The organism is bacterium (assembly GCA_030647005.1).
In the GTDB taxonomy this organism is placed as follows: domain Bacteria; phylum Patescibacteriota; class Patescibacteriia; order JACPHY01; family JACPHY01; genus JAUSKG01.
Window position 1 is genome coordinate 1 of record JAUSKG010000022.1, and the last position, 57,671, is coordinate 57,671.

A 57,671-nucleotide genomic window follows, 5' to 3' on the forward strand; every position below is an offset into this window, starting at 1 on the left:
CAGCGAGCTGACTCGCGATGAGCTGCGCAATGTCCCACACGTGAACGAACGGCCGGTACTGCGCACCGCCAAAGACGCTCATCTTCTTGTGGAGCACCGCGCGCATCGTGAGCGTGTTCACGACGAGATCAAACCGTACACGCGCGTGCACATCGGAAACGCCGTAGAGTGTGCCGAGACGGAACGAGATCGCATTGCGGTGCCGCGCGAGAATCTCCTCAGTGCAAATCTTTGTTTTCGCGTAGAGCGAAAGCGGATTGACCGCGGAGCGCTCGTGGAGCAAACCCTCGGCCGCGCCGTACACCGAACAGGAGGACATGTTGATGATCCGCCCACCGAAGTGCTCCGCTGCGTACCGCAGTGCGTACACATTCACATCGAGCGTCAATCGCTCGTTGAGCGCGCACGCGGGATCGCCGACGAGCGCGGCGAGCCATACGACGACGTCCGCCCAATCGAGCTGCGGCTGGAGTCGCGCACGGTCGCGGATGTCCCCGAAGACGAACGGCACATCCTTCCGATACGCATCCTCGTAGAGGAGCGCATCATAGACGCGCACCTCGTGGTCCGTTCTGCGGAGGATATCCGTGAGCGCACCGCCAAGGTACCCCGCGCCGCCGGTGATAAGTACACGCATAGGAATGTATCGTCCGTCATGGATGCGGCACTGGCAATACTACCGCGTCCGTGTGCGCGGCAGCGGGTGATCCAGTGCAACCCGTGCCGCCGCGTACGTGAGCGCGAGCATCGTCCAAAACCACGGATGTACCCACATGTAGATGGTCTGGTGGTAGAGCACGAGTGCGAGAAACAGCGGGAGCAGCACTGCGATCGGCAGGATATCCCGCACGCGACGCGCGCGCCAGAGCGCCCGCAATCCTTGGATGCCCACGATACCCAGCAACCCAATGATCGCAAGGAGGCCCGGCGCACCGGTCTCCGCCCACGCGTTCATAAACAAATTAAAAATGCCTTTATCCGCAGGCGCGGCGAGGATCTCCTCATCCTGGAAGAACACGTGTTTCCAGGGATACGGCGATGCCGCGCGCGCCTCCTCGCGAACCTGTTCCGAGTATGCATCGAAGATAGTTTTATCGCGCAGCTGCCCGGGTCCGATACCGGTGAGCGGGTGGGTGCGTCCGATCACCCATCCTACCGCCAATCCCCGTTTGCGCACGCTCACCGAATCACCTGCGTGCGATGATGACCAATTTCTTCGTGCGCGATTTGCTTCACTATAGTAATCGACAACGGGCGCGACCGCTTCTGGCGGCGGGAGTGGCTGCACCGCAACTGGCGCAGCGCCGATCATCACCACCGGCAGCGCAGTGGCACTCGGCGTTCGCCGGAATGACAACCACGACGGACGATCGGCGTGTGCGATCGCTGTCGTCGCCGGACGAGGTGCCGTGGGCGGAGGGGCCAGCGCCAGTACTGGCTGCGGTACGCGGGCAATGATGCGCCCGCCCCACTCGTGCAGACCCAAAGCCACCGCATCACCCGACACCGGGAATACCGGGTACTGCATCGGCATTGCGCGGCGTACAGCGATGCCCGCAGCGCTTTCCACGGCCCACGCGTGCACGCCGTTGCGAATGTCCACAATATTGAGACGGTATGCTGCGACGAGCACGAATAGCGCCACGAGAAGCGCGGCGCGGCGCCACTGCCGCCACACCGCGGGCAGGAGCATCACCAGAAATGCGAACAGCACGATCTGACCGATCTTGACGAACGCAACGAATACGAGCTGTATCCACAACGCCGCAAGCACAAGGAACATGCCGTCACCCCACCAGGACCGTCGGCCGCGCACGAAATGATATACGATGCCGCCCCCAAACGCGATGAGCGCGTACGCGAGCACATGGGGTGTCCCGCTCCCGACGATCGCTGCGATTGCATGCGTTGGCAGCGCTCCGTGCGCGACGATCAAGTTGACGTAGGTCCCCGCCATGACCGCGAGGCACGCGGTGCCCATCGTTGTGAGCACGGCACGGAGCAACCGATCAGACCGCAGGACGTTCACGAGCAGGAACACCAGGACGCTGTAGCGCGCAACTGCAATGCCCACGTCCAGGAGGAGGGCGCGATCCCCCGCGATCGAGTACGCAGTGAACTGCGCTGCCGCATTGAGGGCGAGGAGTGCGTAAAGCACCGGCGCACGCAAGATCCGTAGGCGCTTCGTTGCAACTGCATGCACTGCGGCGAGGAGCACGGCGAACAGGGTAAGTTCCGTGAGCTTGACGGATGCGCCGATGACCGGAACCGCGATCGGTATCTGCACCCCGAAGGCAGTGAACGGCAACAACGCGAATGCCGCAAGCACACTCGCATGCAGCCATCGGCGCTCGCGATCGGCAAGCACTTCACGAATATCTGCAGTAATAGAACGGATCCAGGCCATACCTTCTCATAACCGCGTCATGAATGTATCGTACAACTCCGCGTAGCGACGTGTCACCTGGGATATCCCAAATGCGGCAGTGACATACGCCCGTCCTACCACTCCCCGCTCGGCCGCGCGCGCAGGATCATCGTGGAAGAATTGCAACGCGCGCGCATACGCGGCTGCATCATCCGGCGCAACGAGCACGGCGGCAGGCGCTATGGCACGCACGGACGGCAGATCCGATGCGACGATCGGGAGTCCGCACGCCATGGCCTCCAAGAGCACATTAGACATCCCCTCTGCCCGCGATGCGAGCGCGAACGCATCCGCGGCGTGGTAGTACGGCCGGACATCATGCACCGCACCGATGAAGCGTACGCGCTCATGGATGTGCAGCGCTTGCGCGCGCTGCACAAGCGCATGCCGGAGCGGTCCGTCACCAACGACGAGCACTTGCACCTGTTGCGGCAGCAGCGCAATGGCCGCAAACAGCGTCTCGATATTCTTCTGCGGATGGAGGCGGCCGACCGTCAGTACCACCCATTCCTCGCCGATGCCCAGCACCGTCCGCGCGGCGCGGCGTGCGTGTGCATCGGGAGGCATAAAGTGAACAACGTCAACGCTATTCGGAATCTCCACAATGCCCGGGAGCTGTGCGTACCGCATTTCATCGACACTCTCACCGCTCAAACCAACACATGCATCCGCGTACCGCCGCACCACACGAAGCGCCACACCGCCACCTAGGCGCTCCAGCGCCGCGACATCGCCATACGAACCACCGCACGCGTTCTTGATGATGACATGCCCAGACCGGAGTATGCTCCGTGCCATGCAGGCGACCACTCCAGCCGTATGGAGTTGATGCGCGTGGATGATGTCATATCGTCTTCGCAATGCGATGAGGATCGCAATACTGCCAAGGAGGTACGCGGCTGCGTTCCACCGCTGCCAGCCGCGGACGAAGGGGATGCGATAGACCCGCATGCCATTGATCGTTCCCGCGAGCGAAAGGCGCTGCTCGCGGAGGGTGCTCGTATGCGCCGTGGTAATGAACCATGCCCCATGACCATGCTCGCGGAACGCACGAGCGAGCTGCAGCGCCTGTCGCTCCATCCCGCCGAGAGAATCCAGGAACGTGACGAGGTGGACGATGCGTGGCCGCGTCAGCGCCGTGCAGAGCGCTTCGTACTGCGCAGCAACCTGCTCCAAGCGGTACCGCTGTTCCACGAGCGCGCGCGCCGCCGCGCCCATACGCAGACGCTCCTCCGGGTGCGTCAGGAGCCACGCGAGCGCATCCGCAAGCGCAGCGGCATTGCCCGGCGGTACCAGGATACCCGTCGCGCCGCGCCTCATACCGCCAACGGCTTCCTCGACCACCGCATCCGAAACGAGGTCCGGATTGCCACCCGCGCGGGTGAGCACGAGCGGCAATCCAGCCGCCGCGGCTTCGAGCGCAGCATTGGCGAGTCCCTCGGTGCGCGACGGGAGCACGAATACATCTTGATGCGCGAGCAACGCGGGTACATCTGCAACCGCACCCGCAAAGGTGACGACATCACTCATCCCACTCGCAGCGACGCGTGCCGCAAGCTCCCCGCGGAGCGGCCCATCGCCGGCGATAGTCACTGCCATACGCGCGCGCACCGCAGGCGCGAGGCGCGCGATGGCATCCAAAAACATGGCAACGTCTTTCTTGGGTGTCAGGGTGCCGACGAATACGCACCGCATGCGGTCAGGCGCAACGCGGGACGGGATGCGTGGCAGCAGAAGCACGCCGTTCGGAATATCCGCAATGCGCGCATCGGGGATCCCCACGCGCCGGAGGTCTGCGCGCACTGCCGTACTTGTCGCCACAAACCGCACGACGTGCCGCACGAGGTGACGCGCTGCATATCTGCCGTACCAGTGCGCCCGTTCCAGTACATCGAGATCGAACCGTTCCCCGCTATTCCCGAGCTTCACGATGAGCGGCCGATACCGCAGGCGTGCACCGAGGAGCGCTGCGAATGCCGGCCAAAGCGCTTGGTGCGCAACCACGATGTCATGCGTTGCAAGTAGCCGCCATACGCGCCACGCGAAGATGGGCAATGCGAGGAATCCACACCCGATGCGCCGCCCTCGGATGCGCACGATGGGGTACACGATGCGCTCGATAGGGATTCCGTACATCGTTTCGTGCCGTGGTACCGCGACATCCGGCCGCACGGTCAGGATACGCACGGCATGCCCGCGCGCAGCGAGCGCGCGGGCGAGGAGCGCACACTGGCGCTCGGCACCACCAACGGTAGGTGCAAATTGTCCAATCACCATCAGGATCCGCATGCCAGGAGTATCGTGCGCACACCGCCGGTATCGCAGAGGAACCGCTCCGCATCGTCTGGACGCACGTCCGTGAAGAGTGTGCGAATCTCGCCATCGGTGCGGATGTGCGCGGACGGCGCATACCCCGCCGCAAGAAATCGCGGGGTCCCGCGCTCTGTGGAAGCCATGATGCGCGGACGATACCCGAGTCCGACGAGCTCGCGGAAACGATCGCGCATGTTGTGCTGCGCGTCGTCGTACTTCGGAAAGTGCGTCTCAAAGAGCACCATGCCGCGGAACTGCCCCGCGCGCACCGCGCGTGCAATCGCCTCGAATACTTCAACCTCGTGACCTTCGATATCCATCCGCACGAGATCCACCTTACGCCGCCCACAGAGGAACGTTGGCACGTCAAACGTCCGCACCGGAATTGTTTTCCCGGTCATGGACGAAACGCGCTCGCCAGTCCTGAACGACACCGGATGGAAACTATGGACGTTCGACAGTGCGGAAAGGTGGAACGTCGCAGTACCGTCGCAGTTCGAGACAGCGCCCGAGATGGCCTCGACGATACCGCCTACGTTGTTCTGTGCGATGTTCCGGCGAAGGAGCGCGACGTTCGCTGGCGCGGGCTCTACCGCGTACACCTTGCCCTGCGGCCCCACCAGCCGCGCTTCCATAATTGCGTAGTACCCAATGTTGGCGCCAATGTCCCAGCACGTCATTCCAGATTTGAGGACGGACGTCAAAATGGCACGATGCTCGAGCTCTCGTTTCCCGAATACCGCAAGCGTCTTGGAAATACCGGGATCGCGCGCGTCGAGCTCAAGCGTGTAGTCGAATACGCGACGACGAAGCGTCGGCCGACGCAGCACGTACCGCGTCGCGAGGTATGGCACCGCGTGCGCAATACCGACAATGCCGTCACGAACGCCAAACGCATGAAAGTGATTCTGCAGCGAACGCGGTGTCACATGGGTTCAAGGATAACTTCAGTACAATGGTGCACATCTGCCGGATTCCCCAGTACGTCAGTGACACGGTACTTGAGATCCCGAATACAATCCGCGAGCGCCGCAACCGATGTCCCCAGTGCGACAAGATGCCGTGGGTGCACACTCAAGAATACGCGGGGACGCGCACGAGCGAACGTTGCACGCGCTCCGACAAGCACGCCAATCTCGCCGCCCTCAACGTCAATCTTGACCACCTCCGGCACGACGTCATGCGCGGCGCAGAATGCATCCACCGTCACCTGCGGACGCACCATACGCTCGTATCGATCCTCGTGCTTGGTCACGACAATGGAATTCATGCCAACAACTACTGCCTGCTCAAAGAATGGCACCGCGTCGCGCACCGTTGCGCCAACGAGCGCGCGAGTGACGGTGACGTTCGCGCACCCATTCAACACACAATGACGTTCGAGCGCATCCGCATTCGCAGCGGCGGGTTCGAATGCGTAGCATCGCCCTCCTGATGCAAGCACGCGGCTCGCTGGCATCGCGTAGAGCCCAATATGCGCACCGATGTCGAACGCCGCGCGCTTCCCCCGACACGCCACAACCCACGCAGTGAATCCCGCATTCTTTCCGGTACCCCACGACGCATAGTCGAGCGACCCGACCGCGAGTGCCGGAAGGATCCGAAACTCCCCCGCGTTCCCGATGTGTACCGGTACGCCGCGCGGGTACGCACACGCGAGCGCCCAGCGCGTCACGGTCCGTGCAGCACGCACCGGTGCTGCGTCCGGCGGAAGCCAGCGACGACGAACGGAACGTGCAAATTGGAGCGTAGGCATCATACGGAGGTTCCGTGCGGTGCAAAGATTGCATCGTATACCTCGGAAACCGCAGCGACGTGCGGGGCGACCGCGTACCGCTGTACGCATGTATCGTATCCCGCTGCAATGCACCGTGCAACGAGCCCCGAATCAGCCAAAAAACGAAGGATGGCATTCCCGAGGGACTGTGGATCTGCGGGCGGTACGAGGAGCCCCGTTACCCCATCCGTGAGGACTTCCGGGATGCCGCCCACCCCCGTCGCGACGACCGGACAGCGCGCCGCGTACCCCTCGAGAATCGCTCGACCAAATGTTTCGGTGTCGGATGGAACAACGAGGACGTCACATGCGGCGGCAATGCCGCGCACGCGAGAATCATACCCCGTGAACCGCACCGCATTGCGGAGACCGAGCGCATCGACGCGCTGCTCCACCGCCGCGCGAAGCGGACCATCGCCGATGAAGATGCAGTGCGCATCCGGCCGCTGCGCTCGGATGCGCACGAGCGCAGCGACGAGGTGCTCCTGTCCCTTCCCTGCCATGAAGTTTCCAATACACCCAATGAGCGGCACGCCGGCAGGAATCCCCTGCTCCCGCCGAATATCCACCGGACACGCAGGGTGCAATGCCAACGCATTCGGAATCACCGTCATGCGCGCGGGTGGCATATGGAGCGCCGCCTGCCAGACATCTGCTGTGTACCGCGAGTTTGCGATGAACTGTGTCACGGTGTCAACGATTGCCGCCGCAAAAGACGGCGGGATACCACCCATACGAACCGATCGCAGGTGACTCACCACGGGGATGCCTGCGTGGCGCGCCGCAACGATGCCGTACCAGTCGCGAACGCTCTGATCATTACAGTGGAGGAGCGCCACCCGCTCGCGCACAAAGAGCCGCTCAAGCGCACGGAGCGTGCGTCGGTGCATGAACGCATCCGCTGACGCGACAGCACGCGGCACCATCCACGCAGCTGCCGTACGCATACCGAGGCGCATCCTCCTCCCGTACTGCGATGCCGTGCGTGAATACACCGGATCTTCAAGGACGAACACCGAGACACCTGCGGCGCGAAGCGCGGCCGCGTGCGGCGTTTCATTCACGAATACCACAACCGGAACATACCGCGAACGATCGAGGTGCTGTGCGAGGAGCGTCACGCTCTCGAACGAACCGCCGCCGGAGGTGCCGTTCTCGAGGTAGCAGATGGTGCGAGGCATGTGATGTAAGAAAGAAAACGCTCACAGAATTCCTCTCGCCCGGCCGACGAAAAGAGCGCGGAACGATACCGCTCCTGTGCCGCAGCGGCAATCGCGATGGTGCGCTGCGGATCGCACAGCACGTCATCAATCCGCGCATCGAGATCGGAGAAATCCCACGCGAAGGGAAGGTACGTTGTTCCCGGTACCCAAAGATCGGGCCACGTCTCCACATGCCCCATATCCTGCTTGAGCACTGCCGCGCCGCAGATAACCGCCTCAAAATCGCGAAGCGTAATATCGCCGAGCCCAAATGGCGAGAGTGTCGCACGCGACTGTCGCATTTCTGCGAAAAACGCGGCGCGCGGAATCTTCTGCGTCTGGAGGTGCGCCGCGAGCCGTCGCGCCAACTCCTTGCGCGGCGCAGCAACGGTCGCGCGGTGGTGATACGTGCCGATCCGACAGCTCAACGCGCGCTGACGGTCAGCACGGGGCGCCGTCCATCGGTGCGCGTACCAACGCGGGAGCACGCCGCGGCTGTGGTGCCAGAGGTGGTGCCACTTGGGGCCCAGCACGCCGTAGTGCGCGAGCCCCGCGTTCCACGACACCACAATTTTCTCAAGGTGCTCCGGATCTGCAGGCGCGGCGAGATGCGCATCAACGTCCTCGCTGTCTCGCACGCCGAACAGGCGCGCGTAGTAATCCGTGAATATGCGACCGCCGATGTACTGCTGGAGATAGCCGGAGCGGTCCCGCAATGCTTGCATCTTCGCGTATCGATCCACGTACGGCAGCACCGCGAAATGCGTTGTTCCCGTGCTCTCCGTAAGGTCAAACCACACGACGCGGCCGACGGCGCGGCGCGCGTCCTCGAGCCACCGCGTCACACGCTCGACACCGCCGTCACGCCACCAGTGCTTGCAAAATCGGCTGGTCACGCCGAGGACATCCGTTGCGCGAAATGCCTCCTCCGCACGTGTCGTGAACCGGAGCGCCACCCCGTGCGCTGCGAGCGCGCGCCGGTGGACGTAGAGCGGAAAGAGGAATGCAATACCCGTGGAACTGTACCACGGCTCGTGGAGGATGGTGACGCGGAGCATCCTGCTCATATGAGGAGCGTTTCGGGTTGCACGCCATAGTACTCCGCGAGGACCGTCTGCGCGAGGCACGAGCTGGGATTGCGATGATCCGTCGCAAAACGCCGGTACTCGCGGTACGGATAGATGGCGTAAAAATACGCGTACTTCTGCCAGTATTGGAGGTACTTCCGCCGCATCGTGTCCGCCTGCGCTCCAAATGCCGCGAAGCACACACTCGCTGCCGCAGCAGGCCACGGAGGCGTGAAACGACGGAGCGGGGCCTGGAACACTCCGTATGGATCATACGCGCGAAGCATTGCACCGTACAGCAACTGACGGTACTGTAGTGGTGCCGGTACGGACACCCAAAAATCGAGATACGCATCATCCCAGAGCGGCAACTCCCATGCAAGACCAAAAAAATCGTAGACGCGTTGGCCACGCACCACGTGCTCGCACTGGCGCGCGCGCCACTCCCACTCCTGATAGCGCTGCACCGCGATGCTCGGCTCCATCGCGTCCGGCAACGCACCGCCGAGCGCGGCGATGATGCGCTGTTCCATACGCACATCGTTCGCAGGCGTCCGGAGATTCGACCAGAGCGAGTAATGCTTCGCAAGAATTGCGTCGAGGAATGCACGACGAGTCACCGTTGGTGCCATGCATGCTGCAGGGATGTGTCCGCCGCTGATACAATCGCCGGTCTGTCCGTTGATCACCACCGCGTTCTTCGGCAACTGCGCGCGCCGCGCGTCATCGCAGAACGCGTAGAAATCGGTCATCATGGGAATCGCCGATCGCTCGTGCGCGAATGCAAAGTACTGCTCGCGTTCGGATGTATGATACAGAGCCCGCCCAAATGTCCGCGTGTACGGAACGAACGTCCAAGGCACACCAACGCGCTCCGCGATGACGCGTGCCGCGGCCGCCTCGCAGTTGCCGGGCACACCGTACGAGAACGTCTGGATTCGATCATAGCCGACATGGCGAAGCATCGTAAGAACGAGCCGTGAATCATACCCGCCACTCAACGGGATGAGCGCCGTGCGGCCCGCGAGGCGCTGCGCAAGACGCTCGAAGATGCCTCGTGTCACCGCAGCGCACTCTGCCACGGCATCCTCGAATGATGCATCATGCCGTGGCGTGCCCGCGAACTGATAGTAGTCCACAATCCGTGTCGCACCACCGGATTCCGCGATGAGTGCTTCGCCACCCCGAAGTTGCCGCAGCTCCGGGACGAGCGTTTCTCCCATGGTCACATATCCTGTCATCGCAAACTCGCGCACCGCATCGTGCGACGGCGCTCCCGTGCTGTGAAACGCACGCGCATCGCATCCGATGGTGCACGATGTACCTTCCCGCATCACGAACACGGGGTAGCTTTTGATTTTATCCACCGCCGCGAGCACGCGGTTCTCGCAATCAGTCATCACGAAGGCAAAATTCCCACGGAGAGACCGCAGTGCCTCCGCGATTGCGCCGTCATCGCGGAGCACGCCGTTGCTGGTGCATGCTGCGGTAATCGTTTCCGCTGCGCGCGCATCATGCTCGTGCAGATGACCAATCACCGCAACACGCACCGCGCCAATCATCGCGGTGCGGACCGGAAATGTATCCGGCAATGCAAGGAGGCGTGTGGCCATAGCTTATGCCGCTGCGCGCTGTCGCATGCGCGTGTGCATCCACGTGTATGCTGCTGACAACCCGATACCGGCAAGCACATACGCAATCGTAAGGATCGTTGTTCGATATCGTGCCTGCGCCGCCGCACCAGAAACCGCCACAACGTATGCGACAGTCAGTACGCACAATGCGAGCACCCAGCGATCACGCGGTCGACGGAGGAGCACGCCTGCGCCGACGAGTCCTACGCCGTAGAGGAAGAGCAGATGCGCTTTCGCAAAAACGTACGCGAGGACGTAGCCGTAACGACCATCGCCCCACAGCTCCGGGAGGAGCGCGCGCATGCCGTGCGTTTCCGCCGCACGCACTTCGAGCGCGCGCGCTGTTTCCGCACCCGCGAACAAGTACGACGGGAACGTCCCGAAGAAAAAACCAGGCATTGCACGAAGTGTCACGATGCCAAAATCAACGGGAGACCCGAGGATGATGCGCGCCATTGCGCGTCCGCCCTCGCGCTCCACCGCGCCCTCCCCCCGCGCAACGAGTGCTGGCGGGAAGTACTGCTCTGCGAGCTGCATGCGCGCCTCCGGCTGTGAAATCCCCTGCTGGTACGCGACGAGGTGCGCCGCATTCCATCGGAGCGATGTGGCACCGCTTGCAAATGACGTCGCGCCGACAACGATCACATTCCGCATCGTCCATCCGCCGAAGAACACCGCGATGATTGTTGCAAATACTGCAGCCACCTGCACCGCGTGTCGCCGCGACACCTGTGGCGACTTCCAGAGAAAGATGGCAAGCATCGCTGCAACGGGGACCCACAAAAGAAACGGCGTGATCTTCGTCCACATCGCGAGCCCGAGGAATACCGTGCTCATGGCAATGTTCCGCACCGATGCATGCTCACGAAAAAATCGCACGAGGAAGAGCAGCCACAACGCAAGGAAAAACCCGAGCAGTGTGTCGGGAATGTCGTAATCCTGCGCAAAGTAGAACGCCGTACCATCGAGCGCAGCGAACGTCGCGGCGATATTCCCGGCACGCGCGCTGAACATCCGGCCAATGCACCAACTCACGAGGAGCGTCCCAATGGCTGCGAGCATCTGGAGGATGCGCATTGGTTCATTGGCAAGCGCGCCAATGCCGAACATCTTATAGCTTGCTGCATAGAGGAACGTGTAGAGGGGTGGTACGGTTGCCGTCGGCAGGAGCTGTCCCGCCGCATCGCGCGCGCCGAGCGAGTACACGCCTTCGCGCACGAGGTGCGCCGATACGTTCGTGTACTGCCCATCGTGCGCGCTGCCGATATCCGAAAAGTTCCGCATGATATGCACGGAACCCACCGCGTACGCGAGCATGACGACGCTCACGAGCACAATCATGTACCGATGCGCCCGGAGTGTCTCACGGAAATGCATATCAACGAGCGGTGATCGTCGCCTGTACCGGGGCCGTCGCAAGGTCTTTGCCGGCCATGTAGCGGAATGCAAACGGCCGAAGGTACGCCTCGTTGCTCCGATACCACGCAATCGAGCGCTCAATCCCTTCTTCAAACGAGACGCGCGGATGGAATCCGAGCGCACGAATTTTTTTGGAATCGAGGAACTGATCGGGAATCTCAATGAAGTTGGCGGGCTTCGCACGCGTCACCGGCGCAATGTCGCGGACGCGTCGACGGAGGAGATCAATGATGGACACAACACTCCGAATGCTCCCGCACCGCGTGAAGTCGCGCAGCTCCTCTGCGAGGTAGTTCCCAACGCTGAAGGCCGCCCACCCGTACGTCTCGCGCCCCGCAACCGGCATATGTGCATTCTCTGGCCCGTAGTAATCCGCAATACGTTCCATGAGAAGAAGGTACGCAGCGACCGTATCCGTGACGTACATGAACTCGCGAAGCACGCGTTCATTCCCGAGATTGATAATCGGCGGCTGCCCGGCGAGGAGACACATGATGGTCTTTGGAATCAGCCGCGAGAAATTGAGATCACCGGGCCCGTAGATGTTACACGCACGCGCCACGAGCACTGGCACCTTAAACTGGTACGCGTATGTCTGCGCGAGCATGTCCGCGCATACCTTTGACGCAGAGTACACATCAAGCCCCCGGAGCGCGTAATCCTCACGGTATGGCAATCCCTCGCGCGGATCGCCCGCATGGTCGCCGTAGGACTTATCGGAGGACACCACCAGGACGCGTGGAATCTTGTTGATGCGCGCAACGTCCAGAACGTTCAACGTCCCCATGACATTATTTTCGATCGTCGAAACCGGAGAATTGGCCGCGTCACTGACAATTGCGGATGCCGCGAGATGGAAGACCGTATCAACCTGGTGACGATCGCAGACGCGCCGAAGCACATCAAAATCCAGCAGGTCGCACTGCTCGATGTCCGGAGGTAGGAGCTGTATGTCCGCAGTGGTGCGAACGAGGTCGAGCGTGCGCACGGGCCGCTGGTGCCGCACCGTGATAACGACAACCGCGCCGAGGCGCTGGAGCGCTGAGATGAGATGCGACGCGACGAACCCATCACCACCGGTGACGAGGACGCGCTTCCCAAACCAGAATGAGGAGTGATCCATACCCTTACGATCGCAGCCAATTGTACTTCACCATCGCCCAGAGAAATGCAATCCCATCGCGCACGCCGATCTTCTTCCCATCCGCATAGCTCCGCCCGACGTACACAACCCCCACCTCGTAGAGCCGCAGCCGCTCCTTCGCGACGCGCGCCGTGATGTCCACCTCGATATCGAACCGCTCCGCGGTGAGGCGCGGGAGGATGCGCGCCATCGCCTCCTTCGTGAATGCCTTGTAGCACGTCGCAACGTCCGTGAGTGCGAGGTTCGTCGTCATGTTCGCGCAGAGCGTGATGATACGGTTTGCGAGCGAGTGCCAAAACCGCGTCACCGGACGCGGACGATTCCCGAGGTACCGCGAACCGTACACGACATCCGCGGTACCGGCGAGAAGCGGCGCGAGGAGGAGTGGGTAGTCGTGCGGATCGTACTCGAGATCCGCGTCCTGCACGACGAGGTAGTCGCCCGTCGCTGCCGCAAACCCCGTCCGGAGCGCAGCACCCTTTCCGCGGTTGCGCTCGTGGAGGAGGACACGGACGCCATCCGCCGCGAGCGCGTGGAGGGCCTCCCGCGTTCCATCGGTGGAACAATCATCCACCGCGATAATCTCTTTCTGCACGTCGCCTAGATCCACGGATCGCACGAGATCCACAATGGAGCGGATCGTCTTCGCCTCGTTGTAGACCGGGATAATCACGGAAAGTGTCGCCATGTACTCGCAGCGTAGCGCGCCGTGCTACCGCGCCGCAACCCGGGGGAAATACTCCCCGCAGAGTTGCACGTATTCGGTGGCCGGCATGACGCAGTACTGCTCGGCGTACCGCGGGTCCCGCGTGCGGAGAAATCGGCTATTCCACGCGTTCATTCCGCGGACGTAGTGCGCCCAATCACGCGTTTCCTGCTGGCTCGTAAAACGGCGCACGAGCTGCTCCTTGGCATCCATGACCTCCGTGATATCTACGATGACATTCGGGAGTACCGCCGAGTAGACCTGGTACGCCCACACCTCCGTGGTGAGCGGCGACGTATCGGCGTATGCGAGTGCAAAGAGCTCCGCGACACGACGATGGTCCGGATGATCGTCAACAAAAAACGGCAGGAACACGACATCGGGACGGAAGGAAACAATCGCCTCGCGGATGCGTTCGGCTGCCGCCGGAGGAATCGCGCGCGTCGGGTACTCCCACGCTACACACGTGGCACCGAGTACCGCGACGACCCCCTGTGCCTCCTCCGCGCGCATGCGTGCTTCCACGCTCTCGGGATCCGCCTCGCCGCACGTCACATGAACGATGTGCACGACCGCGTTGCGGCGGCGTGCAAGGAGCAATGCGCCACCACACCCAATGGATTCATCGTCGGGATGCGGCGCAAGCACGAGGATGCGGTTGGCATCCGGGCCAACATGGACAACTGGCGCACGCTGCTCTGAGAACCGCTGCGTCGCGAGGACGCGCGCGAGCGTATCGAGGTCGCGGATGCGCATCCACACGCGCACCATGCGACGGAAAGCGACGCGCGCACCACAACGACGGATCACACCGCGGCATAATTGCATGATCATACGAAATGCCACGAGAACGGATGTGGTGTGCTCCCCCAACGTACCGACCGGTGCGATCCGGCGCGGAGCACCGTCATCGCACCAACGCGCGTAATTGCGTACGCTCCAATGGAGCGGAACCCTGCCGCCACAATGCCGGCACGCGAGGGCGCGTTCTCGTCTGCGGCGCACATCACCATCCTCGCTGCTCCACGTTCGTACGCATACGCACGCATCGCGAGGAGGATCTGCGTGTAAAGCCCACGGCGACGGTGGTGCTCCATCGTGTAGCAGTCCCACACATACAGCGTGCCCGCCGGAATATCGAGCCGCACGCCGAGCTCCCACGGTACCACGACTCCAGAATCGTTTGCGCCGGAGCACCAACCGTACGCCGCGATGGAGCCGTCCTGTGTCAAGAACCCGTACGCACGATTGCCGGCAGCATACCGCTCGAGGAACCGCGCCGTACGGCCGCGTGCTGCGATGATACGATCCTCCGCGATCTGTGCCGGGCTCAACGCACCGAACACGTACCCATCCGGCACCGGTGGTGACACCACGCGCACACGGGCAGCGAACCACTGTCCGCGCCGTACCCGGACACACGCACGCGCACGAGAAGCGATTGCAGTACGATAGGCGATGATCGTCATACGAGGCGTCCGGCGCGCTTCACGAACGAACCGAGACGCACGCCGAGGGGTGTCGGAAGCACACGCATACCCACCGCAGCCGCGCGCAGTACCGCAGCGCGTACGCGACCGTCCAACGTGCGCGACGGTGCCCCTTCGAGCACATCGTAGTACGCAATGGTGTGCGACTTCCCGCCGAAGTGCAGCTTCGATGCGTGGACGCTGCTCCCGACGGAGGACTCGCCCATATCCAGGAGCGGAATGCCGCGCGCAACGCACCGCCGCATCGCCTCCCAGATGAGGAGCTGCGTCGCAGCGCTGCGCTCCGCGCCGCGTGCCGTCGCCTGGTACGGATAGACGGCGCACCGCGGCCCGAGACACAGCAGCATGCCGCCCACCATGCGTCCATCCTGCTCCGCGATGAGCAACGCACCGGCATCCCCGAGTTCCCGGAGGAGCGTGGCAAAGAAGCGCCTCGCGTGCACGGGCACCCCCTTCGCCAGCATCCGCCGCGCGAGGAGTACATAAAACGCATCGCACGCATCACGGTCTTCTCGTACGGTACACCCCTCGCGCTGCGCCCGACGAATCATATTCCGCGTTTTGTTGCGCAGCGACGTCCATGTCTCCTCTTCCGTTGCGACGATGGGGATCACGACCGTTTCCTTTGCACGCGTTGGATACGGCACCGCGTATGTGCGTGTTCCTGATGTGACGAGTGCCGCAGTGACGCCGCGCGCGACGCACTCCGCTCGCACGGCATTAAGGAGTGCCGCAGCGACTGTATCGTCCTGCGCTGCCAGTCCGTACCGCAACGAATACGCGCACCCGTTTTTTGCGATGCATACGGGACAGATGCCGACGATACGCCCGCGTGCATCTGCGGCGAGCAATCGGAGGATCGGCACGCCGTACGTAGCGGTAATCGCGCGCCCCCACGCGAAACGCGCCATCACCGGCACCGAGGCCGCTACATCTGCAAACGCATCCCACGCCGCTGCGTCTTCGTGCGACGCAAGGCGTATCGTCCAGGATGTCATCGTTAGGTGGACAGCGTTTGGAGTGCGCACATTCTTGCGAATGCGCTCGCGGGATTCGCGATGAGCGCATCATAGGTTCCCTCTTCCGCAACGCGGCCGCCATCAATGACATAGAGATAATCCGCATGACGGATTGTCGAGAGGCGATGAGCGACGAGCACAATCGTTCGCTTCCCCGCAAGGCGCTCGATGTGCTGACGGATGACCTCCTCGGATGCCGAATCGAGCGCGCTCGTCGCTTCGTCAAAAATGAGCAGCTCCGGATCACGGAACAACTCTCGCGCAATCGCGATGCGCTGTCGCTGGCCCATCGAGAGGGCAATGCCGCGCTCGCCGACGCACGTCGCAAACTGCTCCGGCAGCTGCGCGATGAAATCGCACGATGCCTCCGCGCACCGCCGCCGCACCTCGCTATCGTTCGCGTGCGACCACCAGTCCACGTTGTGTGCGATCGTATCGTTGAACATGGGGATCTCCTGCGCGACGTACCCAATGGTCGCGCGGAGTGCATCACGATGCATCGAACAGACATCGTGCCCGTCCACCGTAATACGCCCCGCAGTAGGCCGGAGGACGCCAGTGAGGAGATCCACAATGGTGGATTTCCCGCCGCCGCTCGGACCAACAATCGCAACGGTGGTCCGCGCGGGAATGCGCAGGGAAACATCGGCGAGCACCGCCCGCGCGACGGCACCGCCGGAAGGCGCGGGGTAGGAAAAATGTACGCCATCAAACACGATGGCGTGTGTGAGCGTTGCGCCTGCCGTCGTGCCGCGCGTCTCCGGGTGCGCCTCGGCAGCAACCACCGCAGCCGAAACCGCGTGGAGCGATCCGCTGCACCCGACAAACTTCTGCCAACTCGTCTGGAGTACAAGGATGCGCATGAGCATCCGGTAGAGCAACAGCGCAAGCACCGCGGTCGCCGCGAAGGCGTTCCCGAGGACGATGACGCTCCCGTAGAGGAATGCGATGAGCAGCAGCATTGCGACGGGCTCCGGCACGGCGGCCATCGCAGCACCAATGACGCCCATACGGTACTGGTGCGCGGTCATCTCCTCGATCGTTTCGTGGAGGCGGCGTTCCACGGTGGGGAACCGTGCAGTCGCCTTGAGGTACTTGAAATGCTGCAAAAATTCAATGAGCCGATCCTGAAACTGCACGTTCGCCGCAGTGAATCGCAGCGAATGTGCGCCCGCAACGCCCATCCAACGCCGCAGCCCGAGGATCGCAACACCGCCGAACGCCACCGCAACGCTGGTGATGCGGGGATCGAGGAGGAGCGACCCGCCGAGATAGATGCCGATGTACGCCGCTTGCACGAGGAGCTGGCAAAAATATGAAAATGCACCGAGGAATGTCCATAGCTCCCGCGTGAGCACGTTCGTCAGCGTACCAGTCGTTGCCTGGAGATAGAACTCACGATACTCCGATGTGGTCCAGCCATGAATGAGGCGGCGTGCGAGCGATCGGTAGAGATCGCGCGTGATACGCTGGATCAGGAGTTGCTGAAAAAGCGTCACGGCGAATTTAGCGAGGAAGAGCGCGGCGATTGCACCGAGGAGCGCGGGGAGCGTCGTGAGGTGCAGTGCGGTGAGTGCCATGCCGAAGAGCGGAGGCGTACTCGCGCCGGTGCCCGCCGCGAGACGCTCAAGCACGGGGAGGAACAGCACGATGCCGATGCCCTCGAACAGCCCGGCAACGAGCATGAGTGGCGGCAGAAGCAGAAACTGCGCCCGCGCGAGACGCGCGAACGTACGGAAGTGCGCGACGAGTGCGCGCGGGGAGGCCACCGATGGGGTCATAGTGCGATGGGCACAGGACGCTGTGCGTTGTCCGCACACGCGTCAGATGCGCCGCCCATTTCTATACTGTCGAGCAGCGATCGGTAGCACGCCTCCACTTCACGCGTGGTCGCAGGCGCGCGCTGCTTCGACGCGTAATCGCTCCAAGAAAAATCGAATCCCACCTGCTGCAGCGCCGCAAGGAAACGGCGACCATCGCGTTGGCGTTGTGTGCGTGCTCCCGCGTCGTGATCCACACAGAGCTGCGCGAGGAGCGGCCGAAGTGCCGTCCATGATTCCACCACGTGAACGTGCGGGAGGAAGCCGTACATATTGTGCAATCCGAATGAGATGACCGGCACACCGAGCACTGCGGATTCAAGGCCGAGCGTCCCAGTAATCACCGCAACCGCACGCGCGCCACGCGCGACGTCGAGCGCATACGCGTACGGCGAGAGCATGATGACATTCGGAATATCGAAAAGCGTCGCGTAGAAATCCCGCGGACGCCGCCCGATTGCAGGGAGGTGCTCTTTCACGACGAGTCGCACACCCGCGGGAAGATTCTTCGCAAGGAATTCAATGCATGCGAGCTGCTCGTTCATTTCGGGACTCATGAGTCCCACGGACGATTCTGGCTCCACATGGAGCGGAAAAAAAACATACGCCATACCCGCAAGTGCCGAAGCATCCGCGAGGGGCATCCGCATGAGACGATGGAAATCCGCGCGGACGCGCGCAAGCGCACGCAACTGCTCTCCAAGGTGGTAATTGCCCATCGTCACCACCCCGCGAACACGCCGATACACTGCATGCCGAATCTGTATCCATGCCTTTTTCACCAGTGCCCGCAATGACGCTTGCCGCGCGAATGACCGATAGTACGCGTCGGTGAACGGAATGCGTCGCATCGCAGCGAGCGCATCATCCGTCACCACCGCAGCCGCCTCCGCATCGCTCATCACCGTGTACCGACTCGCAATCGCCGGCACCGCAAGATACTCATCCACGCCCCACCCGTGATATGACTGGTAGTACATCAGAAAAAGCGTTCGCGTAGGAATGCGGCGGTGCCGCGCAATGGCCACACACAACTTGCCGAGCACACTCGACGTGGTACCAATAATCAACGAGGGCGCGACGCGATCGAAGTACTCTTCCCAGAACTTCGCCGCACGATTAAAAAAATTGATGGATCTTTCGTACGTTGCCTGATCGCTCAACCGCGAGCGCGCATGACCTGGCCCCGCCGCAGCAAATCCCCGCCCAAGGTGGCGATCCGCCTGGAGCGCATCGGTCGCGAGCAGGCCATAGGTGGTCTCATGCTGACGTGCACGCTCGTAGGCGACCGTCTCGGATTCATCCACGCTGCCGTACGCAAGAAAAAAATGATGTACGGTGGTGTATGAATCGATCACTCCATCAACGTCCTGTCGCTTCCAAAATGCAACACTCGCATCATTCGTCGTCACGAGGTGAATGGCTGCACCATGGCGGCGCTTGAGCTCCCGCGCAAGCGGCACCCAGAGCCACTGCTGGTTTGTGTAGCCCCAGATGACAATACTACGAAGATGTACGGGGTGCCGCTCCTCATGATACTGCATAGATGCGCATCACTCGCTCGCCGATGTCGCCGCACGCTGCGCAAGCGTCGCCCATACTATCGGGTACGACACCATCGCGATGATCTCGGCATCCGTGAATACGACTCCATACCGCTGCTCAATAGTGGTGACGAGCGATAAGTGACGCAACGAATCCCATACCGCAACCGTTTCCATCGCGGTCGCCGTACCGATATCCGCCACGTCAACCCCGAGCACCGATGCGAAAAGCTGTTTAAGTTCTTGTTCCTGCATAGTGTACGGTGACGTACGGGACCGAATTGATGGTATCTGACGTGCAATCCAATGCGTACCGACGGGCACCGTCGTACACATCCACCCGCATGAACCCGAGACGGTCGTAAAAATCGGCGGCAGGCGCGTTCTTCGCGGAGGAGACGTATGAAGATCGCACCAGTCGCACCCCTTCCGCGCGAAGCACATCAACGATACACCGCGCGAACGCATATTCCAATGAGCGACCGATCACGCGACAGCTCATGAGGAATGTGTCGAAGTCGGCAACGTCACGGTCAATCCGTACAATACAGCATCCCGTCACTCCATACTCGCCGAACCGATCTGCCGCGTCGAACGTAAAGCACCGATACGCGGGATTGGCAACAAACGACGTTATCTCGCCTTCCGTGTAGCGCTTCGTCGTGCAATTGAATTGGTTCGTTTTCTGAGTAAGCTGCACCATGCGTGGAATCAGCCGCGCGTCATCTACACGCACAACGATGCGGAGATCAAGCGATTGCAGAAATTGCTCCGTGCTGACAAAGGACTGCTGTGCGACATTGCGCTGCTCCTCTACACGATACTGCTCCGTTTTCTGCGTATCCTCTATCGTCACCAAGCGACGATCGAACAACCGCGCAACTGCACGCATGCGTTGTGGATACTCGTGCAGCGCAAGAGGCACCTGCACCGCCGTCACTTCCGGGCACACCGCACGCACATGTGCAATCTCCACACTCGAATCGTCAATAAATACAACGCTCTCTAACCCCACATGGAGCGTCGAGGCAATCGCGCGAAGGTTCGTCACTTTATCCTCCCAGTTCACCAGCTTCGCGGCAATATGTTCATCCCGCAGCACCATGTGCGGGTGTGCCCGAAGCACCGCATCGACATCTTCAGGATTGTTCTTGCTCGCAAGTGCGATGAGTACTCCACGGCGCTCAAGTGCGCGTGCGAGGTACTGTACCTCTGTATACATCGCACCGTGTGCAGTCGCAGGATCAAGCGTAATACCATCCACACCGTCCTCCCCCACCGCACCACCCCATAACGTACCGTCACAATCAAAAACGATGACCTTCTTCACATCGCCACGCATGGCCCGAATCATTGGCACGAGACGCGCTGCATACGCATGAGCGAATGTCGGTGTATACGGTGCCAATGCGGAAGCGTAGAATCGTCGGTCGAGGGCGGTCGCGGTCCCAATCTCGGAAAAAATATTATCCACGGACACCGTGACGACATTGGGCAACGCTACGGCAGCAAGGTGCCGATTGAGACGCGCAGCAAGTTCCTCCAGGCGCCGATCACCTACTACCGCGAGCGAAAAAGCTGTTGCGGTAAACTCATGTACGATCACGAGCGGCACGCGGGCAAGTGACGAAAGCACCGTATGAAGCGTCTGCTCCGTATGCACTGCCAACGCCTCAACCGCGTCATCGGACATCATTGCAATACGATAGTGAAAACCGCTCGTGAGCCGAGCGAGCTCCCACCAAAGGATGACGCACGGCACATCACCAATGTGCGCACTCTCCTGCACGAACGCATCGAGACCGCCAGCCCGACATCGCGCAGGCACGCCAACAGAGCGTAAATGATACTCGATAATATCAAAAAGCGGAGCAGTGATAATATTGCTCAAAACAGTAATGTCATACGCGCTTGCATCCGTAATCAAACGCCCGAGCGATCGGTTACGATCCATGAGCGCATCCAACGGAACGAGGGCATCAAATGGCGTGTCTTCATGCATACGAACGCACCGCACGCTGTGCAGTGGTTGCCTGACGAGCACTGCGAACCCTGTACGCGATCGCGTATGCAATCGCATGCTGGTCGCAATGAGCCATGCTCACACTCACCGTTATACCCACTGCCGCTGGATGGTTGATACGCACCGTCGGCGCTCCACTCGCTCCACGAACAATCTCAATACGTGCAAGAGGTATCGGCTGACACCCAAGAGCACCAAGGGCCTTCACCACCGCCTCCTTTGCACTAAACCGCGCAGCAAGACGCTGCGCGGCAGGTTGCTGCGCGTACGCATCCGCAAGCTCCCCCACCGTGAAGATGCGCGCGAGCATTCGACCATCACGCGCGCGATCAAGCTCGTAAAACCGCGCAATGGCGACGATATCAACGCCGGCACCAACCTGCGATCGCACGGACGTCCGCTCAACGTGTGAGCGGGTCCACTCCTGAAGCGTGCGGAGGGTCCACTCCCGCTTGGTTCGTGGCTTGATGGGCATAATATTCACGATCAAGTAATCCGAAGAGATGGACATCGTGGTAGCTCCCATCTTTAAACACCTCACTGCGCCGCACGCCTTCATGCTGAAACCCAAGTGTGCGGCAGTACAATTGTGCGACTGCCTCTGATAGGGAACCGCCACCCACTCTGTGCATGTGTAATCCATTGAATGCATGCGCAAGTATGAGTTGGTGGGATTCTACAAAATTGCCAAGGTTACGATGCGTACGCTCACCAATCACGACCGCAATGGCGCACGTTTGATGGAACCAATCAATCGTATCGAGGGAAATAATCCCGATCAACACCGCGCTCGCTCGGTGCACGATGCCAAGCTGCAACTTCGTGCGGTTCCCAGCGATCGCCTCACGAAAGTATACACGCTGCGCCTCTCGAGTATTGGGAACATAGCGCTGCTGCATCGCAGCAGTCGTATCTGGATCGTTGAACCAACGATACCAATTGGTACGATCGATGAGGTCCTCGTCCATCGCGACAAGGTCGATGCTCTTGCCTGTAAGAAACACGTCGTATTGTAGAGTATCCATACCAGCAATAGCATTCCTCACCACGCACGATGCCCAGATTGCTCCCCCGTCAACGCACGCTCCCCCGTGATCGCCCGCCGATGCAGGAAGACCTTTTCAAACGCCGCGACGATGTCATCGAGGTCCTGCCGCGAGAGTCCGGGGTGCATGAGTTCACTGATAAAAAGATCCGATGCGTGCATACGCTCGGCAACGGGACAGCTCCCCGCTGCGTACGTCGCGAGCGCGCTCGGATGTGCGAGCGTGAACGGGTATCCACTGCGGCCGAATGCGATGCGCCGCTGAAAGAGGGGCAATTGATAGAGTGGTGTGCAGTACCCTCCCCATATTCGCACGCCGAGGTCCTCGTGGTTTTTGGTTGGAGCCAGCTCAGCGCGCACCGCGTCGAGGAATGCATCACGCGAGCACCCGGCAACGTCGCTCCGAAATAGGAACGGCTGCTCATAATACACGTGGACCGCATCGGGCCGAGCGACCGCCGGCATCAGTGCAGGAATCGTACGCAGGCGCTCGGTGAGGTATGCGCAATTGTCGAGCCGCTCCCGCACGAACGCATCGAGCTTCCGGAGCTGACATCGGCTGATCGCCGCCTCTACTTCCGTCATGCGAATGTTGCACCCAACCATGTTCACGAGATCTGTCTCGCCTTTGTCACCCACCACCGCCTCCGCGTGATTGCGGATGAGTCGCACGCGGTTTGCGAGCGCATCATCATCGGTCACGACGACCCCTCCCTCCCCGGCCTGGATGTGTTTATGGCAGTTGAGCGAGAAGACGCCAACGTCGCCGAGTGTACCCGCATGGCGTCCACGATAGCGCGCGCCGGGTGCCTGCGCCGCGTCCTCAATGACGATGAGGTGATGCTCACGCGCAATCGCGGCGATGACATCCGCATCGTATGGCTGCCCGAAAAGGTCTACCACGATGATCGCTTTCGTTCGCGGCGTGATCCGTGCGCGCACGGATGCAGGATCGAGACAAAAATACTCTGGCTCGATGTCCGCAAACACGGGGATACCGCCGTACCAGAGTGGCACCGTCGCAGACGCGCTCATGGTGTACGGGGAGACAATCACCTCATCGCCCGGGCTGATCCCCGCTGCCCCCACCGCAGCCATGAGTCCCGAGGTGGCAGAGTTCACCGCGATCGCGTGGCGCACGCCGAATCGCTGCGCCCACTCTTCCTCGAGCGCACGCACTTCCGGGCCGCCAAAAAACCGCGCATCCCACGAGCCGAGGAACCCGGAGAGCGTACCGCTCTCGAGCACACGCGCGACTGCCGCCTGTTCCTCCGCGCCGATGGTGCGATAATCGGGAAACGGGTGTCGCCGGACCGGAGTGCCGCCATGGAGTGCGAGTATTGACATACCTACGGAGCACTATCCGTTCCTCAACACGACTCGTTTCCCATCCTTTTGCGCGCTCTGCTCAAGTGCACGAATCACCATGAGGACGCGGAGTGCATCCTCGCCTGTGCTCACCGGCACATCCCGCCCCTCAAGGCAATCCACGATGTGCGGGAGGACAGGCGTAAGGAAGCTCCGTGGCGGGCCGACGCGCTTCACGCGCTCGTCGTTGAGCTCTCGGTAGCTCGAATACTCATCGCTCGCACGGGTGCCGATGATCTCGATGGTCAGCCCCGACTCATGCTTGAGATTCATGCGCCCCTTCTCACCAAAAAAACTCATCTCGGAGAGCGAATACTGTGCCGAATCAAAATACTGCAACGCCGCAGTGGCCCCGTCAAATCCGAGCAGCGCATCCACGCGCACATCGTGCGGATCGCGCGGATACACGGTGCTAGGAACCGCACTCACCCACCGCACGTTCCCAAGAAAATACCGCAGGAGATCAATGAAATGCGTACCCCCATGGTACAGTCCCTTATCGTACGACGCAACCGCCATGCGCACGGGCCCGAGGAACGTATCACGCACGTATCCGCCGCGGAGATTCTCGCGGAACTTCCGAATCCACGGATCAAACCGGCGGCTGTGATTGACAAAAAGCGGAACTCGGTACGTCCGGCAGGCGCGAATGGCCTCGCGCGCCTCCTGCACATCGTGCGCAATCGGTTTCTCGCAGAGGATCGCCTGTACGCGGTGCTTTGCGGCGAGCCGCACCAGTGCGCAGTGCGATTCCGGGGACGTCGCGATGATGACAATGTCGGGTTGAACGGTCACGAGCATCCGCGCGATGTCCGAGAAGCGCGGCACATCGGGATAGAGCTGCTTCGCGCGCGCGAGCGATCGCCGATCCGTATCCGCGAGTGCCGCGAGTGACGTGCGCCGATACATCGTCGCGGCCTGCGCGTGGCTCGCCGGCGCAATACGCAACGGATCGAGCTGCGCACCGAGCCCAATCCATCCGCATCCAATAACCGCGACCGTATATTTTTTCATACCGTGTACCCCACGCGATTGATGTCCGGCTGCTGTGCCGATGTAAAAATCTCGGGGTGCGCATCCGCGAGCGCAAGGACGTCATCAATGTCAAAACTCGAATCTGTGGAATGGAACCGTTCGTAGATCGCCCGCATCATGCCGAGATCTGCTGGAGTATCAAGGAGGAGCGTAAGTGCGGGGCGATGGTATTGCGGCGGTGCAGTGTAGCGATAGATGGAAAACGCGTCCGAGTGATTCCGAATGAAGTAGTTCACGTGCTCGAAGTTATCCAGATTGTTCCGGTGTGGCTCCTCCTGTGCCATCGCATGCGCGCGTTGGAGCGCAGGGAAGCGCACCACCTGCACATCAATACCCTGTGGGAAGGTATCCTCAAGACAATTGGAGAGGAAGTCGCACCTCCGTGCAAAGAATGCTGCAACCCCGCGATCAAGCACCATCGGCGAGATACACGGGCAATCCCCCGTCACGAGGACGAGCACATCCGCGCCCGCCGATGCGCCAGCACCAACGACGCGCCCGAGGACATCGGTCTCGCTCCCGCGGAACGTGCGCGCGCCAAACCGCTCCGCGATAGCGATAATGGCATCATCGCGTTGCTCGGTGCTCGTCGCCACCACCACTTCATCAATCCGCTGTGCGCGCTGGACGCGCTCGATCACCGCGCCGAGTGCTGGCAACCCTGGGAGAAGCTCCAGGGCCATCTTCCCGGGAAGTCGCGTCGCGCCCATCCGCGCTTCGATCGTGGCAACAACCTTCGACATACTCACGCGCACGCAGCAAGAAACAACTGCGCATTGATGACGTTGAACAAAAACTTGCTGGTACTGTTGGGCAGCGGGTTCGCATCCATGAGTTCCGCGACGGCGCGACGATCCACGAGGTCAAAAATCCGGCCCGGCGCGAGGATCCGCTCGCGAACCGCACCGTCGCGCAGATCAATGAGCGATGCAAGAGAAACGTTGAATCCCTTCTTCTGGCGATCAAGCCGCACGCGGTCGTGCAGCGTACCGCGCATGGCCTCGCGGAGCACGTACTTGCCGTACCCGTCACGAATGAGGTGCTCTGCGGGAATGCGGAACGCGAACTCGCAGAGACGCGTGTCGAGGTATGGACTGCGGTTCTCCACCGAGTAGTACATCGAATTCAAATCGTCCTCGCGCAGAATCACCGGCACCACTTCATGAAACAACTCATTGAGCATCCGGTTACGCAGGAGCGAATCGCAAAAGATGTGTTCGCGAAATTCCTCACGGAAGTCCACGGTCACGTACTGCAGGAACCGGTCACGTTCATCGTACACATGGCCGCGGAACTGTCTATCGGCACTGTAGAGATCGGGATCCCGCAACAGCGGATTGCGCACCATGGGTGCCACATGCGTGATGAAATCACTCCGCGCGCGTGCATACGCCGGATGATTTCGCATCTCATAGAGGTGGAGCGGAAAATGATCGTAGTAGCCCGTTACCAGCTCGTCTGCCGCAGTGCCAGAGATCGCAACGCGGTAGCCGGCATGCGCGATTGCCTCGGACAGGTAGGAATGCACGAAGTATGAAATGGTCGCAATCGGCGCATCGTGGTACGCAATGAGCTGCTCGAGGCGCTCAAAAAAACCCGGCTGCGGAAACGGGATGGCGGTGTGCACGCTCCCAATATCCGCAACGATTTCCTGAATGTTCGGCTCCTCATTATAGCGTGGATCGTGATCAATGACGGAGAATGTGGCGACGCGATATCCAAACTCCTTCGCCGCGATGGAGGCAAGTGATGCCGAGTCCACACCGCCGCTCAAACAGAACGCGAGCGGAACATCCGCACGGAGACGGATGCGCATACTCTCGAGCAGTCGCGCACGGAATCCCTCCACTGCGTCTGCAAGCGTCATGTCTTGGAGTGTGCAGTGCGGCTGCCAGTAGCGATACGAACGCACGGCACCATCCGACTGAACAATGACGTTCGTCGCGTAAGGCACCTCGCGCACACCCTGAAAAAACGTCTCCGACCCCTTCATGAGCGACTTGTACCCGTTCACCAGATACCGAAGCACCTGCGGCGTATTCACGACGAGACGCTGTCCAGACAGTGCTGCAAGGAATTTGATCTCGGAGCCGAACAACACGCCTCCTGTCGTCTCGAGAAGATACAGCGGCTTCTCGCCAAACCGATCACGCGAAAGAAACACCGTCTGCGAGCGCGCGTCGTGAATCGCAAACGCCCACATCCCCTCAAAATCATCCACGCAGCGTTCACCGAAGGTGAGGTACGATTGAAGGAGCACCTCGGAATCGGAAGTCGTACGGAACACGATACCACGCGCTTCGAGGCACTTCCGGAGCTCAAGGTAGTTGTAAATTTCACCGTTGAAAATGAGCGTGCAACCCCCGATGGTCATGGGGAGGTGCGCGCGGGGATCGAGATCAATGATACTCAAACGCGTATGGAGGAACACGCACATGCGATCGCGCATAGGCAAGCGCACGAAACGCTGCGCGTCCGGACCGCGACGGTGCATGGTTGCCAATGTGGCAACCGCGCGCGTGTCGTCCGGGGGTTGTGTTCCGATGTAGCCGGCGATGCCGCACATAATGCTACACGGGCAACGAACGCTCCGGCATGCACTCTTCTATACACTGTGGATCCAAAACCGTTCCCGCCACTACGGCACGTCGAAGACGCTTCCCGATAATCCCAAGCTCCTGCCCTGGCGCAAAAGGTCCCGCGGGGCGCACCCACGTCAGGTGTGCGGCTGACAGCACGATTCCTTCCGGGAGATCTTCTGCAGCGACTACCGCCCGACGGAATGCGCTCCTACCCACTTCCTCACATGGCTGTGGCACCTTCACGCCGCTTCCCATCATCAACTCTACCGCACGGATGCGTTCGACGAGTACTCGGATCTCATCCGGAGTTGCGGAGAGCTGATGGTCGCGAAAATCTGAGTAGTCGTGCGCAAGCGTGAAATGCTTCTCGACGATCCGCGCGCCGATCGCGACCGCTGCAACCGCCGCATCATTCCCCATGGTGTGATCCGAGTATCCGATGGTGGAATGTGGAAATTGCTCCCGTAGCGTCGAGATCGCCCCAAGATTCGCCTGTCCCGGCGGTACCGGATACGATGCGACGCAATGGAGGAGCGCATGATCTCCAGATACGCCACGCGCCGCCCACGCTCCCTGTACGTGAGCGACTGCCACACGGATCTCGTCTACCGTCGCAGCACCAGTCGAAAAAATAACTGGCTTTCCCGTATGTGCGATGACCTCGATCATCGGCAGGAATGTCAGATCACCCGAGGCGACTTTGTATGCAGGGACGAGCGCATCAAGAAATGCCGCACTCTCACAATCGAATGGGGTTGAAAGAAAGAGCACGCCCGCCCGTTGCGCAACAGTAGCGAGATGCCGAAAGTCATCATACGAAAGCTGAAAACGGCGTAGCTGCGCAAGACGCCGCTCATCCGTGCGCGCAACAAGTCGCTCCGGAACAATGGTCTGAAACTTCACCGCGTCCACTCCTGCGAGAGCGGCGCGACCAATGAGGTCTTCTGCAAGCGCACGCGAACCCTCGTGATTATTGCCAATCTCTGCAATCACGAATACACGCGATGCAGTATTGTGATGACCAATCATCATACCGGTAGAGAGACATCTACGTCCTGGAATGCGACCCGTACCATGTGCATATGCGCCGCGCCCTGCTCCGGTGTCAGCTCGTGCACCGCATCGAGCACCGGCGCGCGCGGCCAGCCCGGATCCGTGAACGTCATCCCACCAAACTCCCTTGCCTCGCAATACCGTGGAAGAATCGCCGCGTGCGCCTCGGGCGTTGCCATCATGAGGAACAGGAGGTTTATGCGGTCGGGTGCAAACACCCGCGCGAGCGCATGCTCGACATCGCGCATGACCTGCGCGAATTCCGTCCATGCTTCCGACGTGATTCCACCAAGCGTCGTCGCGTCATCACGATACACCACAAGGAGCGCGCCGAGGGTGAGCGGCTTCCGTTGCACAAGAACGATCCAATGCATGTACTCGCGGACGAGTGTGTCCGGGTAACCAAATTTTTCCAGAACTGCAGATGGGACCATAACGTTTTAGGGCGATGTACCGCGCATCAGTGGAGGAGCAGCCACCGTCGCACGCGACTGATACCACGCGTGTACTGCTTCTCGTACGGTCGCAAGCCGATCATACCGCTGCACCGCATCACGCAACGGCGTGCCGTCGTCCGCGAATGTCGCCTGGACAATCCAAAGCGCGCGATCCGCAGCGCATATGAGCATGCCGCGCTCGGTGATACGGTAGATGCGGCCTGGCTCGCCGTACATCGGAAGCGTTGCGAGTTCCGATCGGAGCAGTTGCACCTTCCGCCCGTCCGCGTAGGTAAACGCACATGGGTATGGCGCAGTGAGCGCGCGGATGCGGTTATGCGCCTCCTGTGCGGTGAGCTGATCCCAGAGGATAAGGCCGTCATCGGGAAACCGAAGCGGGAGATACGCAGCGCGTGCCACATCCTGTACACGCAATGCAGCAGTCCCGTGTGCGAGCTGCTCCACCGCCGCCATGAGCATGACGGGAAACTCACGTTCTGCAATCGTATGCAGGTCCACAATCGTATCATGCGCACCAATAGGAAACGTACGATCGAGAATGACATCGCCAGCATCCACGCCGCTCGCCACTTTGATCACCGATAGCGTGAACGATGTTTCGCCGCGAATGAGCGCCCAGTTCATGGGGGAAGAGCCGCGATACTCGGGCAGCTTCCCGCCGTGCAGATTGATCGTCATCACGAACGGAATATCAATGATGCGCTGCGCAATAATCTTCCCGTACCCGCCAAGCACGAAGAGATCTGCCCGGTACGCGCGGAGCTGCAATGCCACAGCATCCGCGTTCGGATTCTCCGGAGCAATCACGGGAATACCGAATGCTGCTGCGACCGACCGAACGGACGTTGGGGAGTGTCCGGCATCATCCGGATGCACAACGACGCATGCAATTTCGTCTCCATGCTGTTGGAGCGCCCGCAGACACGCGACCCCGCGCGCGCCCTTCCCCCAAAAAACGATTCGCATACGCGCGTCCTCGTCACGCGGGCACCGCCGTCCTTGTGCGGGGCATCGCCACCGCCGCTGGCACGGCGAACGCAGGATGAAATCCCTTGTACCAACCAATGTACCGCTCGTATCCACGCTCAAGCGGATGCTGCGGTGTGTACCCAATCATGCGACGCGCCTTCGCGACATCGAGCGTTCCGCGGTCTGGCATCAATGCGTCTTTCGGCTCGTAACGGACGGTAATACCGGGGAATTCCTTACGCACGACATCCGCAAGCTCTGCGATGGAACGGCCGGTGCCGTAGGTGAGATTGAACGTCTCGTTCTTTGCCTCTGGACGCGCAAGGACACACATGATGCCGTGCACGAGATCGTGTACACAGGTGAAATCGAGCCGATCCGTCCCGTCCCCTTGCACCACAATGTCCTGCCCTGCGATCGCATTCTCGATGAAAATCTGCCCCACGCGGCGCGAGACGCACCGCTCGCCGTAGAGCGCAGACGGACGGACGATCGTATACGGCAATCCAAACACCTGATGATAGGACTTCACGATAAGCTCTCCGGCGAGCTTCAGCGCGCCGTAAATACCCATGGGATGACACGGCGTATCTTCGGACGCAAATCCATCCGGGAAATTTCCGTACACCATGGACGACGAGAAGTACACGAAGTGCTGCACATTCCCACGCGAGTAGTCGAGCGCATTCTCGAGCGTGCGGAGCGAGTGGTCAAACGTGCTATGCGGGTCCTTGTTCGAACGATTCGCGTGCGCGACCGCCGCGAGCTGGACAATGGCATCCGGTTGGATGCGCTTGAGCACTGCGGTGAGCGGATGATAATCGCGCGCATCCTGCACATAGAGCGGCACACCCGCGGCCTCGAGCAGCGCAAGTCGCTCGTGCAGGATACGCGTGTACAACGCGCGGTGCTGCGTCACGCCTTCGCCGACAAATGCGAGGAGATTGTTGATTTGCAAACTATCCACGATCGCAACTTCCGCCCCCTCCGCGCGCAATCCGAGCGCGAGGTTATGGCCGATGAACCCTGCGCCGCCAATCAACGCAATGCGCCGTCCGCTCAAGAGTGCCATACGAACACAAGGTTTATGAAACAGCTACCCGAAGAGGTTGCTGCACGACAACCGCCGCAATTGCTTCTGTCACCATCGCCGCAATGTACGCCATGTCATCTGTCGTGAGGTGCGGACCGACGGGGAGTGCGATGCCGTGATTGCTGATGCGCGCCGCGTGCGGGAATGTGTCGAGACCGTACCCGTACTTCGTGCGGAAGTAGGTGAGGTGCGGAACCGGGTGTGGATAGTAGATGCTCGTGCCGACGCCGCGCGCCTTGAGCGCTGCCACAATCTCAAAGCGCCTCGGCGCGAGTGCATCCGAGAGCATCACGAGGCCGCAGTAGCGACTACTGACACCGTCGCCGTCACTCGTTGCGAGGAGCGCGATGCCGGGAATACGCGCGAGCGCGACGCGGAGCGCGTCGTCATTGCGCACACGCGCAGCAAGGAATCCGGGGACGCGCGTGAGCTGCACGGTGCCGATTGCCGCCTCGATCTCGTTCATCCGGTAATTGTACCCGAGCATCGTCACATCATAGATGCCGGGGATTGCCCGCTCGGTGACGGTCTTGTCCAGACCAAACGCACGCTGGCGACGCATATGCGCCGCGAGCGCGTCGTCGTTTGTCGTCACCATGCCGCCCTCGGCGGTCGTCATGTGCTTCACGGGATAGAACGAAAAGCAGCCAACGTCCCCAAACGTCCCCGCGTGCGCACCGCGGAACCACGTGCCGATCGCGAGCGCGCAATCCTCCACGACGAAAAGGCGGTGCCGATCCGCGATGGCGCGGACGCGATCCATGTCCACCGGCATGCCGAGGTAGTGGACGAGCGAGAGCGCGCGCGTTCGGGACGTAATCGCCACCTCCACCGCATCGAGATCTATGTTCCCCGTGCGCGGCTCTGCATCCACAAACACTGGTGTCGCGCCGACGTACTCCACGGCGAACGCGGTTGCCACATGCGTCTGTGCCGGCACGATCACCTCGTCGCCACGACCGATTCCAGCCGCAAGATACGCGAGGTGCAGACCTGTGGTGCAAGAGCTCACGGCGATCGCGTGCTTCACGCCGACAAATTCTGCAAAGCGATGCTCGAACTCCTCCACGCGCGGACCATGGACGAACGTCGAACCTGCGAGGACGTCCGCAACCGCCGCACGCTCTTCCGCACCGAGCAACGGTTTCCCAAAGGGAATAATCCGCGGAGCAGTGATTTGCATAGTGGCGTAGGTACTTGTCCGCACCTGGCGCGGGAGCACCAGAGGATCAAAAGAGTGCGCATCATGCGCACTCTCATACAACGCATCTATCGTACCGTAGTTGTGTGCGCGCGGGAAACGATCCCCATCTCCCGCTCTATCTCCACAACATCCACAGGTTCTCCACAGTCGGCGGACCGTTCGATTGCGAAGCAGGCCGCCATGGTCAGAAACGCATCATCTCCCGTAATGAGCGGATCACGTCCGTCGAGCACGGCGGTGATGAAGTCCGTCAAAAGATCGTACTTCGCGCACCCGGGATACGGCTGCTCCACCGCTGTCGGCGGCACCACGGGATCGCGGGAAGTGTAGTACCGCCCGTGCGGGAGATCGTTCACGAATGTCGCCCGTGTTCCATAGAGCGCAACCGGGTGGAAATGTGGCGCGACGCACCCAAAGTGCACGCCGACGGTCCCGATGATACCACTCGCAAACGTGAGTGTCGCGGTGATGGAGTCGCGGAAATGATACGGTGTGCCACGCGAGGCGATCTGGTTCCCGACCGCGAACACGCGCGTGATGTCATCACCCGTGAACCACCGCAAGAGATCAACCACATGGATCCCGCCACCATACACGACGGAGTAGAACGGGAGCCGCCCACGCCACCCATCGGTGATCTTCTGCAAGCGTCCGTACTGATAGCTCGCTTCCACCGCGAAAAGCTGACCGAACGCGCCCGCATCGCACTGCTCCTTCACCCACCGGAACCGCTGCGAGGTGCGCAGGATGGTATTCGTGGAGAGCCGAAGGCCGGGATGTGCCGCGAGTGCGGCGCGAATACGACATGCTTCCTCCACCGAATAGCACAGCGGCTTCTCCGCGAACACGTGCTTCCCGTGCGCAAGCGCAGTCAGGATCTGCGCCCCGTGCGCATCGTCGTACGTTGCGATGACCACGCAGTCCACGTCTGGATCTGTGAGTACCGCATCGGCATCGCCGATGCGGCGTACGCCCGGAAATCGCGCGCCCACCTCCGCGAGCTTCGCTGGATCCCGATCGCAGAGCACCGCGAGTGTCGCACGCGGGTGCTGCAGGACGCCGATCGCGTGCTGCTCCCCGACGCCGAGTCCAATAACACCAACACGAAACGATTCCATACACTCCTCCATGTTCAATGAACGCTGTGGGTGCCCCCACGCTCGCCTTCGGGCACCATCGCAAGGATTTCCTCGTAATGGTATGCGGTGTGCGAACGCTCCATCTGCTGCACGATCCGCACGAAGCGCTCCCAATCCTCCACCGTATCCACCGCGAGCTGCGCAGTACTGTTATCGTGCGACGCGCTGAAGTTCTTGATGCGGAACTCCTCTGGGTGCTGATAATAGTACCGCGTAACATGCTCGCGATCCAACGGATCCGTCATGCGCACATGCGCGCGTCGGAATGGCTCCGTGCGCACAACCTCCACGGAAACGCCCACGGGAAAACTCCGCGGAAACGTGTTCGTGACAAGATCATACTCGCTACCGCGAAACAATGCCACCGCAGTCGAAATGACCGCAGGATCAGTGAGCGGGCTATCCCCGCACACGCGCACGAATGCGTCGAATTCGTGCGCGTCCGCAGCGGCAAAAAATCGCCCAGCGACGTCCACAAGTGAACCACGGAAGCACGGAATGCTCTTGTCCGCACAGAACGCAGCGATGGGATCATCGCTCGTTTCGTCCGACGTTGCCACGATCACACCATCCACGCCGTGCGCAAGTGCAACACGCTCAAGTGTGTACAGAAGCATGGGCTTCCCCCCAAGGTCACGGAGCACCTTCCCCGGCAACCGTTGCGAGCTCATCCGTGCTTGAACGATGATGCCGATCGTCATACGTATGTTTGTGGTGCGGCTGGTACCGCAACCCCTTCGGGATAATATGCAACCGTTTCTGCATGCCACCGCTCGAAAAAATTCTGCACCGCACGGTAATCGTCGCCAGTCCAAGGGATGGTTTCGTCGACATCGCGCCGCTCCGCGATCATACACAGAACGTCATGATCAATGTAGCGATTCGTCTGTCGCACCGCGAAGTGCGCAGTAGCGAGCTGTGCCGTGAGCGTCTGGGCGCTCCACCGGAACGCGTGACTATCCGCAGCACGACCCCCGAGGTAGTAGTGGAGCGGCTTCTTGAATGGGACGAAAATGCGACTGCCCGTTGCCACCACCACCTGCCCACCGGGCCGCAACATCCGGTGTGCTGCCGCGAGCATCGCGCGCGGCGACTGACAATTCTCCATGGTCCACGCGATGACCGCGATATCATACTGCCCTGCGGATGTTCCGCTTGCCGCATACTCCTCAATGGTGCCACGGAAATTGGGAATACCAAGGGCTGTCATGCGCGCACAGTTCGCGCGCGACGGCTCAATACCAAACACGGCGGCTCCGTACTCCGACTGCCGGAGCATCTCGAGGAATACCCCCTCCCCTGCACCGATGTCGCACACACGCTTCCCCTGCAGCCCCCCGAGCTGCTCCGCCATGAACGCCGCGACGAACGTGAGCCGCGCCCGCACTGCCGGTAGGAGCGCGGTGTACCCGTTCCCATAAATCTGCTCTGACCACTCATCCGCAATCGCGCCCGCGGAGCGGCGTTGCTTCACATACACAAACCCGCACTGTATGCAGATATGAATCGGCTGCCCGCCCGTGTATTCGCGCGCATGCGGAACCTCCACGGCATCCGTGGTACCACAAATGTCACAGGGAAAATCCATTGGGTCAGATTGGGACATACATTTGTGTCATTGCGAGGGAGTCCGCGACCAAAGCAATCCCGACCACGACCAGATGCAGGAGCTACGGCCGTTCCCCACCAATGATATCCAGCATTGCTTCGACGCGCGCAGCCGTGCTCCTCGCAATGACATCGAATTACACTGGCGGAAACCGCAGCTGCCATTCCCCTCCCTCCTGCTTCCAAATCTCGGCATTTCGGTGCCGGTCAATGAGCGCGGTGAACTCCTGATCCGTGAGGTGGAGGTACGCGAGCATGTCCTGGTAGTACCGCGCAGGAAACTCATGATCGTATGCGCGTGCGTGCGCGAGTCCCCGCTCCCGCGTGAGTTGCTTGTTCTGGATCATGCGACTCGCATCGCGTATCGCGCGGCCAAAACCAAACTTCACGTACTGCAGGTAGTAGTAGAGGTTGTCCGATTTGTCATCCAACGAATCAAAGTCCGTGAATGTTCCCTCCGTGCGCCCCTCGGCACACGTCTGAAAATCAATCTTATCCTTGATGTATTCGTAATTCTCAAAGCTGCTCCACTTGAAGAAATACGCGAAGTAGTATGCGCGCACGCCGACGCGCTGGATGTCCTGGATGGCAGGATACCGATACGGGTTGAGGTCACGCTCCGTCACCACGTCATCCACCCAGTTGCGCGGATCGTCACCAATTTGATGCTCGATAACCTCGGTAAAATCCCGCACTTTCGCAGAATCCTCACGAAGCACCTTGCCGCCGTACTCGCTCTCGCCGTGCTCGGCGTACAAAACGAGCGGGATGCCGTACCGCACCGCGGCCTGTACTGGCGTTGCGTTGATACCCGCATCCCACGCAATCTTATGATTGCCGCGCTCCAGAAAGAATCGCCGCGCGAGATGCCGGTGGATACGCTGATCTGGACGAAGGAGATGATGATCAAACCCCGCCTGAATCATCGCCTCGTAGTTGTGCAGACCGACAGCCGTCGGAAGTTGTGGCGAGAACGTGACGAGGAGCGGATTCATCCCAAACTCATGCTTGAGCTTGTACGCGATGGCACTGCTGTCCTTCCCACCGCTCCACGGCACGATGCAATCCCACGATCCATCGTCCGCACGGTACTGATCGAGCAACGCGAGAAACTCCGCACGCCGCGCCGCCCAATCAATGCCATCCCACTTCCGCTCCGCATACCGACATGCATTGCACACGCCCTCTGCATCAAAAACGATGCGCGGACGCGAGTTGGGCATGACGCAACGCGTACAGTACTGAATCGTGCGGCCCCCATGTGCTGCGATGTCTTGCCGCGTGTGCGATGTGATCGTCATGTCCATACAGTTACACGCGCACCGAAATCCCCGCCTTCGCAAGGTACGCCTTCGCGCTATGGATACTCGGCTCCGTGAAGTGATAAATATTCGCAGTGCACACCGCGGACGCATGGCCGTCGCGAAATCCGTCCACAAAATCCTGCCACTTGCCCGCGCCACCGCACACGAGTACCGGAACGTCCACGGCATCGGCGACGAGCTGGTTCAACGTATTGTCGTAGCCCTCCAATGACCCGTCCTTCTCCATGGAGGTGATCATGACCTCCCCCGCTCCGCGCGCTTGCGCTTCTCGCGCCCACGCCGCTGGATTGAGCCCTGTCGGTTGCGTCCCACACTCGGTATACACCTCGTAGGTCCCCTGCGCATTCCGCCTCGCATCCAAAGAAACAACGACGCACTGCGCTCCGTATGCCTGTGCGATCTCCGTGATAAACCCAGGCCGTTGCACTGCCACCGAATTCACCACCACCTTGTCGGCACCGCTCCGCAGGAGCTGCTGCACATCCTCCATCGTACGCACTCCGCCGCCCGCTGCCAATGGCACGAAACAGCGCTCCGAGAATTGCTCCACCACTGCAAGAAAATGCTCACGCACACCCAACCCGGGACGGGTGATATCGAGGAGCACCACTTCATCTACAGACCATGCGTCCACAAAACTCGCCGTGTAGCGGTAGTCCGGTTGAAACTCCTTCGTCCGAAACAGCACGCCGTCATTGAACGTAAGGACGGTGACAACACGATTACGCAACATACGAGCGCGCAGGCATTTGCAACAAAAAATTCTTCAGGAACTGCAATCCATGCTGCTGACTCTTCTCCGGATGAAACTGTGTTGCGACAATGTTTTTTTGCTGGAACGCGGCCGTGAAACGCGACCCGTACTCGCATTCCCCCACAACGATTGTGGAATCATCGCATCGAATGTGAAAACTATGGACATAATAAAACAGCGCGTCGGTAGGAATGCCATCAAACAGCGGGGACTGTTGCGTGCGGATGCAATCGTTCCATCCGACATGCGGCACGCGCAGCCCATCCGGCGGCGCAAGGCGTACTACATCCGCAGCGATCCATCCCAGTCCTTCATGGTGACCAAATTCCTCACTCGATCGCGCGAAAAGCTGCGCGCCGAGGCAGACGCCAAGGATGGGTTTCTGCTGGTGCAAGATGAGATCGGTGAGCGGCTCCACGAGATTACGCGTGCGGAGATTCGCCATGCCATCGCCAAACGCGCCCACGCCCGGCAGGATGAGCGCCTCGGCGCGCTGCAGCTCTGCGGGGTCCGCCGTAACGATTGGCACGAACCCTACCCGCGCAACCGCCGCCGCGACCGAACGGATATTCCCGAGACCGTAGTCAATGATGGCAACCATACGCGCACGACGGACGACACCGTATCTTGGACCAGCGTACCGCACGAGCGCGCGCCCGCAAGAGAAACGGACGGCCCATGAGGAGCCGTCCGTTCAGACACCGTCAGAACACAATGAAGATAATTGCGCAGCCCGCGATGCCGATGGCGAACCGTGCGTACACCCCGCGCCCGAGGCCCTGCGCCTCCTTGAACACGATGAGGCCGACCATGGTCGGAATCACCATTTCCGCGACCTGCTTGATCGGCTGGACGACGGTGATTGGTGCCAGCGATTGCGACCACGTCCACATGAATAGTGCAATGGCAATCGTGGAAGCGAGGAGCAGCATACCGCGGATACCGCGCGCATCGAGCGGCGCTCCTGCTTCCGCACGTCCGAGGAGGAACCGAATGCTCAACGCGCCGACGTATGACCCAAGGTACCACGCGGCGACGAAGCTCGGCACGGACACTCCCTCGAGCGCAAACACGCGCATGGCGAAGTGCCCGAATCCCCAGATGACGCTGTACCCCGCGATCCACAGCGCGAGCTGCTTCCATGGGAATGTCGCTGCAGGTACCGCTACACCATCTGCACCGCGATACCGCGCCACGGAGATTGCCGTGCCGCCAGCGATGGCAACCGCGACGCCGGTCGCAAGCAGTGCAGAGTCGGCGAGGTGCGCATACTCGTGGAGCACGAAGTACCCGAGTGCCATCGCGATGAAGTCGTCCGCCTGCGTGAAGAGGTATGTCCGACTCACGCTGATGTCCACGGCACGCCATTGACAGTACGCGCCCAAGCTGTTCACGAATCCGATGGCACCGATTGCAAGGGTCCATGTCCCGACGATCGGCGCACCCACGATCCACGCGAACAGCACGGCGTAGCACGCCGCAAACCCGAACATCCACACCATGCGCCGCGTCCGCGATGGAAGCCCTGTCGCACGCTTGATGAGGATTGGATTCACGACCATCGTGAAGAGTCCCAACGATATCGGCAATTGCCAAGGAACCACTTCCATCACGCTTCCTCCTTTTCATGCGTTGCACCGCAACACACCAACCAACTATGATACTGCTGGATGCGCTGTCAATCGGACGACGGGAGGAGGTACCGATCGAGAAATGCCGTGTCGGTGGGATCGGCGGGCTGTGCGACCGCATCGCACAGCGCACGCGCATCGAATACCACTCGCGCACGATCGTCGCAGGCCGCACGGACGATACGCACGCGCCGCGCAAGGAGCGCGAGCGCATCGGGGAATGGTGGTGCGGGGTCGCCGTCCACCAACAGTGCCACTATCGGTTTGGTCGTGCAGAGTGCGATGGGAAACGCGGTGGTGCGCATGCTCCCGAATACGAACGCATCCGCGTGGGTATGCGCGGTGTGAAAGTCCTCCGCGAGCACCTCGGCGCGCCCATCAAACATCCCTCGCACTTCCGCGAGACGATCTGGGTGCGCCTTGTAGACAACACCGTACCCGGCATCGCGGAGTGCTTCGATGATGCGGAGTTCGAGGTCCAACTGCTGGAGCCCAAGCGACGCGGCGGCAGTGTACTTACGTTGTGCGTTCTGCGGAAATCCGATGACCATGACGCGACGGATGCGCGCCGCTGCAGGGACCGGGCGCATGCGCTGCCGGATTGCGCGATAGATACCGCTCACGCCCGATACAATTGTGAGCGGGTTTGGCACGATGGGAAGCCGCGCGCGATGGATGCGACGGCAGAGATCGGCACTCCCATCGGTGTAGGTGACGTAGGTATCCGAGAGCGCGAACTCGGACCATGTTGGCATCGCGGTGTTGAAGAGCCCTACGAATCCCCCGTGCGCAGCCGTCATCACGCGCCCGCCACGCTCCCGCACGGCGAGCGCGAGTGCGCGTTGGCGATGCTGCGTCGCCGATCCAAGCGCAACGTGCGCGACGGCATGGGCTGCAACGAATGCGCGCATCTGCAGCAGCATGCGGACTGCATCCACGAGCATTGCGTCCGTCCGCGTACGGAGTACATCACGGAACGCATCATCGGTAGGAATCGCGTACTGCTGAGCGATACCGGTACACGCATCCACCAACGACGCGGCAGCGATGCGCAGGGCCGCGCGTACACCAACAGGACAATCGGGCATCGGGGGAAGCGCGTCGTTGTACAGCGTCCGAACCCACTCCGGGGTGTGCGCGAGGTACTCCGCGAGAAGCGCATGCGGTGCTCCTGCAACCCATATCCGACGTTCGGAGCGGACGCGCGCCGCCATCTTCACCGCAGTTGCATTCGCGGCAATTCCGCGCCCCCATCGCACCAGCCGAACCGCAGGCACCATCCACACGGCGCGCGCGGCACCGACGGATGCCGTAAATGATGCGGCGTGCCCGAGTGCCTCCGCAAACCACGCGGCGGCTGGCTGGCACACGGGCTCATGCCCCGCCGCACGCACGCGCACCACCACCGCGCGCGCGTGGAGCATGTGCACGAGCGTGACCGGAAGCTCGCGCGCGATGAGCAGCGCGGCACCGACATCCCCCGGCGTGGCGGCAATGGCGGATCGCACGGATCCTTCCACTGCATCGGCTAACGCAATAAATTCGTGGTCCGGGACGGGCCACGAGCATGTCTCGCGCCAGCGATCAACGCCGAATGCTTTCACGGAGCCGATGTCGAGGGGGAACTCGCGGGTTGCCATACCGATGGAGCTACTGACGATATGCGCGACGCATCCGTGCGAAGCCCGTGCGCGTCATACACCGCCTCAAATGCACGGGCGGCATCGAGCACCGATTGCGGGGTTGCGCAACGAACACCAGGACGCATGACCGGCGGCTTCTCGCCAACGATCGGACGGACGGCGCGGACGACCAGCGTACGGTCGTGCGCCGCAATCGCGATACCGTCATCATGCACACGAATAATCAGCCCACTCATGAACGGATGGAATGCCCCATCACGATCATGCGTGGTTGCCCCATGCAACGTCACACGCGCACCACGGAGGAACGTCATCGCACCGGAGTACGGATCGTCAAACGCCGCGATGAACTGCGCAATCTCCTCGCCACTCCACCGCCAATCAACGAAACCGTGCTCTGCGGTCGCGAGCCGCGGGAAGTACGTTGCACGTGCCTCGTCTTGCGAGATGTGCGGAAAATCATCGTCCACACGAAGCCGGTCGAGAAATCGCGCAAAAAAATCCGGCTCGTGTGCAACGTGATATGCCCGATACTCCGCAGGGGTCCGACAGGTCTCTGGGAACATGTACGACTCCATGGCGATGATGGGACCGCTATCGACACCTGCATCCACCTCGTGGAAGAGGAACGCGCCACGGCGATCGTCGCGCATCACCTGCCACGAAAACGTCGCCGCGCCACGATTCTCCGGCAAGCACGTCCCGTGCGCGTTGAGGAGCCGACCCGCAAACAACACGAGGTGCTCATTGCGGAAAATCCACGGCGCACCAAACGATATACCAATCGTGCGCTCGTCGACGAGCGTCTCGAGGGGGAAGGCGCGGAGATCGGTAATGGAATGGAATGGGATGCCCATATCCCGCAGGTGCTGCTCGACCGTCACCGTCGTGCCGTCGAGTACCGCCGTGAGGAGTCGCGGCGCGGAACACACGATCACGCCGTACCCGCGCGCGATCGCGTGCTGCGCGAATGCGGCGAGACGCGTCCCACCGCCGAAGAGCACAAATCGGTTGATGGGGCCAAATCGCATACTATGACGCAATGATGCGCACCACCTCAAACGCCTCGGCCGCACGCAAGCCAGCCGTCGCGCCGCGCCAGCATGCGAGCGCATCAATCGCCTCATGCGACCGCGGATGCGGAAAGGGGCGCATCTCCCGCTCGTAGTGCCGGAGCGCTTCATGTTTCGTTGCGAGTGTGTCGGTGATGTCCACAAAGAGCGTCGGCGCAAAGGCAGCGGGGCTGTTCCACTCGGTTGCGGACGGCGTCTCAAATGAGAGAATCGTCCGCACGCACATGCCAGGGAGCGGCCGACACGCGGTGAGCACTGCTGCGAACGTTGCGCGATGGTCCACATTGAGGTCGCCGCGGTGATGCGTGAGAATCGTGTCGGGACGATGCTCCGCAACCGCCGCCTCCACGGCCTTCGCAATGTCGAGGAGCGGAACGGTATCAAAACGGTTATCCGGAAAATCGAGGACACGTACGGAAGCAACCGCCAATGCTGCTGCCGCACCCTGTGCCGCCGCTTGAAGCCCATCAACCACTGCGTGTTGCGCAAGCCCCACAGCGCGCGTCGCATGCCGCGCGGTCTCACCTTCTCCGAGAACGAGCACATGCGCGGTCGCGCCCGCACGCACCCACTTTGCAACCGTCCCCGCACAACCGAGTACTTCGTCATCGGGATGCGCGGCAACGATGAGTACGCTCCGCGGTATTGAAAATGCCATATATGGTTACCGACGCCCTCCGCTCACGAGCACGGTCTCACCGGAAATGTACCGCGCTGCGTCGGATGCGAGGAACGCGACGACGCTCGCGACATCATCCGGCGTACCAACGCGCCCGAGCGGGGTTTGTGCGATGATCCGATCCGTACGATCGGCAGTGGAATGACGCGCTTGAAAATCCGTCGCAATCACGCTTGGCGCGACGCCAACAACACGCACGCCACGTGGCCCGAGCTCCTTCGCGAGGCCGATCGTAAATGCGTCTACCCCGGCCTTCGCCACTGCATAGTGGAGCGAATCACCGGACCCGCCGGTGCGTGCAGCAATGGACGATACATTCACAATGACCGCGTGTGTTGATGCAGTGAGCAACGAGAGGAGTGCGTGCGTTGTGCGTACCGTCGAAAGGAGATTGGTATCGAGCGCCGCGCGCCAGAGCGTATCATCCGATGCGGTAAACGATGACCGCCGCACCGCATCGCCAACATTGTTCACCAGGATGTCCAATGATGCACACTCGCCACCGAGATGATCGGCGAGTGCGGCGATGGCGGCGGGATCAACCGCGTCGCACACGATCACCGCACTCGTAGACACCGCAGGCATCGTGCGCGCGGTGACCCACACGCGCGCACCCGCGCTCGTGAGCGCATCGGCGATCGCGCGACCGATGCCTTTGGTGCCACCGGTCACGAGTGCCGTACGGCCGTGAAGCGTGCTCGTGGTCATACGGATGCAGTGCGTATGGACGCCGGCTCGCGCCGCGCTTCCGACTGCGACGCGACGATTGCGGCGGTGTGCGCAGCGAACCGGAGCGCATGAAGAAAGAGCAGCGTGCTCGCGTGACGGAACGCAGTTGCCTCGCCATCCACGAACTCCACCGCCCGCTCGTAGTTTGCGGACACGCCACGGAGGAGGCACTGCAGGTACGAGAGTCGAAACCGAAGGCGCATGCGTCCATCGGCAAACCGCGGATCGAGCGCGACGAGCGCATCGTCCGTCGGAGCAACGAATGGCGCAAATTGTTCGACGTAGTGGCGGTATGCAACTTCGGGCCAGAGGAACGTGATGCGGAAATCGGGCGCACCGGACGTGTAGAGCGACGAGCGGATGAGGTACTGCTGGTAATCCGCGGTGTCATGGGGGAACGTGTATGCGAACCGTGCGACGCCGTAGAGCGGATCCGCCGTCGCCATACGCACGTCCGGATCAATCACCCGAAACGCGGCGGCACGCGCGAGGTCTTCGAGCACAAGATTGTCGCCGTGGAAATTCCAGTGGCCAAGGGATGCGATATCCGACGGCCCGGTGTCGAGTGCGCCCACCGCATTGGAGGTGAGGATGCGATCCACGAGCACGGCGAGCGGCGCGTACCGGACGCCGTCCAAGGTCACTCCGTCCGCAGCGAGGAGGTACGGAAACGGCTCCAATGCGCGGACGGCATCAAGCTCGCCGCGGAGCGCCGTGCGAAAATAGCGACCCGTTCCGCCGTCGTACGCGGGATCCGGACAATGCTCTGCGGCGATGTCGAGGAGCGCCGCGAGCACGGTGCGAAATGCAGCGGCAAGCTCGTCGGATGCCGTGAGCACGCTCTGCGTGTGCTCCGAAAACGTACGTCCGGCGAGCCGGGGCATGACGTAGGATTCTTTTCCGCGGAAGACCCCCGCAGTGCACACCCCCGCCGCGAGGATGGGCGGGAGCCGGTAACGGAGCGACGTATACGCACCGAGAGCGCGGATGCGTGCCACCTCCGCGCGGAGCTGCGCACCATCGCCGAGCGCAATCTTCACGACGCGCTCACCGCCTGGCACACCAACCACCGCAATGCAGTACTTGTCAGACGATTTGAGAATGCGCATGCATGGGGGCAACAGACGGCATCGTACGCGCGGCGCGCGACAGCGTCGTGAAACACTCGGGACGAGTAGCGGTGGTGAGGTACCGAACGGCGTCGAGCACACTCCGGCAGTACCCGCGAACATTGTGCACATACGCTTGCACGAGCAGCTCGCTCACCGGGTTTCCACCGATCCCGAACGCATCATCGCTCCACTGGAGGAACCGCTCACTCGCAAGGACCACTGCGGATGCACGACATCGCTCAAACCCGCGGCTCCCGAGCGGCACATCCGCCATGCGCAGCGTGTGCGGGAGACGCACCGCAGTGTCCGCAAACGCCGCTGCGACATCGCGGTGCGTGATACGAACGCCGCTCGCGGTCCGGTAGCGGAGGAAAAATCGCGAGAGCTGGTACCCTGGCGGCATGATGAGCGTCCGAAGGGCGACGGTGTTCACGCCGGGCACTTCGGGAAAGAGTGTCGCCATCGCCATCTCGAGCTGCGAAAAACTCGGCCGGAGATTGTTCCGAGCATCTTGGCTCCGCGCCTCAAATGATTTGGTCCCGAGGCGTCCGGTCGGTGTATCCGGGTGCACGATATCTACCTCGAGCCGACGGATATCCCACTGGGAGACATCCATGCGCTCCGCGAGTTCGAGTAGTCCGCGGAGTTGCGCCGCCCACCCGTTGCTCTGACAAGACCCCAGTGCGAAGACGCGATCCGCACCAATCGACCGCAACGGGTTCGGGAGGAACCGCGACGGCGCGCCGATGAGGTTGATGTACAGCGACGGGAGCTGTGCTGCCTCGGCAACGCCCACAACGAATCGCGCCACGTCCGTGAACCGGCGGATGACGGCGTCGTCCCCGATCTCCTTCTTTGAAGTCGCCAGGATCGCAACGGCGTACCGCTCGCCCAGTGCAGTGAGGTCCGCCGTCTGGCTATCGCCCCACACAACACGAATGAGATGACCGCGGACGACGAGCGCCTGCTGCACGCGATCGACGCGGACGACATCAAGAAGCTCCGGCTCCGCGAGCACAATGCGCGCGTAGAGGGCATCGAGCGCATCGAGGTGCGGGTGCTTTGTATCGCCCTCAATGGGATGCGTCAGGATCGTCGTGATGCGGAAGCCGTCTGCCGCGGGATCGTTCATCGCAACGAGCGACGCGCCGATTTCGGCACCGCAGCCAATGAGGAGGACACGGTTCATAGCACGGGAACCCGCGCGGGCACTGATGCCGCGATGACGGGCGCAAAGTGCGCAACGGGGTACATTACAAGACCATCATGCACCGCCTCCGGACGTGCCGGATACCCAAGCAGCACACGAACAACCGCGGCTGGCACATTGGCGCCGGCGACCACCGCGGCGCCAACTGCGCCACTCATGCGCACGCTGGCATCGAGGAGGCGCGGGGCACCATCCGCATCGCGCGCAATGTCAAAATCGCACGCACCGTGGATGCCGAACGCGCGCACGATCGCGCCGACGTATTCCATGATATCGGGTTCGCACGCGACGCGACACCCAGCGTTCACCGGGAGCAATGGATCGTACAACCGCAGCCGCGGAATCACCTGCTCCGGGATACCGCCACGCGCCACCACGTCCACATCGTAGACCGCGCCGCCGTAGTAGGGCATCGCGAGATATCCTGCGAGCGCGATGCCCTGCGCCACGGCCGCGTCGAGCGATCCGGTCCCGCACGCGCGCTCCGGGAGGTCGGGAAGGAGCGAACGGAACGTGCGCACACGAGCATCGAGGATAATAACCCCGCGCGATCCCGTGCTCCGTCCGGGTTTGAGCACGACACGCCGATCCGGATACCCGAGACGCGCCGCCGCTTCGCGCGCCACACACCAATCGTCCACCACGGCAAATGCACCCACTGCGATGCCGCGCGCCGCGAGAAACGCGAGCGTCGCACGCTTATCCGTGAGACAGGACACGATGTCGTGCGCCGGAACCGCGGGGATTATTCCCGCCGCGAGGAGCGCATCACGGTGTGCAGCAAGCACACGACACTCGGCCTCCGATCCCGGCAGAATGACATCGAGGCGCTCGCGTGCGTGGAGTGCGAAAAGCGCCGCAATGTAGCGCTCGGGATCCTCCTCGGCCATCGGGAGCACCGCGAACACATCAACAAATCGCCTGCCAGCCGCATCGGCATTTGCATCAATACCCACGATGAACGCATCGAGATCATCCGCGGTGCGCAGCGCGGTGCAGAGATCGTACGTGTAGCGACCGCCGATGCAGGTGACGGCGATGTGGGTGCGCCGCATCATACGACAGCAATCGCATCTGCGGTAACCGGCGCATCTTTCGCGACTGCGCGGACGAGACGGCGGCCGAGGAGCGTGTCATACTCCCGCGCGTCAATGCCCGGCGTTGCGGCGCGCTTCGCGGTCACGACATCCGGCGTCAGCGTGGTCCCCGCAGGGAGATCGCGCGCCGCAACAATGGTTCGCCGATACTGCGCACGGAGCGGCACCTCGGCCGTCACCGGCACCTTCACGCCAGACCCGAGGGCTGCCTCGGTGGCCCGCACGGCGCGGATGAGGTCTGCGAATTCCTCCATTGTCGCGGAGAAATGGTGATCAGGGCCCGAGAGCGCCCGGTCAAGCGTCACATGCTTCTCGATAATCTGTGCGCCAAGCGCAACTGCCGCAATCGCACAGGTTGCACCAATGCTGTGATCGGAGTATCCCACCGGATATGGAAACACGTCACGAAGCGTCGTGATCACACGGAGGTTGGCATCCTCAGGGGGTAATGGGTAGCGCGCGGTGCAGTGGAGGATTGCAAGCTGGCGACACCCCGCCTCCTCCACCGTCCGTACGGTCCATGCAACCTCTTCCTGGGTGCTCATCGCGGTCGAAATGATGAGCGGCAATCCAGACGTCGCGGCCGCACGGAGGAGCGGAAGGTTGGTGAGATTCCCGGAGGAAATCTTTATCGCAGGAAAGCCGAGCGCGCGAATCGTGGCGATGTCTTCTGGCATCGCAAAGGACGCAAACACCGAAATGTGGACGTCTGCGGCTGCACGGGCAATGCGCTCCCACGCCCCGGGCGGCAACGCAATGTGCCGAAACAACTCGTACGATGGCGTCCCCGGCGCATAGTCGCGCGCCGCGTCCACGAGCTGAAACTTCACCGCGTCCGCACCCGCCGCGGCCGACCGTCGCACCATCTCCATTGCGAGGTCGAGATTCCCGTTGTGGTTGATGCCAATCTCGGCGATGACGTACACCGGGCACGCATCGCCAATACGAGACGTCGCAATCGTGAGCGAACGATAATCCATGGTCATACAATACCCGTTGCTCCGGGAGCAGTAGTATTCATATACCACGCCCTGCCGACGCCAGCATCAATCCAATTATTCACCCGATTGATCTCCGGATGCGCGTCAAGGAAGGATATGATGCGCGGGAAGTCCAGCGGTACCGCTGGCGACAACCCAATCCCCGCATAGATGGCCCGCATCACCACCAAATCCTCCGGCCAATCCACGGTGAGCCGATACCGCTGCGGATCAATGGACAGCGGTGCGGGATGGTTCATGACGTGAAATTCCTCCGGATGTTCACGGATGTAAAGCCCGCAGAGCTCGCTCCGATGCCGCTCGTCCCCCTTTTCCCACGATGCGCGCAGGGCATCGGTACGAATAATCTGAAATGATGCCCCATCCGGCAACCCGAACACCCCAGAATAATCCAAGGCGTGCTCCTGATGGTACTGCCACACGCTCGGTAAACACCCGAGATATGGAAATGGACTCTCCGTCGTCACACGGAACACATGATCCGCACCCACGCGCTCGGCCCCCAGGATGAGCCGACGCAATACATCACGCTCATCGCCAACCACAAATGGGATCCCATACGCTGCGCTCTTCTGCCGATACACCGCGTTCTCTTCGCGCTCGGAAATACAGAGCACGATGTCGTCAATCTCGAGCCGCTGCTGCAGCTGCGCAACGAGATAATCGAGAATCGAAACGCCGCGCTCCACGTCGAGGTTCTGGAGTGGCTTCGCATACAATCGCGACGACTGGTTGCGACACGCGAGGATGGCGGCAAGTTTCATACAAGATCACCAGCTGCAATGATCGTGTCCGATGCGATTGCACGACGCGCACGCTTTCCTATAACATCCGCAACTGCGGTGATGGTATTAATCTTGCTCGTGCGCTTCAGGATAAGATCCTCGGCACACATCACCTCGCCCGGCGCGATGTCTCGGTACGCGCACACCGTCCGCTGCAGCTTCTTGCGGTACGCCCACTCCCGATCGGTGAGTGCCCACTCCTGCGAACCGAGCGCAGCGTATGCGGTTTTTACTTTCTGGGAAAAATCGAGAAACTCTTCCGGGGTGAGCGCAGACACCCAATCTTCCATACCCGCCCTGCGGGAGAGCGTCAGGTGCTTCTCAATCACGGTCGCCCCCAATCCGATCGCCATGAACGCCGTGAACGGCGCGAGATCGGAATCACCAGCGGTGTGATCCTGAAACCCGATGGACGCACGATACCGCTCTGCCAGCGTCGTGATTCTTCGAAGATTGTTATCTGCAATATCGGTTGGTTCTGCCTGAAACCCATGCATGATCGTGATCGGATGCCCGGCGAAAAGTGCAACGGCGGCATCCACTTCATCGGGGAGACACCCGCCCGTTGAAATGAGCATGTGCCGCTCGCGACTGCTCTGTGCGGCGACCACATGGAGGAGCGGGGTGTTCGCAATGTTGCTCGTATGCACTTTGTAGCCATCAACGCCGATCCGCTCTAACATCGCAAAGGACGCGCGACCGATAGCATCGGCGTAAAACGCCATACCTCGCGCGTGCGCATCGGCAACTGCCCGCTCCCACACCGCAGGCGGAAGCTCGAGCTGCTTGTACAGCGCGTAGTGCGTGTAATCGGGGAATGCCGACTCGTCCGCGTAGAAAATCTGAAACTTCACCGCGTCCGCTCCCGCGGCGGCAGCGGCCTGCACGAACAATGCAACAAGTTTTTCGCTCCCTTCGTATCCTTGCGCAACCTCCGCAATGAGGAATGGCGGCGCAGCGGTCACAAATGTGGTGCTCATAGGGATTGCGTGGTGCGCGTGAGCATCACAAATTGCCCACGACGACCGACCGCACGAAACCCAGCTGACGCGAAGAGTGCGAGCGACGCCGCATTCTCTTCGGCAATCTCCGCGGTGATGGAACGCACGTCGGGGAATGCGGTCCGGCACGCCGCACCCGCCTCACGCAACGCGGCCGCGCCCAATCCCTTGCCGCGATGCTCGGCGGCGATCGCAAGCGTGATCTCCGCGGTATCCGCGTGCTGATCAAAGCGCACCTGCCCTACCGGCATCCCATCGGTGCTGACGATGTACAGCGCACGCGTAGGATCCGCGAGTACGGATGCCACCCATGCGACGTGCGCATCCCATGGGACCGCATGCGGTGTACGGTAAAACTGGTACGCAGAAGGATCATTTCGCCACGCGAAGAGCGTCGCCGCATCCGCGAGCGTCGCGGGCCGGAGCGTCACCACACGCGACATGCGCGCGGCAAGATGCCGTTCGGCATCGGCGGGCGCTGCGACGTGCGCGGCATACGCACGGATCTTCGCGTACTCCAGTATGACGGCTGCGGCAGCGGTATCCCGGCGTTCGCTCGGCACCGCACCCCACGGCAACTCCGCGGGCTGGTTCACGATACGCCCAAACCACCCGACCTCCTGCGCGCGCTTCAGGAACGTGAGAAACGCGCGGAGCTGGTGGTGTGGGGAGGCGACGAGGAGAAGTGTACGCCATTGATACTCCTGCGCGAGCGCGAGCACATGAACGGCCTGATCGCGCGTATGCATCGCATTGGCATCGAGTACGATGGCCGATACGGGCACCGCGCGTTCGCAGAGCCACCCCGCGAGATGGTCCACGGTCACCGGAGAGCGAACACGATTGCCCGTAATCGCGACCTGCGCAGCAAAACCGCCGCGAAACAACGCAAGAACCTTCGCTCCCCTATCGTATCCGTTGCCCTGGAGCCACACAATCGCATCCGCACGCTCCGGTGCCTGCGTCAGGATACGCGCGTGGATCGCGTCGAGCGCGGGATTACCCGACAGCGGCATGCCATCGCGTGGGGTCCACGAGGCCGCTGGTTCCTGGAGGGACATACTGTTCAAGGATAGCAGCACATGCACCGCACGGCGCATTCCACGCTGCTGCGAGTTCCGCAACCTGCAATGCCGTCTCTGCGCCAACGAGCACGTCCGCAGCAGGGCATCGTTCACGCACGTACGCAAGTGCCAGCGCGATCGGCGAAACCGCACGGTCATCACACACACGCCGAATACCCGCGAGTGCCTCGCGTGCACCCGGAATCGGCGGCGCGTCGTCCGGCGCCATCGTCAGGAGCCCTTGGAGCAGCACGCTCCGCACGACGATACGCTTTCCCAACGCGGCAGCGCGATCGAATATCTCGGCTGTGAGAAACCGACGATCCACGATGCTCGTGGGTACCTGCACGAATGTGACATCCGTGAGCGCCAACGCAGCCAACGCCTCCTCCGGAGTGTAGACCGATATCCCGATATGCTCAACGACGCCGCCACCGATCATCTGCACGAGTGCAGGACGAACCGTGCCCCACCGCGCGAGGAGCGTCCGCCGCACCAGGAGACCATCGAGTCGCGCAACGCCAAGGCGCTCCCGCGATGCACCCACGCTCTGCACGATCGCCGCCGCATCCGCGCCGTCACCTTCCGCCCCCAGTTTCGTCGTGACCCGCGCGGCATCAGCGATGTCGAGCGTACGGAATGCCGCTCCCATTCGCTCCTCGGCATCCCCGTAGTCCGGCGCCGTATCGAACGCACGAACTCCCGCCCCCCACGCTGCCGCGATAATCGCATGCGCGCCAACCATATCTGGCTGCCCGACACGATTGGCAATGCCGTACCGCTGCCCAAGTTGAGCCGTACCGAGCATGAGATTACCCATACATAGCCATTGCAGTCCGTATCCCCTGCGCTGTCAAACGAAACGCCGCCCGGGATATCGGGCGGCGCACTGGTATCATACGGGGCCGCGTGCGTCGAGGTACCGCGCCCGGAAGTCCGCAATGATGCGCTCAGCGGACCACTGACGGAACGGAATTTCGAGGCAAACAATTTCCATGGTCTTGAGCGCGTCGCGGATCGGCGCTGGAGCCGGCGCGTCCATGTAGTCGCTCACATCAATAAGTGTCGGCGGGATGCCAGAGAAGTGACAGATGGGCCAGTGCGGCAGCGCGAGGTACGCCGCAATGGAGCGATCAAACCAATCGAGCACCGAGCACGTCGGGGATTCCTTTGCCAGCACGGTGTACTGATTTACAGCAACCGCAACGTGTGTGAAATCAATGAGGCAGCGCCACCCGGACCCGAGGGCGACGAGGAGCATCTCCATGTCCTCCGGCGTACCACCGAACCCCCAAAACATATCCCGACTCCAGGACGTGCGCGCACCAATCACGGCCTCGTACCACTCCCGCTTGACGACAGGGGGCACGTTCTCCACCGCGAGACACGACCCATCATCGAGACCACCGAGTGCGTCCATCATCCGCCGCCGCGCCTCGCCGTCATCGTGGTACTGCCCGTACCCGGGATGCACCACGCCCATGGGGATGCCATGCGGGCGCACTGCTGCGCGTGCGACGCATTTCCCCCACACGATGGTTTCCGCGCACCATTCCGCCCAGCTGCGATCGAGCGGTCTCCCGCGTATCGCGTAGGAACCGGTCTCGTCGAATCGCTCCGCAAAATCCACCCCGCAGTTCTCGGCACCGAAGTGCACAAACACTGGCATTCCGGTGGGCAGTCGAGCCACGATGCCCGGCAGATCATCCGTGGTGACCCCAGGTGTGTAGCTCGAATGTGCGACGCGCATCTGAATACCCTGTATGATGCCACGCTCGAAGAGCACGCACTGGAGTACGAAGTGCTGATCCTGTGCGACGAGATTCTCAAACCACAATCCACCGTAGACATCTACCATCACTATTCTCCATGGAAAAGAACCACGCCGCAACAGTATCCTGCTGCGGCGAAAGACGCAAGTATCTGCGGTACCACACGTCAATTGTACCTCCGGAACACCGGCTTCACTGCGGGTCCCACGAGATACCGATCACGGTGCGCGGTATCATTGAGCGCGCGCGAATACGCGGGGAGCACGCGCTCCACTGCGGCGAGCGTCTCGGCAATCTCCGCGTCGCCGTGTGAGAAGGAAAGCACAAACGCACCTTGGAAGAGCATCCGCTCCTTGATCATCTCCTGCAGGAGTATCGTCTTCAGTACGAGCGAAACCGTCCCATCGCGCTCGGTGCACTGTACCATCGTGTTGCATGGGAAACCGATGACGCGGATGGAATCGGTAAGCCCTGCGGCGGCAAGGCGGCTACGAAGACCGTTCTGGAGCTGCACCCCGCGCTCCCAGAGGTGCCGTGCAACATCCTCGCGCTCGACCGTGATGATCGCTGCATACGCTGCCGCAAGCGCAATCGTTTCTGCGCCGTGGGTCGTCGAAATAAGAAACACGCGCGGCTTATCGTGATGGAGACCGCCGAGCTCCATGACATCGCGCCGTCCGGCGAGCACTGCGCACGAGTATCCGTTGGCAATGCCCTTGCCGTACGTCGAAAGATCCGGATGGATCTTGTACCGCGCCTGCGCGCCACCGATACCAAACCGGAAGCCCGTAATCATCTCGTCCATGATGAGCAACGCGCCCTCGCGTGCAGTAATCGCGCGCACGCCCTCCAAAAACCCAGGCGCCGGATCTTCCGTGGTCATCGCCTCCATAATGACGCACGCAATCTCTCCGGGATGCTCCGCGAAAAGCTGCTCGACACTCGCGAGATCGTTATAGGCGAACTTTAATGTCAATCCCTTAATCTCCTCGGGGACGCCTGCGTCGCATGCAGTGGTGCCAATGAACCAATCGTCGTAACTGAAGAACGGCTGATTGCACGCGGCGATGTACTTCCGTCCGGTAAACGCCCGCGCGAGCTTCGTTGCCGCCGTCGTCACTGTGGAACCATTCTTTGCAAACTTGACCATGTCCGCGTGCGGAAGTTTCGCGGTGAGGAGATCTGCAAGCTCAAACTCGACAACGTGCGGGCGTCCAAAATTGGTGCCCATGTCCATCTGCGCGCGCACGGCCTCCTGCACCGCCGGGTAGCAGTGCCCAAGGAGCACGGAGCGCAACCCCATGCACCAGTCCACATACTCCACGCCGTCGCTACCGATCACGCGCGCACCATTCCCGCGCACGATGGCCGCGGGCGCATTGGCGGAGAACTGATCATCGCCTTTCGAATTCGTATGCGCACCACCGGGGATAAGATCATGGCGGCGAGCGAGGAGCGCATCGAGTGACGCGCTGGTGCGCGGAGAGACATCACGACGTGCAGGGAGTGCGGAATAGTGTTGGATGCATTGCGTGACGGTGGCGATGACACGCTGCACGTCGTCATCACTCATGGCAGGGAAGAGCGGAATCGTGAGGCAGTGGTCGTAGTACGCCTCGGCGCTCGGACACCGCACGGCAGCGTACGCGGACTGCGCACGGTAGTACGGGTGACGGTACACGGGGAGATAGTGTACTTGCGTCCCAACCCCGCGAGCAGCGAGGTCCGCAACGACTGCCGCGCGCGTCGTCCCGAGCGCGGCAAAATCACACTGGAGGACATACAGGTGCGCGTTCGTCACGCGATCGGGCAGCCATGTCGGCGGCGTGAGGTGTGGGATACCGGAAAACGCCGCATCGTACGCCGCGACGATCGCGCGACGGCGCGCCATGAACTGCGGGAGCTTCTGGAGCTGCGAAATGCCGAGTGCCGCCTGGAGATCCGTGAGGAAGTAGTTGTACCCCAATGCAATCTCCTCGTGATACCACGGCCCGTCAGCCGGTGATCGAAACTGAAGCGGGTCTTTCGTGATGCCGTGACCGCGGAGCAGCGCGATGCGATCGCGGAGCGCCGCATCGCGCGCGGTGACTGCGCCGCCTTCCCCAGTCGTAATGTGCTTCACGGGATGAAAGCTGAACACCGCGAAATCGCTCTGCGTGCACGCACCGATGATCTGCCCGCGATAGACGGACCCGAGCGTATGGCACGCGTCCTCAATAATCCAAACCTTCTTGCCAAATCGCCGCTCCGCATCGCGCGCGATCATGGCGATTGCGTCCATGTCCGCGCTCTGTCCGGCAAAGTGCACGGGAATGATCGCGCGCGTCCGTGCAGTCACCTTCCGTGCAACATCCGCGACATCCACGCATGTCGTCGCGGGGTCAACGTCCGCGAACACCGTCACCGCACCGCAGTATGCAACGCAGTTTGCACTTGCTGCGAAGGTGATCGCAGGAACAATAACCTCATCGCCCGTACCAATTCCTGCCGCGAGACAAGCGAGGTGCAGTCCCGCAGTTCCGGAAGAGCATGCGACGACGTGCGGCGTACCAACGACCGGGACGAGCGCGCGCTCAAATGCGGCAATCGTCGGCCCGCGGGCGATCGTCGCAGACCGGAGGACCGCAGCTACCGCCGCGATGTCGTCCGCATCCACCATCTGGCGTCCGTACGGAATGATCTGCTCGTTCATACTGGTGCGCCGGACGGCGTTGCAATCGGTATGTGCAGGTGCTCGGCATGCTGTGCGCCATCGAGTACCGCAATGGCCTGCCGAAGATGCGACACATCAAAGAACCAGGAGTTACTGTCTGAACTGTACTCAAACCCATCGCGACAACGCGCTGCGTCCCGGTACGCTGCAGCGCGCTGTGCAAAACGATCCTGCGGGAGGAGCATGTAGTACCCACGGAATTCCAGCGTGTTCCGGGAGTCATCACGACCAATGAGCACTTCGTGGATCTTTTCTCCCGGACGAATACCGACATGCTCCTGTCGAACGCCTGGCGCAATCGCTTCCGCGAGATCAGAAATTTTCATCGAGGGAATCTTCGGCACGAAAATCTCATACCCCTTTGCGGCCATGAGCACGCCGAGCACAAACCGCGCCGCCTGATCGAGCGTAATCCAGAACCGCGTCATGCGGGGGTCTGTAACCGGAATAACACCCTGTACCGCGCACTGCCGGAAGTACGGAATGACTGACCCACGGGAACCTATGACATTTCCATACCGTACAACCGTAAAAACCTTCTCATGTCCACTGCCGTACGCGTTCGCGGCAATGAAAAGCTTGTCCGAGCAGAGCTTCGTTGCGCCGTAAAGATTGATCGGGTTACACGCCTTGTCTGTCGAGAGCGCAATAACACGCTTCACGCCATTCTCCAACGCAGCATCAATGACATGCATAGCACCCATGACGTTCGTGCGAATGCACTCCGCGGGATTGTACTCCGCGGCCGGAACCTGCTTCAATGCCGCTGCGTGCACGACGTAGTCCACTCCATGGAATGCACGGATGAGCCGCTCGCGATCACGCACGTCACCGATGAAGTACCGGAGACAGGGGTACCGCTCGGTGCTCAACTGTTGCTGCATCTCATATTGCTTGAGCTCATCGCGGCTGAAGATGATGAGTTTCTTCGGTTTCCAATTCGCGAGGATGTACTGGGTGAGTTGCTTACCCAGTGAACCGGTGCCGCCGGTAATGAGAATGGTGCTGCCGTCGAACTCCGCGTATGGCATAGATGATCGTTACCGATTTTCCGATGATGCCGGTGCGCGCATGTAGGAGGTCATGGTACTCCCAGCGAGAGCGTGCGCAGCGAGTCCGGGAAGACGACTCACGAGAAACAACGCGTTACCAGCTGCGGAGGGAAAGCCGAGCGCGAGCGCGAGCGCCGCAAGGCATCCGTCCACATTCAGAGGGATACGACGACCCTTCGCCGTCGCGAGTGCCTCCGAGAGCGCACGAGCACGCTCCAAAGGAGGCCCTGCGATCCCGAGCGTCGAGGCGCGAATAAAAAGTGCGGTGGTCCGCGGGTCCTCCTCCGTATACACCTTATGCCCAAAACCGGGGAGACGTTCGTCTGCGGCGATGGCTGCATGCACAACCGCGACCGGATCGCCCGCGCGCGCTAACAACTCCATCGCCGCACTCACCGCGCACCCGTGCCGCGGCCCCATGGTGAGAATGCCGGCGGCGATCGCGGTGTGGAGCGCGTTCCCCGTCGAAGCCGAGACCCGCGCCGCCACGGTGGATGGTGGCTCCTCTCCGTGATCGCACGCAGCGACGAGCATCGCATCGAGCATGGCGCGCTCGCGCTCAAGCGGCCGCGATCCGCGAAGGAGGAGAAACACCACATCCACGAACGATGCCTCGGCGATGAGGGACGCGAGCGGAACGCCGACAACGTCGGGTGCATGCTCATGATGCGTGGAATTCATAGTATGCATACCACTGCTCCGCGACGAACAGCGTGCATCTCTCCAAGCTCCTGAAGAGTGCCGCAACATCCGTATCCCCATCATTGCGAAACAACGAGAGCGTGTCCAATGAACGAAATGCAGCCCCCAGAAGAGGGGCTGCACGTACTCCACCAACGCTAGGGCGGGCTCACGAATGAAACCTCGTCAATCACCATTGCAATACGCGCAGTACTACTGGATGCCACAAGCCGGAGACGCGTGCCCTCAATGGCGACATCCAACACCGTTTCGAACACGAGCACGCCGTCTATGAAGTACGCGAGGCGCTCTCCTTCCGTGAACTGCCAGGTGATGTGGTACCACCGTCCCATGGCGAGCACCATACCAAGATCTTCCATGAAGGACGACCCGTCTGCGTGCACCACCTCCACTCTTGCGTATTCACTCGACGCGGCGAATCGCACCAGTGCTGTCGTGGCGAACATCGCTTGAAAAAGCATCCCCACGTTCGCACCGCCGATCATCACCTGCGGGAAAATTCGTACCCCGCCAACGACATCCGACGCACAAAACAGCATCGGCCACTCGAATACTGCTTGCGTCGTCCCCTCCTGATAGGTCACGTCTACTGCAAGCGAACGGCTACCGATCGGCGTGCGATTCGGATCCTCGGTGTCCACGGGGGTCTGCACACAAGTGAGCGGCACGTCGCTCGTCACGGTTGCCTCCGGCATTGCACAGTCGTCTTCGAAATCCTCAAGGAACGTCATGCCGTTATCACGCCCGTCACAATCGGAATCCAATGTATCGCCGCAGATCTCTTGCGTAGGTAATACCTCGCCGTCGCACACGCCCCACCACGCGGTACGACACTCGTCGGGCTCGATGGAACAGTAGACCGGAACCTGGGTGACGGGAACGTTGGCTGCCAGGCCGATGTACGGCATGCACGTCTGGAGGCCGTTTGTACACGCGCCGATGCCAAGCGTATCCGGAGGGCCGGAGTAGCACGGCTGGACGAGCGGAAAGATGTTGCCGGTGCCGTCCACCGTCGCGTCCGCAGCACCGTCACAGTCCTCATCGAACCCGTTGCACCACTCGGCGGATGGGTAGACGGCACCGACGCACGTCCGCACGCCGTCCGCGCACAGCGTCGTGCCAGTTCGACACACGCCGATGCCTTCCGTGCTTTCCGGACCGTTGTAGCACACGACCATGGGGATGCCC

General features: G+C 61.5%; 53 protein-coding genes (1 of these 53 running past the window's edge). 1 reads left to right on the forward strand and 52 read right to left on the reverse strand.

Annotation, left to right across the window (positions count from 1 at the left end; genetic code table 11):
* The 19 genes from Q7S96_02800 to Q7S96_02890 all read right to left on the reverse strand — a co-directional run.
* Positions 1–637, reverse strand: a 637-nt coding sequence (locus Q7S96_02800; protein MDO8463174.1) for an SDR family oxidoreductase, incomplete at its 3' end; no start/stop codon positions are given.
* A 39-nt stretch (positions 638–676) separates the two neighbouring features.
* Positions 677–2,407: a hypothetical protein gene (locus Q7S96_02805; protein MDO8463175.1), complete on the reverse strand. Its 1,731-nt coding sequence runs from the start codon at positions 2,405–2,407 to the stop codon at positions 677–679.
* Positions 2,408–2,413: 6 nt separating this feature from the next.
* Positions 2,414–4,705 (reverse strand): glycosyltransferase family 4 protein, encoded by a 2,292-nt coding sequence (locus tag Q7S96_02810; protein MDO8463176.1) that lies wholly within the window; start codon positions 4,703–4,705, stop codon positions 2,414–2,416.
* A complete protein-coding gene (locus Q7S96_02815) occupies positions 4,705–5,670 on the reverse strand; it encodes an FkbM family methyltransferase (GenBank protein MDO8463177.1) in 966 nt (321 codons plus the stop codon). Before Q7S96_02815 ends, Q7S96_02810 begins: the two co-directional genes overlap by 1 nt.
* On the reverse strand, positions 5,667–6,500 hold the full coding sequence (locus Q7S96_02820; GenBank protein ID MDO8463178.1) for an FkbM family methyltransferase: 834 nt from the start codon (positions 6,498–6,500) through the stop codon (positions 5,667–5,669). Before Q7S96_02820 ends, Q7S96_02815 begins: the two co-directional genes overlap by 4 nt.
* Positions 6,497–7,699, reverse strand: coding sequence for a glycosyltransferase family 4 protein (locus tag Q7S96_02825; GenBank protein ID MDO8463179.1), 1,203 nt, complete (start codon positions 7,697–7,699; stop codon positions 6,497–6,499). Before Q7S96_02825 ends, Q7S96_02820 begins: the two co-directional genes overlap by 4 nt.
* Positions 7,636–8,787, reverse strand: a complete 1,152-nt coding sequence (locus Q7S96_02830; protein MDO8463180.1) for a glycosyltransferase — start codon at positions 8,785–8,787, stop codon at positions 7,636–7,638. The genes Q7S96_02825 and Q7S96_02830 overlap by 64 nt, the downstream gene beginning before the upstream one ends.
* Positions 8,784–10,400: an asparagine synthase C-terminal domain-containing protein gene (locus tag Q7S96_02835; protein ID MDO8463181.1), complete on the reverse strand. Its 1,617-nt coding sequence runs from the start codon at positions 10,398–10,400 to the stop codon at positions 8,784–8,786. Before Q7S96_02835 ends, Q7S96_02830 begins: the two co-directional genes overlap by 4 nt.
* A 3-nt stretch (positions 10,401–10,403) precedes the next feature.
* Positions 10,404–11,762 carry a glycosyltransferase family 39 protein gene (locus Q7S96_02840; protein ID MDO8463182.1) on the reverse strand — a complete coding sequence of 453 codons (1,359 nt, stop codon included), beginning with the start codon at positions 11,760–11,762 and terminating at the stop codon, positions 10,404–10,406.
* A 37-nt stretch (positions 11,763–11,799) separates the two neighbouring features.
* A complete protein-coding gene (locus Q7S96_02845; GenBank protein ID MDO8463183.1) occupies positions 11,800–12,963 on the reverse strand; it encodes an NAD-dependent epimerase/dehydratase family protein in 1,164 nt (387 codons plus the stop codon).
* A 4-nt stretch (positions 12,964–12,967) separates the two neighbouring features.
* Complete coding sequence (locus Q7S96_02850; GenBank protein ID MDO8463184.1) at positions 12,968–13,672, reverse strand: glycosyltransferase family 2 protein; 705 nt, start codon at positions 13,670–13,672, stop codon at positions 12,968–12,970.
* A 24-nt stretch (positions 13,673–13,696) separates the two neighbouring features.
* A complete protein-coding gene (locus Q7S96_02855) occupies positions 13,697–14,524 on the reverse strand; it encodes a PIG-L deacetylase family protein (GenBank protein MDO8463185.1) in 828 nt (275 codons plus the stop codon).
* The gene (locus tag Q7S96_02860) at positions 14,521–15,159 is read right to left on the reverse strand and encodes a hypothetical protein (protein MDO8463186.1); all 639 of its coding nucleotides are present in this window, start codon (positions 15,157–15,159) and stop codon (positions 14,521–14,523) included. The genes Q7S96_02855 and Q7S96_02860 overlap by 4 nt, the downstream gene beginning before the upstream one ends.
* On the reverse strand, positions 15,156–16,178 hold the full coding sequence (locus Q7S96_02865) for a GNAT family N-acetyltransferase (GenBank protein ID MDO8463187.1): 1,023 nt from the start codon (positions 16,176–16,178) through the stop codon (positions 15,156–15,158). The genes Q7S96_02860 and Q7S96_02865 overlap by 4 nt, the downstream gene beginning before the upstream one ends.
* Positions 16,179–16,180: 2 nt before the next feature.
* Positions 16,181–17,980 (reverse strand): ABC transporter ATP-binding protein, encoded by a 1,800-nt coding sequence (locus Q7S96_02870; protein ID MDO8463188.1) that lies wholly within the window; start codon positions 17,978–17,980, stop codon positions 16,181–16,183.
* Positions 17,977–19,563: a hypothetical protein gene (locus Q7S96_02875; GenBank protein ID MDO8463189.1), complete on the reverse strand. Its 1,587-nt coding sequence runs from the start codon at positions 19,561–19,563 to the stop codon at positions 17,977–17,979. Before Q7S96_02875 ends, Q7S96_02870 begins: the two co-directional genes overlap by 4 nt.
* Positions 19,564–19,572: 9 nt before the next feature.
* Positions 19,573–19,818, reverse strand: coding sequence for an acyl carrier protein (locus Q7S96_02880; protein ID MDO8463190.1), 246 nt, complete (start codon positions 19,816–19,818; stop codon positions 19,573–19,575).
* Positions 19,799–21,565 carry an HAD-IIIC family phosphatase gene (locus Q7S96_02885; protein MDO8463191.1) on the reverse strand — a complete coding sequence of 589 codons (1,767 nt, stop codon included), beginning with the start codon at positions 21,563–21,565 and terminating at the stop codon, positions 19,799–19,801. Before Q7S96_02885 ends, Q7S96_02880 begins: the two co-directional genes overlap by 20 nt.
* Positions 21,558–22,061, reverse strand: a complete 504-nt coding sequence (locus Q7S96_02890; GenBank protein ID MDO8463192.1) for a holo-ACP synthase — start codon at positions 22,059–22,061, stop codon at positions 21,558–21,560. The genes Q7S96_02885 and Q7S96_02890 overlap by 8 nt, the downstream gene beginning before the upstream one ends.
* A gap of 175 nt (positions 22,062–22,236) precedes the next feature.
* Between Q7S96_02890 and Q7S96_02895 the strand changes: the two genes are divergently transcribed.
* Positions 22,237–22,602, forward strand: coding sequence for a hypothetical protein (locus Q7S96_02895; GenBank protein MDO8463193.1), 366 nt, complete (start codon positions 22,237–22,239; stop codon positions 22,600–22,602).
* 26 nt (positions 22,603–22,628) lie between these two features.
* On the opposite strand, the gene Q7S96_02900 is transcribed toward Q7S96_02895, so the two are convergent.
* From Q7S96_02900 to Q7S96_03060, 33 genes are all read right to left on the reverse strand, one after another.
* Positions 22,629–23,978, reverse strand: a complete 1,350-nt coding sequence (locus tag Q7S96_02900; GenBank protein MDO8463194.1) for a DegT/DnrJ/EryC1/StrS family aminotransferase — start codon at positions 23,976–23,978, stop codon at positions 22,629–22,631.
* A 12-nt stretch (positions 23,979–23,990) separates the two neighbouring features.
* Entirely contained in the window at positions 23,991–25,013 is a 1,023-nt protein-coding gene (locus Q7S96_02905; GenBank protein MDO8463195.1) for a Gfo/Idh/MocA family oxidoreductase, read from the reverse strand.
* Positions 25,010–25,777, reverse strand: a complete 768-nt coding sequence (locus Q7S96_02910) for a glycosyltransferase family protein (protein MDO8463196.1) — start codon at positions 25,775–25,777, stop codon at positions 25,010–25,012. The genes Q7S96_02905 and Q7S96_02910 overlap by 4 nt, the downstream gene beginning before the upstream one ends.
* Positions 25,778–25,779: 2 nt before the next feature.
* Positions 25,780–27,600: an asparagine synthase (glutamine-hydrolyzing) gene (gene asnB / locus Q7S96_02915; GenBank protein ID MDO8463197.1), complete on the reverse strand. Its 1,821-nt coding sequence runs from the start codon at positions 27,598–27,600 to the stop codon at positions 25,780–25,782.
* Between the two features lie 4 nt (positions 27,601–27,604).
* Positions 27,605–28,648 carry an N-acetylneuraminate synthase family protein gene (locus Q7S96_02920; protein MDO8463198.1) on the reverse strand — a complete coding sequence of 348 codons (1,044 nt, stop codon included), beginning with the start codon at positions 28,646–28,648 and terminating at the stop codon, positions 27,605–27,607.
* Entirely contained in the window at positions 28,645–29,103 is a 459-nt protein-coding gene (locus Q7S96_02925) for an HIT family protein (protein ID MDO8463199.1), read from the reverse strand. Before Q7S96_02925 ends, Q7S96_02920 begins: the two co-directional genes overlap by 4 nt.
* A gap of 6 nt (positions 29,104–29,109) precedes the next feature.
* Positions 29,110–30,093, reverse strand: a complete 984-nt coding sequence (locus Q7S96_02930; protein ID MDO8463200.1) for a methionyl-tRNA formyltransferase — start codon at positions 30,091–30,093, stop codon at positions 29,110–29,112.
* A gap of 13 nt (positions 30,094–30,106) precedes the next feature.
* Complete coding sequence (locus tag Q7S96_02935) at positions 30,107–31,168, reverse strand: NAD-dependent epimerase/dehydratase family protein (GenBank protein ID MDO8463201.1); 1,062 nt, start codon at positions 31,166–31,168, stop codon at positions 30,107–30,109.
* A 13-nt stretch (positions 31,169–31,181) separates the two neighbouring features.
* Positions 31,182–32,372, reverse strand: coding sequence for a DegT/DnrJ/EryC1/StrS family aminotransferase (locus Q7S96_02940; protein MDO8463202.1), 1,191 nt, complete (start codon positions 32,370–32,372; stop codon positions 31,182–31,184).
* Positions 32,373–32,458: 86 nt separating this feature from the next.
* A complete protein-coding gene (locus Q7S96_02945) occupies positions 32,459–33,511 on the reverse strand; it encodes a Gfo/Idh/MocA family oxidoreductase (GenBank protein ID MDO8463203.1) in 1,053 nt (350 codons plus the stop codon).
* Positions 33,512–33,525: 14 nt separating this feature from the next.
* Positions 33,526–34,233 (reverse strand): glycosyltransferase family protein, encoded by a 708-nt coding sequence (locus Q7S96_02950; GenBank protein MDO8463204.1) that lies wholly within the window; start codon positions 34,231–34,233, stop codon positions 33,526–33,528.
* Entirely contained in the window at positions 34,230–35,120 is an 891-nt protein-coding gene (locus tag Q7S96_02955; protein MDO8463205.1) for a class I SAM-dependent methyltransferase, read from the reverse strand. The genes Q7S96_02950 and Q7S96_02955 overlap by 4 nt, the downstream gene beginning before the upstream one ends.
* Before the next feature lie 157 nt (positions 35,121–35,277).
* On the reverse strand, positions 35,278–36,447 hold the full coding sequence (locus Q7S96_02960) for an N-acetyl sugar amidotransferase (GenBank protein MDO8463206.1): 1,170 nt from the start codon (positions 36,445–36,447) through the stop codon (positions 35,278–35,280).
* A 4-nt stretch (positions 36,448–36,451) separates the two neighbouring features.
* Entirely contained in the window at positions 36,452–37,198 is a 747-nt protein-coding gene (locus Q7S96_02965; protein MDO8463207.1) for an imidazole glycerol phosphate synthase cyclase subunit, read from the reverse strand.
* Positions 37,188–37,820, reverse strand: coding sequence for an imidazole glycerol phosphate synthase subunit HisH (gene hisH / locus Q7S96_02970; protein ID MDO8463208.1), 633 nt, complete (start codon positions 37,818–37,820; stop codon positions 37,188–37,190). Before hisH ends, Q7S96_02965 begins: the two co-directional genes overlap by 11 nt.
* A 103-nt stretch (positions 37,821–37,923) precedes the next feature.
* Positions 37,924–38,829 carry a hypothetical protein gene (locus Q7S96_02975; GenBank protein ID MDO8463209.1) on the reverse strand — a complete coding sequence of 302 codons (906 nt, stop codon included), beginning with the start codon at positions 38,827–38,829 and terminating at the stop codon, positions 37,924–37,926.
* 68 nt (positions 38,830–38,897) lie between these two features.
* Positions 38,898–40,490: a hypothetical protein gene (locus Q7S96_02980; GenBank protein ID MDO8463210.1), complete on the reverse strand. Its 1,593-nt coding sequence runs from the start codon at positions 40,488–40,490 to the stop codon at positions 38,898–38,900.
* Positions 40,451–41,524 (reverse strand): hypothetical protein, encoded by a 1,074-nt coding sequence (locus Q7S96_02985; GenBank protein MDO8463211.1) that lies wholly within the window; start codon positions 41,522–41,524, stop codon positions 40,451–40,453. Before Q7S96_02985 ends, Q7S96_02980 begins: the two co-directional genes overlap by 40 nt.
* Position 41,525: 1 nt before the next feature.
* Positions 41,526–42,224 carry a PIG-L deacetylase family protein gene (locus Q7S96_02990; protein ID MDO8463212.1) on the reverse strand — a complete coding sequence of 233 codons (699 nt, stop codon included), beginning with the start codon at positions 42,222–42,224 and terminating at the stop codon, positions 41,526–41,528.
* Between the two features lie 6 nt (positions 42,225–42,230).
* Positions 42,231–42,953, reverse strand: a complete 723-nt coding sequence (locus Q7S96_02995; GenBank protein MDO8463213.1) for an SDR family NAD(P)-dependent oxidoreductase — start codon at positions 42,951–42,953, stop codon at positions 42,231–42,233.
* Positions 42,950–44,083: a hypothetical protein gene (locus Q7S96_03000; protein MDO8463214.1), complete on the reverse strand. Its 1,134-nt coding sequence runs from the start codon at positions 44,081–44,083 to the stop codon at positions 42,950–42,952. Before Q7S96_03000 ends, Q7S96_02995 begins: the two co-directional genes overlap by 4 nt.
* Complete coding sequence (locus tag Q7S96_03005) at positions 44,061–45,275, reverse strand: hypothetical protein (protein MDO8463215.1); 1,215 nt, start codon at positions 45,273–45,275, stop codon at positions 44,061–44,063. Before Q7S96_03005 ends, Q7S96_03000 begins: the two co-directional genes overlap by 23 nt.
* The gene (locus Q7S96_03010) at positions 45,272–46,354 is read right to left on the reverse strand and encodes an ATP-grasp domain-containing protein (GenBank protein MDO8463216.1); all 1,083 of its coding nucleotides are present in this window, start codon (positions 46,352–46,354) and stop codon (positions 45,272–45,274) included. Before Q7S96_03010 ends, Q7S96_03005 begins: the two co-directional genes overlap by 4 nt.
* On the reverse strand, positions 46,351–47,379 hold the full coding sequence (locus Q7S96_03015) for an N-acetylneuraminate synthase family protein (GenBank protein MDO8463217.1): 1,029 nt from the start codon (positions 47,377–47,379) through the stop codon (positions 46,351–46,353). Before Q7S96_03015 ends, Q7S96_03010 begins: the two co-directional genes overlap by 4 nt.
* Positions 47,376–48,158 (reverse strand): acylneuraminate cytidylyltransferase, encoded by a 783-nt coding sequence (locus Q7S96_03020; protein ID MDO8463218.1) that lies wholly within the window; start codon positions 48,156–48,158, stop codon positions 47,376–47,378. Before Q7S96_03020 ends, Q7S96_03015 begins: the two co-directional genes overlap by 4 nt.
* Positions 48,155–49,159, reverse strand: a complete 1,005-nt coding sequence (locus Q7S96_03025; protein ID MDO8463219.1) for an N-acetylneuraminate synthase family protein — start codon at positions 49,157–49,159, stop codon at positions 48,155–48,157. The genes Q7S96_03020 and Q7S96_03025 overlap by 4 nt, the downstream gene beginning before the upstream one ends.
* A complete protein-coding gene (locus Q7S96_03030; GenBank protein ID MDO8463220.1) occupies positions 49,156–50,241 on the reverse strand; it encodes a GNAT family N-acetyltransferase in 1,086 nt (361 codons plus the stop codon). The genes Q7S96_03025 and Q7S96_03030 overlap by 4 nt, the downstream gene beginning before the upstream one ends.
* Positions 50,180–51,064, reverse strand: a complete 885-nt coding sequence (locus Q7S96_03035; protein ID MDO8463221.1) for an aldo/keto reductase — start codon at positions 51,062–51,064, stop codon at positions 50,180–50,182. The genes Q7S96_03030 and Q7S96_03035 overlap by 62 nt, the downstream gene beginning before the upstream one ends.
* Before the next feature lie 75 nt (positions 51,065–51,139).
* Positions 51,140–52,102, reverse strand: a complete 963-nt coding sequence (locus Q7S96_03040; GenBank protein ID MDO8463222.1) for a hypothetical protein — start codon at positions 52,100–52,102, stop codon at positions 51,140–51,142.
* A gap of 80 nt (positions 52,103–52,182) precedes the next feature.
* Positions 52,183–54,708 (reverse strand): glutamate-1-semialdehyde 2,1-aminomutase, encoded by a 2,526-nt coding sequence (locus tag Q7S96_03045; GenBank protein ID MDO8463223.1) that lies wholly within the window; start codon positions 54,706–54,708, stop codon positions 52,183–52,185.
* Entirely contained in the window at positions 54,705–55,760 is a 1,056-nt protein-coding gene (pseB, locus tag Q7S96_03050; GenBank protein MDO8463224.1) for a UDP-N-acetylglucosamine 4,6-dehydratase (inverting), read from the reverse strand. Before pseB ends, Q7S96_03045 begins: the two co-directional genes overlap by 4 nt.
* Positions 55,761–55,769: 9 nt before the next feature.
* Positions 55,770–56,462: a citrate/2-methylcitrate synthase gene (locus tag Q7S96_03055; GenBank protein MDO8463225.1), complete on the reverse strand. Its 693-nt coding sequence runs from the start codon at positions 56,460–56,462 to the stop codon at positions 55,770–55,772.
* Between the two features lie 158 nt (positions 56,463–56,620).
* Positions 56,621–57,671, reverse strand: partial view of a MopE-related protein gene (locus tag Q7S96_03060; protein MDO8463226.1) — the end only. Its footprint extends 2,924 nt past the window's final position; only the last 1,051 of its 3,975 coding nucleotides appear in the window; its start codon lies beyond the right edge, outside the window — the gene reads right to left on this strand; its stop codon occupies positions 56,621–56,623.

What these genes read in the sequence shown, in the direction of transcription:
- Q7S96_03020 (MDO8463218.1), bottom strand. Translation starts at nt 48,158, where the DNA reads ATGAAACTTGCCGCCATCCTCGCGTGTCGCAACCAGTCGTCGCGATTG.
- Q7S96_02955 (MDO8463205.1), bottom strand. Translation starts at nt 35,120, where the DNA reads ATGGATTTTCCCTGTGACATTTGTGGTACCACGGATGCCGTGGAGGTT.
- Q7S96_02905 (MDO8463195.1), bottom strand. Translation starts at nt 25,013, where the DNA reads ATGAAAAAATATACGGTCGCGGTTATTGGATGCGGATGGATTGGGCTC.
- Q7S96_02990 (MDO8463212.1), bottom strand. Translation starts at nt 42,224, where the DNA reads ATGGCATTTTCAATACCGCGGAGCGTACTCATCGTTGCCGCGCATCCC.
- Q7S96_02910 (MDO8463196.1), bottom strand. Translation starts at nt 25,777, where the DNA reads ATGTCGAAGGTTGTTGCCACGATCGAAGCGCGGATGGGCGCGACGCGA.
- Q7S96_02985 (MDO8463211.1), bottom strand. Translation starts at nt 41,524, where the DNA reads ATGCGATTTGGCCCCATCAACCGATTTGTGCTCTTCGGCGGTGGGACG.
- Q7S96_02935 (MDO8463201.1), bottom strand. Translation starts at nt 31,168, where the DNA reads ATGGCACTCTTGAGCGGACGGCGCATTGCGTTGATTGGCGGCGCAGGG.
- Q7S96_02820 (MDO8463178.1), bottom strand. Translation starts at nt 6,500, where the DNA reads ATGATGCCTACGCTCCAATTTGCACGTTCCGTTCGTCGTCGCTGGCTT.
- Q7S96_02830 (MDO8463180.1), bottom strand. Translation starts at nt 8,787, where the DNA reads ATGAGCAGGATGCTCCGCGTCACCATCCTCCACGAGCCGTGGTACAGT.
- Q7S96_02850 (MDO8463184.1), bottom strand. Translation starts at nt 13,672, where the DNA reads ATGGCGACACTTTCCGTGATTATCCCGGTCTACAACGAGGCGAAGACG.
- Q7S96_02950 (MDO8463204.1), bottom strand. Translation starts at nt 34,233, where the DNA reads ATGACGATCGGCATCATCGTTCAAGCACGGATGAGCTCGCAACGGTTG.
- Q7S96_03040 (MDO8463222.1), bottom strand. Translation starts at nt 52,102, where the DNA reads ATGGTAGATGTCTACGGTGGATTGTGGTTTGAGAATCTCGTCGCACAG.
- hisH (MDO8463208.1), bottom strand. Translation starts at nt 37,820, where the DNA reads ATGGTTGCCATCATTGACTACGGTCTCGGGAATATCCGTTCGGTCGCG.
- Q7S96_03015 (MDO8463217.1), bottom strand. Translation starts at nt 47,379, where the DNA reads ATGACCATGGATTATCGTTCGCTCACGATTGCGACGTCTCGTATTGGC.
- Q7S96_02900 (MDO8463194.1), bottom strand. Translation starts at nt 23,978, where the DNA reads ATGTCAATACTCGCACTCCATGGCGGCACTCCGGTCCGGCGACACCCG.
- Q7S96_03035 (MDO8463221.1), bottom strand. Translation starts at nt 51,064, where the DNA reads ATGGGTAATCTCATGCTCGGTACGGCTCAACTTGGGCAGCGGTACGGC.
- Q7S96_02865 (MDO8463187.1), bottom strand. Translation starts at nt 16,178, where the DNA reads ATGACATCCTGGACGATACGCCTTGCGTCGCACGAAGACGCAGCGGCG.
- Q7S96_02825 (MDO8463179.1), bottom strand. Translation starts at nt 7,699, where the DNA reads ATGCCTCGCACCATCTGCTACCTCGAGAACGGCACCTCCGGCGGCGGT.
- pseB (MDO8463224.1), bottom strand. Translation starts at nt 55,760, where the DNA reads ATGCCATACGCGGAGTTCGACGGCAGCACCATTCTCATTACCGGCGGC.
- Q7S96_02835 (MDO8463181.1), bottom strand. Translation starts at nt 10,400, where the DNA reads ATGGCCACACGCCTCCTTGCATTGCCGGATACATTTCCGGTCCGCACC.
- Q7S96_03030 (MDO8463220.1), bottom strand. Translation starts at nt 50,241, where the DNA reads ATGTCCCTCCAGGAACCAGCGGCCTCGTGGACCCCACGCGATGGCATG.
- Q7S96_02880 (MDO8463190.1), bottom strand. Translation starts at nt 19,818, where the DNA reads ATGCAGGAACAAGAACTTAAACAGCTTTTCGCATCGGTGCTCGGGGTT.
- Q7S96_03025 (MDO8463219.1), bottom strand. Translation starts at nt 49,159, where the DNA reads ATGAGCACCACATTTGTGACCGCTGCGCCGCCATTCCTCATTGCGGAG.
- Q7S96_02940 (MDO8463202.1), bottom strand. Translation starts at nt 32,372, where the DNA reads ATGCAAATCACTGCTCCGCGGATTATTCCCTTTGGGAAACCGTTGCTC.
- Q7S96_02980 (MDO8463210.1), bottom strand. Translation starts at nt 40,490, where the DNA reads ATGGCAACCCGCGAGTTCCCCCTCGACATCGGCTCCGTGAAAGCATTC.
- Q7S96_02810 (MDO8463176.1), bottom strand. Translation starts at nt 4,705, where the DNA reads ATGGTGATTGGACAATTTGCACCTACCGTTGGTGGTGCCGAGCGCCAG.
- Q7S96_03000 (MDO8463214.1), bottom strand. Translation starts at nt 44,083, where the DNA reads ATGCGCATTCTCAAATCGTCTGACAAGTACTGCATTGCGGTGGTTGGT.
- Q7S96_03010 (MDO8463216.1), bottom strand. Translation starts at nt 46,354, where the DNA reads ATGATGCGGCGCACCCACATCGCCGTCACCTGCATCGGCGGTCGCTAC.
- Q7S96_02805 (MDO8463175.1), bottom strand. Translation starts at nt 2,407, where the DNA reads ATGGCCTGGATCCGTTCTATTACTGCAGATATTCGTGAAGTGCTTGCC.
- Q7S96_02855 (MDO8463185.1), bottom strand. Translation starts at nt 14,524, where the DNA reads ATGATCATGCAATTATGCCGCGGTGTGATCCGTCGTTGTGGTGCGCGC.
- Q7S96_02995 (MDO8463213.1), bottom strand. Translation starts at nt 42,953, where the DNA reads ATGACCACGAGCACGCTTCACGGCCGTACGGCACTCGTGACCGGTGGC.
- Q7S96_03045 (MDO8463223.1), bottom strand. Translation starts at nt 54,708, where the DNA reads ATGAACGAGCAGATCATTCCGTACGGACGCCAGATGGTGGATGCGGAC.
- asnB (MDO8463197.1), bottom strand. Translation starts at nt 27,600, where the DNA reads ATGTGCGGCATCGCCGGCTACATCGGAACACAACCCCCGGACGACACG.
- Q7S96_02870 (MDO8463188.1), bottom strand. Translation starts at nt 17,980, where the DNA reads ATGACCCCATCGGTGGCCTCCCCGCGCGCACTCGTCGCGCACTTCCGT.
- Q7S96_02920 (MDO8463198.1), bottom strand. Translation starts at nt 28,648, where the DNA reads ATGATGATTGGTCATCACAATACTGCATCGCGTGTATTCGTGATTGCA.
- Q7S96_02960 (MDO8463206.1), bottom strand. Translation starts at nt 36,447, where the DNA reads ATGGACATGACGATCACATCGCACACGCGGCAAGACATCGCAGCACAT.
- Q7S96_02925 (MDO8463199.1), bottom strand. Translation starts at nt 29,103, where the DNA reads ATGGTCCCATCTGCAGTTCTGGAAAAATTTGGTTACCCGGACACACTC.
- Q7S96_03005 (MDO8463215.1), bottom strand. Translation starts at nt 45,275, where the DNA reads ATGAACCGTGTCCTCCTCATTGGCTGCGGTGCCGAAATCGGCGCGTCG.
- Q7S96_02875 (MDO8463189.1), bottom strand. Translation starts at nt 19,563, where the DNA reads ATGCAGTATCATGAGGAGCGGCACCCCGTACATCTTCGTAGTATTGTC.
- Q7S96_02930 (MDO8463200.1), bottom strand. Translation starts at nt 30,093, where the DNA reads ATGCGAATCGTTTTTTGGGGGAAGGGCGCGCGCGGGGTCGCGTGTCTG.
- Q7S96_02885 (MDO8463191.1), bottom strand. Translation starts at nt 21,565, where the DNA reads ATGCATGAAGACACGCCATTTGATGCCCTCGTTCCGTTGGATGCGCTC.
- Q7S96_02840 (MDO8463182.1), bottom strand. Translation starts at nt 11,762, where the DNA reads ATGATTGTGCTCGTGAGCGTCGTCATGCTCGCGTACGCGGTGGGTTCC.
- Q7S96_03055 (MDO8463225.1), bottom strand. Translation starts at nt 56,462, where the DNA reads ATGAATTCCACGCATCATGAGCATGCACCCGACGTTGTCGGCGTTCCG.
- Q7S96_02845 (MDO8463183.1), bottom strand. Translation starts at nt 12,963, where the DNA reads ATGGATCACTCCTCATTCTGGTTTGGGAAGCGCGTCCTCGTCACCGGT.
- Q7S96_02965 (MDO8463207.1), bottom strand. Translation starts at nt 37,198, where the DNA reads ATGTTGCGTAATCGTGTTGTCACCGTCCTTACGTTCAATGACGGCGTG.
- Q7S96_02945 (MDO8463203.1), bottom strand. Translation starts at nt 33,511, where the DNA reads ATGGAATCGTTTCGTGTTGGTGTTATTGGACTCGGCGTCGGGGAGCAG.
- Q7S96_02890 (MDO8463192.1), bottom strand. Translation starts at nt 22,061, where the DNA reads ATGCCCATCAAGCCACGAACCAAGCGGGAGTGGACCCTCCGCACGCTT.
- Q7S96_02860 (MDO8463186.1), bottom strand. Translation starts at nt 15,159, where the DNA reads ATGACGATCATCGCCTATCGTACTGCAATCGCTTCTCGTGCGCGTGCG.
- Q7S96_02895 (MDO8463193.1), top strand. Translation starts at nt 22,237, where the DNA reads ATGCGCAAGTATGAGTTGGTGGGATTCTACAAAATTGCCAAGGTTACG.
- Q7S96_02975 (MDO8463209.1), bottom strand. Translation starts at nt 38,829, where the DNA reads ATGGAAGTGGTTCCTTGGCAATTGCCGATATCGTTGGGACTCTTCACG.